General features: G+C 59.6%; 48 protein-coding genes, 1 pseudogene and 1 other annotated feature (1 of these 50 running past the window's edge). Of the genes and pseudogenes, 24 read left to right on the top strand and 25 right to left on the bottom strand.

The genetic code is table 11. From position 1 onward, the window contains the following. Both ACVW0C_RS08630 and uvrA read right to left on the bottom strand, forming a co-directional pair. Nucleotides 1–1,953 carry the 5' portion of a WD40 repeat domain-containing serine/threonine-protein kinase gene (locus ACVW0C_RS08630; RefSeq protein ID WP_457384928.1) on the bottom strand. It extends 288 nt beyond the left edge of the window, so only the first 1,953 of its 2,241 coding nucleotides appear in the window; the start codon lies at nt 1,951–1,953; its stop codon lies off the left edge, out of view. Between the two features lie 223 nt (nt 1,954–2,176). Then, nucleotides 2,177–5,080 carry an excinuclease ABC subunit UvrA gene (gene uvrA, locus ACVW0C_RS08625; RefSeq protein ID WP_457384927.1) on the bottom strand — a complete coding sequence of 968 codons (2,904 nt, stop codon included), beginning with the start codon at nt 5,078–5,080 and terminating at the stop codon, nt 2,177–2,179. Nucleotides 5,081–5,263: 183 nt separating this feature from the next. On the opposite strand from uvrA, the gene ACVW0C_RS08620 reads away from it, so the two are divergent. The 3 genes from ACVW0C_RS08620 (at nt 5,264) to ACVW0C_RS08610 (ending at nt 8,987) form a co-directional block, all read left to right on the top strand. Continuing rightward, nucleotides 5,264–7,630, top strand: coding sequence for a transglutaminase TgpA family protein (locus tag ACVW0C_RS08620; RefSeq protein WP_457384926.1), 2,367 nt, complete (start codon nt 5,264–5,266; stop codon nt 7,628–7,630). 283 nt (nt 7,631–7,913) lie between these two features. Beyond that, on the top strand, nt 7,914–8,225 hold the full coding sequence (locus tag ACVW0C_RS08615) for a hypothetical protein (RefSeq protein WP_457384925.1): 312 nt from the start codon (nt 7,914–7,916) through the stop codon (nt 8,223–8,225). 336 nt (nt 8,226–8,561) lie between these two features. Further along, nucleotides 8,562–8,987 (top strand): MarR family winged helix-turn-helix transcriptional regulator, encoded by a 426-nt coding sequence (locus ACVW0C_RS08610; protein WP_011432828.1) that lies wholly within the window; start codon nt 8,562–8,564, stop codon nt 8,985–8,987. 37 nt (nt 8,988–9,024) lie between these two features. Here ACVW0C_RS08610 and ACVW0C_RS08605 read toward each other — a convergent pair whose 3' ends face one another. Further along, the gene (locus ACVW0C_RS08605) at nt 9,025–9,999 is read right to left on the bottom strand and encodes an ABC transporter permease (RefSeq protein ID WP_457384924.1); all 975 of its coding nucleotides are present in this window, start codon (nt 9,997–9,999) and stop codon (nt 9,025–9,027) included. Nucleotides 10,000–10,079: 80 nt separating this feature from the next. Next, the gene (locus ACVW0C_RS08600) at nt 10,080–10,355 is read right to left on the bottom strand and encodes a hypothetical protein (RefSeq protein ID WP_457384923.1); all 276 of its coding nucleotides are present in this window, start codon (nt 10,353–10,355) and stop codon (nt 10,080–10,082) included. A gap of 246 nt (nt 10,356–10,601) precedes the next feature. Here ACVW0C_RS08600 and ACVW0C_RS08595 point away from each other — a divergent pair, with 246 nt between their 5' ends. Beyond that, entirely contained in the window at nt 10,602–11,135 is a 534-nt protein-coding gene (locus ACVW0C_RS08595; RefSeq protein ID WP_414342801.1) for a TM2 domain-containing protein, read from the top strand. A gap of 18 nt (nt 11,136–11,153) precedes the next feature. On the opposite strand, the gene ACVW0C_RS08590 is transcribed toward ACVW0C_RS08595, so the two are convergent. From ACVW0C_RS08590 to mfd, 3 genes are all read right to left on the bottom strand, one after another. Next, nucleotides 11,154–11,936, bottom strand: coding sequence for an ABC transporter permease (locus ACVW0C_RS08590; RefSeq protein WP_457384922.1), 783 nt, complete (start codon nt 11,934–11,936; stop codon nt 11,154–11,156). Continuing rightward, nucleotides 11,933–12,868, bottom strand: coding sequence for an ABC transporter ATP-binding protein (locus ACVW0C_RS08585; RefSeq protein WP_457384921.1), 936 nt, complete (start codon nt 12,866–12,868; stop codon nt 11,933–11,935). The genes ACVW0C_RS08590 and ACVW0C_RS08585 overlap by 4 nt, the downstream gene beginning before the upstream one ends. Nucleotides 12,869–12,988: 120 nt before the next feature. Continuing rightward, the gene (gene mfd, locus ACVW0C_RS08580; RefSeq protein ID WP_457384920.1) at nt 12,989–16,465 is read right to left on the bottom strand and encodes a transcription-repair coupling factor; all 3,477 of its coding nucleotides are present in this window, start codon (nt 16,463–16,465) and stop codon (nt 12,989–12,991) included. Between the two features lie 474 nt (nt 16,466–16,939). Between mfd and ACVW0C_RS08575 the strand changes: the two genes are divergently transcribed. After that, complete coding sequence (locus ACVW0C_RS08575) at nt 16,940–18,373, top strand: cytochrome ubiquinol oxidase subunit I (RefSeq protein WP_457384919.1); 1,434 nt, start codon at nt 16,940–16,942, stop codon at nt 18,371–18,373. 193 nt (nt 18,374–18,566) lie between these two features. Next, nucleotides 18,567–19,616 carry a cytochrome d ubiquinol oxidase subunit II gene (gene cydB / locus ACVW0C_RS08570; protein ID WP_011432837.1) on the top strand — a complete coding sequence of 350 codons (1,050 nt, stop codon included), beginning with the start codon at nt 18,567–18,569 and terminating at the stop codon, nt 19,614–19,616. Between the two features lie 93 nt (nt 19,617–19,709). Here cydB and ACVW0C_RS08565 read toward each other — a convergent pair. From ACVW0C_RS08565 to ACVW0C_RS08545, 5 genes and pseudogenes are all read right to left on the bottom strand, one after another. Further along, nucleotides 19,710–20,312: pseudogene (locus tag ACVW0C_RS08565) on the bottom strand (zinc ribbon domain-containing protein); the annotation flags it as partial. Nucleotides 20,313–20,314: 2 nt separating this feature from the next. Continuing rightward, on the bottom strand, nt 20,315–21,901 hold the full coding sequence (locus ACVW0C_RS08560; RefSeq protein ID WP_457384918.1) for a mechanosensitive ion channel: 1,587 nt from the start codon (nt 21,899–21,901) through the stop codon (nt 20,315–20,317). A gap of 559 nt (nt 21,902–22,460) precedes the next feature. Then, nucleotides 22,461–22,994 carry a ribosomal protein S18-alanine N-acetyltransferase gene (rimI, locus tag ACVW0C_RS08555; protein ID WP_457384917.1) on the bottom strand — a complete coding sequence of 178 codons (534 nt, stop codon included), beginning with the start codon at nt 22,992–22,994 and terminating at the stop codon, nt 22,461–22,463. Nucleotides 22,995–23,000: 6 nt separating this feature from the next. Beyond that, nucleotides 23,001–23,450 (bottom strand): hypothetical protein, encoded by a 450-nt coding sequence (locus ACVW0C_RS08550; protein ID WP_457384916.1) that lies wholly within the window; start codon nt 23,448–23,450, stop codon nt 23,001–23,003. Continuing rightward, complete coding sequence (locus ACVW0C_RS08545; protein ID WP_457384915.1) at nt 23,447–24,589, bottom strand: 5-(carboxyamino)imidazole ribonucleotide synthase; 1,143 nt, start codon at nt 24,587–24,589, stop codon at nt 23,447–23,449. Before ACVW0C_RS08545 ends, ACVW0C_RS08550 begins: the two co-directional genes overlap by 4 nt. Nucleotides 24,590–24,731: 142 nt before the next feature. Between ACVW0C_RS08545 and ACVW0C_RS08540 the strand changes: the two genes are divergently transcribed. From ACVW0C_RS08540 to rplL, 10 genes are all read left to right on the top strand, one after another. Further along, on the top strand, nt 24,732–24,926 hold the full coding sequence (locus ACVW0C_RS08540; protein ID WP_414329471.1) for a hypothetical protein: 195 nt from the start codon (nt 24,732–24,734) through the stop codon (nt 24,924–24,926). Nucleotides 24,927–25,076: 150 nt separating this feature from the next. Further along, a complete protein-coding gene (locus ACVW0C_RS08535; protein ID WP_414355814.1) occupies nt 25,077–25,475 on the top strand; it encodes a hypothetical protein in 399 nt (132 codons plus the stop codon). Nucleotides 25,476–25,480: 5 nt separating this feature from the next. Then, nucleotides 25,481–26,236, top strand: a complete 756-nt coding sequence (gene trmD / locus ACVW0C_RS08530) for a tRNA (guanosine(37)-N1)-methyltransferase TrmD (RefSeq protein WP_457384914.1) — start codon at nt 25,481–25,483, stop codon at nt 26,234–26,236. Nucleotide 26,237: 1 nt separating this feature from the next. Continuing rightward, nucleotides 26,238–26,615, top strand: coding sequence for a hypothetical protein (locus ACVW0C_RS08525; protein WP_457384913.1), 378 nt, complete (start codon nt 26,238–26,240; stop codon nt 26,613–26,615). A gap of 103 nt (nt 26,616–26,718) precedes the next feature. Then, nucleotides 26,719–26,991 carry a preprotein translocase subunit SecE gene (gene secE, locus ACVW0C_RS08520; protein WP_414329112.1) on the top strand — a complete coding sequence of 91 codons (273 nt, stop codon included), beginning with the start codon at nt 26,719–26,721 and terminating at the stop codon, nt 26,989–26,991. 62 nt (nt 26,992–27,053) lie between these two features. After that, the gene (gene nusG, locus ACVW0C_RS08515) at nt 27,054–27,719 is read left to right on the top strand and encodes a transcription termination/antitermination protein NusG (protein ID WP_011432848.1); all 666 of its coding nucleotides are present in this window, start codon (nt 27,054–27,056) and stop codon (nt 27,717–27,719) included. Nucleotides 27,720–27,728: 9 nt separating this feature from the next. Further along, a complete protein-coding gene (gene rplK, locus ACVW0C_RS08510) occupies nt 27,729–28,154 on the top strand; it encodes a 50S ribosomal protein L11 (protein ID WP_011432849.1) in 426 nt (141 codons plus the stop codon). 106 nt (nt 28,155–28,260) lie between these two features. Next, nucleotides 28,261–28,971, top strand: coding sequence for a 50S ribosomal protein L1 (gene rplA / locus ACVW0C_RS08505; RefSeq protein WP_011432850.1), 711 nt, complete (start codon nt 28,261–28,263; stop codon nt 28,969–28,971). Nucleotides 28,972–29,050: 79 nt separating this feature from the next. Then, nucleotides 29,051–29,210 (top strand) — a sequence feature (ribosomal protein L10 leader region). Between the two features lie 58 nt (nt 29,211–29,268). Beyond that, a complete protein-coding gene (gene rplJ, locus ACVW0C_RS08500; RefSeq protein WP_414329113.1) occupies nt 29,269–29,832 on the top strand; it encodes a 50S ribosomal protein L10 in 564 nt (187 codons plus the stop codon). A gap of 63 nt (nt 29,833–29,895) precedes the next feature. Beyond that, nucleotides 29,896–30,306 (top strand): 50S ribosomal protein L7/L12, encoded by a 411-nt coding sequence (gene rplL, locus ACVW0C_RS08495; protein ID WP_414329114.1) that lies wholly within the window; start codon nt 29,896–29,898, stop codon nt 30,304–30,306. A 57-nt stretch (nt 30,307–30,363) separates the two neighbouring features. Here the strand turns inward: rplL and ACVW0C_RS08490 are convergent, their stop codons facing one another. After that, on the bottom strand, nt 30,364–30,651 hold the full coding sequence (locus tag ACVW0C_RS08490; RefSeq protein WP_457384912.1) for a hypothetical protein: 288 nt from the start codon (nt 30,649–30,651) through the stop codon (nt 30,364–30,366). Between the two features lie 281 nt (nt 30,652–30,932). Next, nucleotides 30,933–31,748 (bottom strand): Rieske 2Fe-2S domain-containing protein, encoded by an 816-nt coding sequence (locus tag ACVW0C_RS08485; protein WP_457384911.1) that lies wholly within the window; start codon nt 31,746–31,748, stop codon nt 30,933–30,935. A 264-nt stretch (nt 31,749–32,012) separates the two neighbouring features. On the opposite strand from ACVW0C_RS08485, the gene ACVW0C_RS08480 reads away from it, so the two are divergent. After that, the gene (locus ACVW0C_RS08480; RefSeq protein WP_457384910.1) at nt 32,013–33,362 is read left to right on the top strand and encodes a TonB family protein; all 1,350 of its coding nucleotides are present in this window, start codon (nt 32,013–32,015) and stop codon (nt 33,360–33,362) included. A 280-nt stretch (nt 33,363–33,642) separates the two neighbouring features. On the opposite strand, the gene rpsU is transcribed toward ACVW0C_RS08480, so the two are convergent. Further along, on the bottom strand, nt 33,643–33,828 hold the full coding sequence (gene rpsU / locus ACVW0C_RS08475) for a 30S ribosomal protein S21 (RefSeq protein ID WP_011432857.1): 186 nt from the start codon (nt 33,826–33,828) through the stop codon (nt 33,643–33,645). Between the two features lie 354 nt (nt 33,829–34,182). After that, nucleotides 34,183–35,469 (bottom strand): trypsin-like serine protease, encoded by a 1,287-nt coding sequence (locus ACVW0C_RS08470; RefSeq protein ID WP_457384909.1) that lies wholly within the window; start codon nt 35,467–35,469, stop codon nt 34,183–34,185. Between the two features lie 201 nt (nt 35,470–35,670). Here ACVW0C_RS08470 and ACVW0C_RS08465 point away from each other — a divergent pair, with 201 nt between their 5' ends. The 5 genes from ACVW0C_RS08465 (at nt 35,671) to ACVW0C_RS08445 (ending at nt 42,294) form a co-directional block, all read left to right on the top strand. Beyond that, a complete protein-coding gene (locus tag ACVW0C_RS08465; protein WP_457384908.1) occupies nt 35,671–35,970 on the top strand; it encodes a nucleotide-binding protein in 300 nt (99 codons plus the stop codon). A gap of 78 nt (nt 35,971–36,048) precedes the next feature. Further along, nucleotides 36,049–37,311, top strand: coding sequence for an RNA-guided endonuclease InsQ/TnpB family protein (locus ACVW0C_RS08460; protein WP_457384907.1), 1,263 nt, complete (start codon nt 36,049–36,051; stop codon nt 37,309–37,311). Between the two features lie 388 nt (nt 37,312–37,699). Next, complete coding sequence (locus ACVW0C_RS08455) at nt 37,700–38,878, top strand: 1-deoxy-D-xylulose-5-phosphate reductoisomerase (RefSeq protein ID WP_414329119.1); 1,179 nt, start codon at nt 37,700–37,702, stop codon at nt 38,876–38,878. A gap of 59 nt (nt 38,879–38,937) precedes the next feature. After that, the gene (locus tag ACVW0C_RS08450; protein WP_457384906.1) at nt 38,938–40,701 is read left to right on the top strand and encodes an ABC transporter ATP-binding protein; all 1,764 of its coding nucleotides are present in this window, start codon (nt 38,938–38,940) and stop codon (nt 40,699–40,701) included. A gap of 60 nt (nt 40,702–40,761) precedes the next feature. Further along, a complete protein-coding gene (locus ACVW0C_RS08445; protein ID WP_457384905.1) occupies nt 40,762–42,294 on the top strand; it encodes a UDP-N-acetylmuramoyl-L-alanyl-D-glutamate--2,6-diaminopimelate ligase in 1,533 nt (510 codons plus the stop codon). A gap of 2 nt (nt 42,295–42,296) precedes the next feature. On the opposite strand, the gene carA is transcribed toward ACVW0C_RS08445, so the two are convergent. From carA to ACVW0C_RS08400, 9 genes are all read right to left on the bottom strand, one after another. After that, entirely contained in the window at nt 42,297–43,484 is a 1,188-nt protein-coding gene (carA, locus tag ACVW0C_RS08440) for a glutamine-hydrolyzing carbamoyl-phosphate synthase small subunit (protein WP_457384904.1), read from the bottom strand. A 96-nt stretch (nt 43,485–43,580) separates the two neighbouring features. After that, on the bottom strand, nt 43,581–44,141 hold the full coding sequence (locus ACVW0C_RS08435) for a GspH/FimT family pseudopilin (RefSeq protein ID WP_457384903.1): 561 nt from the start codon (nt 44,139–44,141) through the stop codon (nt 43,581–43,583). A gap of 5 nt (nt 44,142–44,146) precedes the next feature. After that, the gene (locus ACVW0C_RS08430; protein ID WP_457384902.1) at nt 44,147–45,274 is read right to left on the bottom strand and encodes a PulJ/GspJ family protein; all 1,128 of its coding nucleotides are present in this window, start codon (nt 45,272–45,274) and stop codon (nt 44,147–44,149) included. A gap of 54 nt (nt 45,275–45,328) precedes the next feature. After that, complete coding sequence (locus tag ACVW0C_RS08425) at nt 45,329–46,096, bottom strand: prepilin-type N-terminal cleavage/methylation domain-containing protein (RefSeq protein ID WP_457384901.1); 768 nt, start codon at nt 46,094–46,096, stop codon at nt 45,329–45,331. A gap of 63 nt (nt 46,097–46,159) precedes the next feature. Beyond that, nucleotides 46,160–53,578, bottom strand: coding sequence for a hormogonium polysaccharide biosynthesis protein HpsA (hpsA, locus tag ACVW0C_RS08420; protein WP_457384900.1), 7,419 nt, complete (start codon nt 53,576–53,578; stop codon nt 46,160–46,162). A gap of 140 nt (nt 53,579–53,718) precedes the next feature. Then, entirely contained in the window at nt 53,719–54,315 is a 597-nt protein-coding gene (locus tag ACVW0C_RS08415) for a response regulator (protein ID WP_457384899.1), read from the bottom strand. A 105-nt stretch (nt 54,316–54,420) separates the two neighbouring features. Continuing rightward, nucleotides 54,421–55,023, bottom strand: coding sequence for a pentapeptide repeat-containing protein (locus ACVW0C_RS08410; RefSeq protein ID WP_457384898.1), 603 nt, complete (start codon nt 55,021–55,023; stop codon nt 54,421–54,423). 61 nt (nt 55,024–55,084) lie between these two features. After that, on the bottom strand, nt 55,085–55,954 hold the full coding sequence (locus tag ACVW0C_RS08405; protein ID WP_414342749.1) for a DNA-formamidopyrimidine glycosylase: 870 nt from the start codon (nt 55,952–55,954) through the stop codon (nt 55,085–55,087). A gap of 46 nt (nt 55,955–56,000) precedes the next feature. Further along, nucleotides 56,001–56,225 (bottom strand): photosystem I reaction center subunit IV, encoded by a 225-nt coding sequence (locus tag ACVW0C_RS08400; RefSeq protein ID WP_011432873.1) that lies wholly within the window; start codon nt 56,223–56,225, stop codon nt 56,001–56,003. Between the two features lie 119 nt (nt 56,226–56,344). Here ACVW0C_RS08400 and ACVW0C_RS08395 point away from each other — a divergent pair, with 119 nt between their 5' ends. Both ACVW0C_RS08395 and ACVW0C_RS08390 read left to right on the top strand, forming a co-directional pair. Continuing rightward, entirely contained in the window at nt 56,345–57,229 is an 885-nt protein-coding gene (locus tag ACVW0C_RS08395; RefSeq protein WP_457384897.1) for a penicillin-binding transpeptidase domain-containing protein, read from the top strand. Nucleotides 57,230–57,345: 116 nt separating this feature from the next. Next, a complete protein-coding gene (locus ACVW0C_RS08390; RefSeq protein WP_011429120.1) occupies nt 57,346–57,498 on the top strand; it encodes a chlorophyll a/b-binding protein in 153 nt (50 codons plus the stop codon). The last annotated feature ends 173 nt before the right edge of the window (nt 57,499–57,671 follow it).

Genomic DNA, 57,671 nt, shown 5'->3' with positions numbered 1-57,671 from the left:
CAAGGATCCCGTGCCCAAGTTCCAGACCAAGATGCCACCGGTACTGCCAGCGAGCAAATAGCGGCCATCTGGGCTCAGAAGCACCTGCTCGATGGGGTAGTCGGCCTTTAGGGTTTCCAGCAAGGCCCCGCTGCCAGGATCCCAAAGGTGAACGGTGGGATCTCCATTGGCGGCCACCAAGATCCAAGGGGGGATCCCTTCAGATTGGCGGGAAGTATCCATACGGGTGGGTCTTGGGCCAAAGGCCACTGCTGTAATGCCAGCCCTCTGAGGGGTCTCCTGGGCGGCAGCAGTGGGAGGCGCCAGGGTGCGGATCAACTGGCCGTTGTCGGCCTGCCAAAGGCGGATGGTGCGGTCGGCGCTGCCACTGGCAATCCAACGACCATCGGGGCTAATGGCGACACTGTTGATCAACCCGGTGTGCCCTTGCAACTGCAGCCGCGCCAGCACATCCCCAGGCGAGAGAGCCGGATCCCCCAGGGTCGCCAGATCCCAGACCCGTACCGTCTTGTCTGCCCCCCCACTCACCAAAAAGGTACCATCTGGGCTGATGGCCAGTGCCTCAACGGATCCCTCGTGGCCTGCCCAGCTCTGGAGCAGTTGGCCAGCCTGGGGATCCCAAAGCCGGATCACGCCGTCGTCTCCCCCGGCAGCAAGGAGATTTCCATCCGGGCTGATGGCCAGAGCAGTGACGGCGACAGGGCCTTCCAGCGTAGCCTTGAGCTGCAAAGACTTGGCCCAGTCTGCCGGGTCGTTATCGCTACGCGACGCTTCCGCGACCGTGACGGCGGTGGGGACGGAGGCATGAGAACCGTTCTCGCGAGTAGGACGGAGTCCCAGGCCGTTGCGCTTTGCCGGGCCAGAGGATCCCGTTCTCGTGAGGGGGACAGAATCCTTGGGCTCCCCCCGCAGGCCAAGGTTTGCCCTCATCTGCCATACCCCTGCCACCGTCAACGCCAGCAAAGCCGCCAAGCTGCCTCCTGCCCAAACCGGTGGGATCCGGGGACGCGCCCGCAGCGATACCGGAGAACGCGGTGGGGTGGTTGGCTCCTGTAAGGGCTCGGCGGCGACAGGGCTGGGCTGGGACAGGAGTTCGGCGGCAGGGGGGCTCTCGGCGGGGGGCAAAGCCTGCAAAGCGGCCAGAGCTGCTGTTGCTGAAGGAAAGCACTGTTGTGGGTTGCAGCTCACCAAACGATCCAGAAAAGCAGCAAAAGGAGCGCTAGTAGAGGCCAGATCGTGCCAGCGCAACTCCCCCGTCAACGGGTCGCGAAACAGCTTCTGGGGCGGGATCCCGCAGAGGGCCTGCAGGGCAATCAGCCCAAGAGCATAGAGGTCGCTGCAATGCCTGGGGCCATAGGGGTTCCCGAAGCCAGAGCCGGAAAAAGCCAGACCCTGTTCCTCACCCCCCCACTTCAACAACACCCATCGGCCATCCGCCTGACGGTAGATCAAGCGAGAGGGCTGCAGGTTGCAGCAGCTCACCCCTTCCCCATTCAGGAAGGCCAAGGTTTGCAGCACATCCTGCAACAAGGCTCGTACCTCAGCCTCTGTCCAGTCGTGCCCCCAATGGCAGTGCATTTGGCGGGACGGAGTCGTTAGCTGGCCCCTCTCGGTTGCGTTACCTAGCAATAGAGCTTGTTCCAGGGTGGGCCCTTCAACCCATTCTTCCACCCAATAAAACTCCCCCTCTTGCTCAAAGCAGGCCAACAGGCGGGGGATACCCTCGTGGGATCCCAGGTGCTCCCGCAGCACCACTTCTTGCTGAAAGAGATGCCGTAGCGAGGCGGAGTCCTCACTGTGTTCGCGGTGCGGAGCATTTTGGCCGGCCTGCCAGCGTTTGAGCACCACCCGAAGCCGCTCAGGATGATGGCTATCCTGTGCCAAGTAGGTTTGTCCGCTGGATCCCAGTGCTTCCAAGATCTGATAGCGGCCACCCAGGGTCTGCCCTACCATGGGGAGAGTGCGAACCTTTTCCTTCCGACCCATCATGCCATAGCGACGTGAGACTCAGGCTAACCGTTCACCCTTGCGTTCACGGTGCGGAGCGCCTGGGTGGGATAGAGTCCTCGCCGCATCAGTCCTCCACCGCCATGGCTGAGGTGAGCAGAGCAAAAAGCGAAAGGGGATCCCGACAGCCGCTTTCGGTCAACTTTCTCCCTGGAGCAGGCTGAGTTGCTCAGCGACCTGGGGGATGTTGTTGCAAAACCTGCTTCAAATATCGCCCTGTATGGGATCCGGGGTGCTCAGCCACCTGTTCTGGGGTGCCAACGGCGATGATCTGGCCGCCGCGGTCGCCGCCCTCTGGCCCCAAGTCAATAATCCAATCAGCACAGCGGAGAATGTCCAGGTTGTGCTCGATCACCAGCACGGTGTTGCCTGTATCCACCAGCCGTTGCAGGACGTTCAAGAGCTTGTGGACATCGTAAAAAGACAAGCCGGTGGAGGGCTCATCCAGCAGATAGAGGGTTTTGCCGGTGGAGCGGCGGGCCAGTTCTGCGGCCAACTTGACCCGTTGCGCTTCCCCACCGGAGAGGGTAGGAGCTGGCTGGCCCAGCTTGATGTAATCGAGGCCCACATCGGCCAGAGTCTGCAGGATCTTGGCGGCGGGGGGCAGGGCAGCGAAAAACTCCAGCGCCTCCCCCACCGTCATATCCAGGACTTCGGCGATGTTCTTGCCCTTGTACCTGACCTGCAGGGTTTCGCGGCTGTAGCGGCTGCCCCCGCAGACTTCGCAGGTGACGTACACATCGGGCAGAAAGTTCATTTCAATCACGTTCACCCCCTGCCCTTTGCAGGCTTCACAGCGCCCCCCCTTGACATTGAAGGAAAAGTGGCCGGATGGGTAGCCTCTGGCCTTGGCATCCAAGGTTTGGGCAAAGGTTTGGCGGATCGGGTCGAACAGGCCGGTGTAGGTGGCAGGGTTGGAGCGGGGGGTACGGCCAATGGGAGATTGGTCGATCACGATCACCTTGTCAATGTGTTCGATGCCCTCAAGTGCTCCCATCTCCGTGGGTTGGGGCACCTTGTGTCCAAGATGGTGCTGCAGGGCAGGGTAGAGCAATTCGTTGACCAAGGTGGATTTGCCGGAGCCAGAGACCCCCGTGACACAGACCAACTTGCCCAGGGGGATCTCTACATCAATGTGCTTGAGGTTGTTTTTGTGGGCATTGGTGAGCTTGAGAGAAACCGCCTTGCCAGCCCGCCGCTGCGCAGGGGTAGGGATCCGCAGCCGCCCCGAAAGATAAGCTCCGGTGATGGAGCGCTCGCAGGCCATGATGTCCGCCAGGGATCCCTGGGCCACCACTTCCCCCCCGTGGATCCCGGCTCCAGGGCCGATATCGACGATGTGGTCGGCGGCACGGATGGTTTCTTCGTCGTGTTCCACCACGATCAGGGTGTTGCCCAGATCTCGCAGGCGAAACAGGGTTTGCAACAGGCGCTCGTTGTCCCGCTGGTGGAGGCCAATCGAGGGTTCGTCCAACACGTAGAGCACCCCCGTCAAGCCGGAGCCCATCTGGCTGGCCAGCCGGATCCGCTGCGCCTCGCCCCCGGAGAGGGTCATGGCCGGGCGGGCCAAGGTGAGGTAGTCGAGGCCCACATCCACCAAAAACTGCAGCCGGGTTTTGATCTCCCGCAGCACCAACTCGCCGATCTGCGCTTGGCGGGGGGTAAGGTTTAGCTGCTCCAGGCGGTGCAGGCAGTCGCGGATGGAGATCTCGGTGAGATCGGTAATGCGGTAGCCGCCGATGCGCACGGCCAGAGCTTCCGGCTTGAGACGGGATCCCCCACAGGCGGAACAGGGACGGTAGGTGAGGTAGGCTTCCAGCTTTTGCCGATAGATTTCGGAAGTGGTTTCCTGGTAGTGCCGCTGCAATTGGGGAATCACCCCCTCATAGCGGCGATAGTACCCCCGGCCTCGGTACTGAGATTCTACCTCGGCGATGTAGACCTCCTGGTCGGCGCCGTAGAGGATGATCTGCTGTTGCTGGGGGGTGAGATCGCACCAGCGGCTGCTGAGGTCAAAGCCAAAAGCCTTGGCGGCTCCCGCCAACAAAGCCAGATAGTAGGGGTTCTCCCGCTCTGCCCAAGGGGCGATGGCCGCGTACAAGGGGAGCTTGGGATCGGGCACGATCCGCTCGGGGTCGAAGATGGGCTCAAAACCCAGCCCGTGGCAGACAGGACAGGCCCCAATCGGCGAGTTGAAGGAAAACAGGCGCGGCGACAGCTCGCCCATCACCGAACCGTGCTCCGGGCAGGCAAATTGCTCAGAAAAAATCAGCTCCGTTGGCTTGCCGTTCAGGTATTGCCCCGCCGACTCGGCCACCTTTTGCAGCAGCTGTTCTCGCTCCTCTTCCCGCGGCAGCAGCTCCACCACCGCAATTCCTCCCGACTGGCGCAGGCAGGTTGCCAGAGAATCGGCCAGTCGCTCCGCTATGTCGGGGCTCTTGACCAGCCGATCCACCACCACCTCGATAGTGTGGGTCTTGTTTTTGTCCAAGGTGATCTCTTCGCTGAGATCCCATACCTGGCCGTCGACACGCACGCGTACAAACCCTTGCTGGCGCAAGCTTTGCAACAAGTTGGCGTGGGTGCCCTTTTTCCCTTTCACCACCGGCGAGAGCAACTGAAACCGCGTCCGATCCGGCAGGGCCAGGATCTGATCCACAATTTGATCCACCGTCTGGGGGGCGATCACCCGGTTGCAATGGGGGCAGTGCGGGATCCCAGCTCGCCCATACAGAAGCCGCAGGTAGTCGTAGATTTCGGTAACGGTGCCGACGGTGGAACGGGGGTTGTGGCTGGTGGACTTTTGATCGATGGAGATGGCCGGACTCAGCCCTTCGATGCGATCCACATCCGGCTTGTCCAGTTGCCCCAAAAACTGCCGCGCATAGGCACTGAGGGATTCCACATAGCGCCGCTGCCCTTCGGCAAAAATGGTGTCAAAGGCCAAAGAAGATTTGCCAGAGCCGGAGACGCCGGTGAACACCACCAGGCGATCCCGCGGGATCCGCAGCTCGACATTCTTGAGGTTGTGCTGCCGCGCCCCCACCACGTGAATTTCGTTTTGGCTGGACATCTCACCACCTTTTCGCGCAGCGTGTCACAGGCATCCCGTCGAGACCGGCGAGTAACAAAATCTTAACGATTCTTAGTTAACGATTCTAATGCTCTTCGCTTTGTCCAAAAGGGGATCCCAGGGAGGGCAAACCGGTAGCAAAAAAGACTTGGCTATGCTGGAAAGAATTGAATCCCAAGGGCCATGACCTGGACACTGCCATCCGTTCAAAAGGTGTTTGTTTACCTGTTGGTGGGGATCGCCTTCACGGCCCTTTGTCTGGGGGATCAGGCTCTGTCGCCACCGGTCATTGCCGTTTGCTTGGCCGCAGGGGCCTGCAGTTGGTTTTGGGAGCCGCCAAGGATTGCTTTTGCCCGCTATGCCCCCCTGTGGATGCCCCTGACGGTGGCGGTGTTGCTTAGCCTGCTGGCTTTGGTTATCTTTGGGATCCTTCCCTTTTCCGATGGGGCCATTGGCTTGGTGCTTTACCTAACGGGGGCCAAGCTGTTTCAGCGGGAACGGGCAGCCGATCACATCCAGTTGGCGGTGCTGTCTCTGCTGCTGATGGCCATTGCCACCCTGTTCAACGAAGACATCAGCTTTGGGCTGCTGTTTTTGCTGTACGTGGGGGTAGGGCTAATCAACCTCACCCTTTACCACCTGCGCCTGCAAGCAGAGCAGCACCCGCAGGCAGCCAGCCAAACCCGTGGCATCAACCTCAACTTTTTGGGCTTTCTCGGATCCCTGGCTTTGCTGGCGGTGATCCTGTCCGTGGCTTTGTTTTTCTTGTTCCCGCGGGTCAGTTTAGGAATTCTGGGTCGCCAGGCCCGCTCGCCGGTGATGACCACTGGCTTTGCCGAAGAAGTCAGCCTGGGAGCATTCGGCACCCTCAAAACCGATAACACCGTTGTCATGCGGGTGGAATTTCCGGCAGGGGTGCCGCCCCGTGTGGAGTCCCTCTACTGGCGCGGGATCAGCTTCGATCGCTACGATGGACGGGCCTGGTCGCGAACGCTAGACCGCTTCATCCCCATTTTCCCCAACGCAGCAGGGGTATTTGATCTCTCTGCCTCCAGCTTGATCCCCACTGCTCCCGACCTGCTGCTTCTCCCCTTGGAGCAGCTTATCTATCTGGAGCCGCTGGTCACCAACACCGTTTTTGGGGTGGCCCCGCTGGTGGAGATGGAATGGCTGGAGCGGGGCGGAGCAGCGACGGTGCAACAAGCTTGGCAACGGCAGAATCGCCGCCTCATCCTGAGCGAGACCGGAGATGTTGGCCATTCTCTGCCTCGGCAGGTGCCCCATCTTTACCGCGCCCGGAGCCGGATCTCAAGGGAGTTAAGCCCGCGCTTGCGCCGGCTAGGCCACGCGGAGCTGTTCAGTGCTCTCGACCCAGTCCAACAGGCAGCCTATCTGCAGTTGCCAGCAGACCTGGATCCTCGCATTCCCGCCTTGGCTGAAGACGTTACCGCTGGGATCCCCGATGTCTTTGGCAAGGTGACGGCTTTGCAGAACTACCTGCTGGAGAACTACGCCTATACCACCGATCTGCCGGATCCCGGCCCTGAACCGCCTTTGGAAGCCTTTCTGTTCACCCATCGGCGGGGCCACTGCGAATATTTCGCCACAGCCCTGACGGTGCTGGCCCGCAGCATTGGCATCCCAGCCCGGATGGTGAATGGCTTTTTGGGCGGGCGCTGGGTGGCGCAGGAAAATTATCTGGCAGTACGCAATGCCGACGCCCATTCCTGGACGGAGATCCCCTTTGGCCCCTACGGCTGGGTCATCTTTGACGCTACGCCGGCAGAGGCCAATGTTAGTCAGCGGCAGAGCTGGTGGGATCCCCTTCAAGATTTCTACGACAGCTTGCGCTTCCGCTGGTTTAAGTACGTCATCCAGTACGACCTATCCACCCAGCGGCAGATCTGGCGGCAGATCCAGGAGCTGGCTAGCGCTGTAGCCGCCTCTCCGGATCGAGAGGATGTCGGTGCTGGCTTCCGTCGCAGCCTGGTTGCCTTGGGGCAAACGTTGCAGCAGAATGGCCTGCCGGTGTTGGGGGTGGTTTTGATCACGGGATCCATGGCCTATTGGGGTCGCCGCCGCCGCTATCAGGCCGTGCGCTGGCAGGATGGGGGGTGGATTCTGTTGGCCACTGCCGGCAATGGGGTGGTGATGGGATCCCTGTGGCAGCCTCCGCCCCCCTGGCCCACCTGGATGGTTGGCCTCTTGCTACCGAGTCTGGCCTTTGCTGGGATGCGCTGGATCCCGGCGGCTCTACCCAAGTCGCAGCAGCGCCGCCAGCTTATCTCAAGGCTTTATCTGCAACTGCGGGATCTGGCGACGGCGGTGGGGATCCCAGCCCACCTAGGCCCTGAGGCCTGCCTGGAACACTTGCGCCACTCCGACTTACCACAAGCCCAGGTGGCCATCCAGTTCTTGGAGCGCTACCTGGAGGTGCGCTTCGGTGGGATCCCGTTGGAGGCGGGCGAATTGCAGCGCTGGCAACAGCAATTCAAACAGCTCAGACGAGCATGGCAGCCACTGGCCAAAAACCCCAGAAGAGCCGCCTGACCAGAAGGACGGCTATGCCCTGGAGCAGGTACCCCAAAAGCCCTGCGAGAAACCTTGACAGTTATGAGATAGTTAAGAGATAGTTAACAACAGTTATGGACCCCGTAAGCTGGCCTGCCAGAATAGCGGGATAGGAGGCGGCGTGCTCACTTTGGGCACGTCGCACACTGGTAATTTGCTCTGCTCTTGCAAACTCGTCCGAAGCTGTGTTACTTTTCTTAACGTTCAGCTTTGAACGAGCAAGAGCGTGCTAGCTACGCGTAGCTATTCTCTGAGGGCAGCGTTGGCTGCGACTGTATGCGTTTTGTCTTCTTCCGTCTTCTCCTCTAGCCTGGCTCAAGCAGCGCCTCAGCCGACCGGAAACGGGGCCATCTTCTTCCACCCGGATGGCACTTCGGCTTCCCACTGGGACATCACACGCATTCTCCACTACGGCCCCGATGGCTTTCTGAACTGGGATCGTCTTCCCGTGATTACCACCTATCGCGGGCACCTTTTCGACCAGCTTGGGGGAACTTCCAACGCCGGAGCGGTGACCCATGCCACAGGAACTCGTGCCCACGCCAAGAGCTTTGGGAGCGAGCTGAAGCCCTAGTGTCTGCTGTGGTCACCTGCCTTGGGCGGGTGTTTGCCCCACAAGCTCTGTCCGTCACGGGGGATCCATCCAGTGGATCCCCTTTTTTTATGAGAACCACATAACGGCGAAGGGGCTAGCTCAGCAAAGCAGATAGACGTAGTTCATTTTGCGTTAGAACTGTACTACAGTGGGCTATCATGGAGCCGAGACTGTCCTTTGGGTTTGAGTTTGTTCCACCAACGCGAACTGCGATCTTCAACCATGCCCACTCCCGCTGACTCCTCTCCATCCCCCCTTCTCCAAAGCGACGAGGTTCTCAAGCCTGAGGACTCTGTTCCGCTGAGGGGGACGGTATTGGCGGCCCGTGAGCCTTTTTTGGGGCTGTTGCGGGATCTGGCGCGGGCCTACCAAGCTTTTGAAAATTACGCCGGGGTTCACATTCGGCAAATGGGGCTGACGGCCCCCCAATTCGATGTGTTGGTTACCCTTGGCAATACCCCTGGGATGACCATGAATGTCTTGGCCCAAAAAACGCTGGTGACCAAAGGGACACTGACCGGCATTGTGGATCGCCTGGAACAAAAAGGGCTGGTGCGCCGGGAAGTGCCCCCGGAAAACCGACGCTGCTTTAAGGTCGTGCTGACAGAGGCGGGGGAAAAACTGTTTGAGGAAATTTTCCCGGCCCACGTCGCCTACTTGAAAGAGCGCTTCCAAAAGCTGGATCCCTCGGAGATGGCGCAGATCCAGGCTTGCCTTAAAAAACTGCAGGCTATTTTCTAGCGCTTTCAGATTCCCCCTTGCTGAGGAGGGATCCCTTCTAGCCCGGTTCAAACGGCTGCCCCAGAGCTGCCGGCGGCGTGGCCTTCACCGCCTGCTGAATCCAGCGCCGCAGCCGAGGTGGGAGCCCGCGCAAGCCGCACTCCCGCCATTCCCCAGAGGTGAGCACCAGCGCCAAAATCATCAACACGAAGGGGGCCACCGTGAAAACTTGGGTGGGCACGGCGCGGATGGTGGTCTGGGCAACCCCAGCGAAGGACTGCAAAATGCCGAACAGGTAGGCCCCCAGAGCTACCCGCAAGGGGTTCCAGCCACCGAAGATGACGATGGCCAAGGCAATCCAGCCATACCCTGCTGTATGTCGGTGGCTCCAGCCGGCCTTGAAATCCAGAGAAAAGGCAGCCCCCGCCAAGCCCAATAGGGATCCCCCCACAAGGGTGTAAACATAGCGCCAGAAAATGACATTGGTGCCGCGGGCAAAAGCCGCCGCCGGCTGTTCTCCCATAGCCCGCAACATCAGGCCAGGCTGAGTGCGATACAAAAAGAACCAAGTTCCCCCGATGAGCGCGTAGCTGGCGTACAGCAACAGATCCCCTCGGAACAGGAGCGGCCCCAGCAGTGGCACCTCTCTCAAGAAGGGGATCGGCAGGCTGGGCACCGTTGGCCCTGGGATCCGCACGAACGGATTGCCCAAAAAGGAAGACAAATCCGCCCCCAATAGGGTCAAGACGAAACCAATGGCAATTTGGGATCCCTTCAGGGTCAGCGAGCCAAAGGCCACGATCCCAGCAAACAGCGCTCCCACCGCGGCGGCAGCCAAAAAGCCCAATACCAAGCTTCCCGTCAGCTTGGCCACGGCGAACCCAACCATGGCCGCCAGCATGATCGTCCCCTCTGCGGAGAGGTTGATCACCCCTGCCCGCTCGGTAATGGTTTCCCCCACACAGGCGAAGACCACCGGTGTGGCGGTGGCAATGGCAGTGGAGAGAATAGCAACCAGTTGGGCAGCGGTCATTATGAGCCTGTCGAGAACTCGGGTTGGGTTAACGCATTTGCAGTTGCTGCGGGAATGCGCCTGTCGATCTGGTCATCGCCTCACCCCAACACCCAGAGCATGAAAGCCACCCCTAGGGTGACGGCACCAAACAGAGCATAGCTGATCCGGCGCAGCGGCCTCAGTTGCATAGCATGGAGAGCTTTGAGCCAGTCTAACCCCAAGGATTCGACAAAGCGATCCAGCACCGCCTGCATAGGGTAGGCGTAAACCGATCCTTGCTCCTTAAAGTTCACCAGCACAACCAGCAATGTAGCGTAGCCCCAGAGGAGGCCCCAGAGCACAGCGCTCAACCCGATTAAAATTGGCTCAAACATCGACTTTCCCTTGCCTTCTATAGGCATGTCCACTGCTTGCGTGAGCGGGAGACGGAGTTCTTTGAGCCTGGGGGACTTGGATCTCATTATTCCGGTTGTTTTCCCGTTGAGGCTGCCCTCCCTCAGACAAGAGCGTAGAAGGGATCCCAGCTTGCTTGCAGAGATCACGCCGGTTCTCTTCTGCCCGTCCAGACCAGAAGATGACAAACTGGAAGTACCCGCTCGGAGTTATCTCGTCAAATCCCCATGAGTTCTCGCTACCTGCTGCCCCCCGCTGAACCCAAGTCTGTCGGTACTGCCTATATCCTCTGGGCGTTGGGCATCTTCGGGATCTGTGGCGTCCATCGCTTCTACCTGGGCAAGACTGGAACAGGCATCCTCTGGCTGTTCACCTTTGGCCTGCTGGGCTTTGGCCAGTTAATTGACCTGTTTTTGATCCCAGGCATGGTGGAGAACTACAACTTCAAGCTGGCCGTCCTGCAGGGATCCCGACCCTCCCCATCCCCAGCTTCCTCAAAAACCACCTCAGCACCTCCTCAGCCCCTCAAAGGTCAAGCTCTGATGCGGGAGATCCTGCGGCTAGCCCAACAGCGGCAAGGGATCCTCACCCTTGCGGAGATAGCTATCGACTTACCTGCCGACTTTGACGAAATTGAAAAGGCGCTGCAAGAGCTGAGCCGGCGGAGCATGGCTTTCCCCGAAAACAACCCGGTCACTGGAGCGGTAGAATACCACTTCCCTCACCTGCTGCACCGCTCCCCCGACCAACGTTCGCTCTAGATGCCCTCCTGCAGACCTCTACTGGGATCCCAGGATCCCTTGACGTTTGGCTAGCCGCATTGCCCAGCGAAAGGTCAGCAAGCCCAGGCCGAAGTAGAAAACGCCGCTGGCTAGAGCCATGGCCAAGCGCACGGGATCCAAGCCCGCCTCCCGCACCATCACGTCGCGTAACAGCCCCGCCCCCGCCGTCATGGGCAGACTTTGCCCTAGCCACCTCAGGGATCCCGGCCATTCTTCCGTGGGAGCAGCCAACAGAAAAAGCAAGCCGAATTGGCTGATAATTAAAAGCTGCTGAATTCGCTTCCAAATCAGAGCGGCGGATCCCAGCAAAAACGAAAAACCGTAGGCCCCCAGCACCACGCTCAAGAGCGGCAGCACCAAACTGGGGGGAAAGCGCAGCCGACTGCCCGTGAGCAGCAAAATGGCACCCAAAATGACGACAACAACAGAAAAGCGCAACACCAAGCTGGCACAAGCCCGCGCCAGAAACAGGGTGGCCGCGGAAAAGGGCGAAAGCAGCACCTGCTCTAGCGTCCCCGTCTGGGCTTCCACCTGCAGGTTGAGGGCGATGTCGTTCACCACAAAAATGACCAGCGTCCAGAGCACATAGCCGATCACCACCGCATCCAACCGTTCGCCAAATTGGGAGGCAGGCCCTGCCACATATTGGGCGCCGGCAAAGAGGGCATAGAAGAAGAACGTGGTGATCAGGATCCCGCCCAGGGCCTCCGCCGGATAGCGAATGTACTGGATCCAGGCCCGCTTCAGTTCAGCCCAAAACAGGTGTATCACCGGCATCATCCTTGCCCCTCTCCCCTTTTCAACAACTCGAGGAAAATATGGGTGAGATCGGCTTCCTCTCGTTTGAGGCTGAGCAAGGGCAAAGGCTTCAAGATCTCCAGCACCTGATAGAGCATCTCTGGCGGGCCGCTGAACCGCACCCGATGGGATCCGAGAATCTCCACCCCTTGGCGGGCCAGTTGTTCAAACCTCCAGGGATCCAGCCCCTGTTCCAGCTCGATCCGGTAAGTACCGACGGCGCCGGCAAAGTGCCGGATCAACTCTCCCGTGGGGGCTTGGGCGATGATCACCCCTTGTCGAATAACGGCTACCTGATCCGAGAGCGCTTCCGCAATATCCAGTTGATGGGTGGTGAGCAAGATGGCTCGACCCGAAGCGGCAATTTGGCGGATCAGGGATTTCACCGCTTGGGCGGCTTCCACGTCCAGCCCTAGGGTGGGCTCATCCAGCAGCAACAGGGCCGGCTGGTGCAGGAGGGCAACGGCAATGGCCACCTTCTGCTGCATACCCCGCGAAAGGGTTTGCACGGCAACATCCCGCTTTTCCCACAGGCCAAAGGTCTCCAGGAGCTCTAGCCCCCGTTGCCGGGCGGTTCTGGGGGGTAGCCCCCGCAGCACGCCAAAGTACTCCAAGTTCTGGAGGGGGGTCAGCCGCCAGTAGAGGTTGCGGTTGCCTTCCAGCACCGCCCCTACTTGGGCCAATGTGCCAGGATCCCTGTGGGGATCCCGTCCGAGAACGCGCACTGTGCCCGCGTCGGGTTGGATCAGCCCGGCAATGAGCTTGATGGTGGTGGTCTTGCCGGCCCCGTTGGGCCCCAGAAAAGCCAGGATCTCCCCTGCCGCCATCGTCAGGGATACATCCACCACCGCCCGCACCTCCCTGCCTCCTTGCCGGTAGGTTTTTTGGAGGTGGTGAGCTTCTAGAACTTTCATGACGCGAACCCGATGCAAACGCGAAGCCGATGCAAAAAGGAGCGCTGAAGAGAGGAGGGCCGGCCATTCCACTCTCTCACACCAGAGCATGGGCCCGCCTCGAGAGGGATCCGGCAAGATCTAGGGGGTCATTGGGATCCCAGCCTCCATCCGGCTCAGGGCCAGGCTCATCTTGTCCAGCCACTGCAAAAGGTTCTCCAGTTGCTGCGCCGCCGGCACCATCCCCAGACCCCGCACCGTCACCTTGCCCGGTTGGTAAACAAAGCGAGGCTGCAGGTGAGTGGGCAGAGCCTCTTTCAGGCGATTCCAAGCCGGCTCCTCCATGGGGGTTTCCAAAAGGACATGCTCCTTGGCTGGCCTAATGCGGGAAAAGCCCAGCGTGCGGGCCAGGATCTTCAGCTCCATTACCCGCAGCAGCTCCTGAGTGGGCTTGGGCAGGGGGCCAAAGCGGTCTTGCCATTCCTGGGCAATTTGCAACAGCTCGACCCGAGAGCCAGCAGCGGCCAGTTGTCGATAAGCCTGCATCTTTTGATCTTCGTCGGGAATATAGCTTTGCGGGATCATAGCGGTAACATTCAGGTCGATTTGCGTGTCCTCCACCTGCGGGATCTCCTGGCCGCGAATTTCTCGAATGGCTTCTTGCAGCATTTCCAGGTAAAGATCGAAGCCCACCGCATTGACTTGCCCGGATTGTTCCGTTCCCAGCAGGTTGCCAATGCCACGAATTTCCATATCCCGCATTGCCAACTGATAGCCGGATCCCAGTTGGGTAAATTCCTGAATGGCCTGGAGACGTTTGCGGGCCTCCTCGGTGAGGATCCCGTCTTCTCGGTAAAACAGCCAAGCATGGGCTTGGATCCCAGCCCGGCCCACCCGCCCCCGCAGCTGGTATAGCTGAGCCAATCCAAACTCCTGAGCATTTTCAATCAAAATGGTGTTGACGCGGGGAATATCCAAACCGGATTCGATAATCGTCGTGCAGACCAGGATATCGATTTCCCCATTGTTAAAAGCCAGCATCGTTGCCTCTAGCTCCCCTTCCGGCATCTGCCCGTGGGCAATGGCAATGCGAGCACCGGGCACCCACTCCCGCAATTTGGCACTGGTTTCTTCGATGCCTTCAATGCGGTTGACGACATAGAAGACTTGACCGCCGCGATCCAACTCTTGGCGGATAGCCGTGCGGATGACTTCGGGGTTGTAGGGAGAAAGGTGAGTTTTGATAGGCCGGCGGGAAGGAGGCGGAGTTTGGATCAAGCTCATTTCCCGCAAACCCGACAAGGCCATATACAGAGTGCGGGGAATAGGGGTGGCGGTGAGGGTGAGTACATCCACCTGGGTTTTGAGAAGTTTGATTTTCTCTTTTTGGTTGACGCCAAAGCGCTGCTCTTCGTCAATAACCAAAAGGCCTAAATCCCGAAATTGCACATCCTTGCCCAAAAGCTGGTGGGTGCCCACCACAACATCCAGTTCGCCACTCTTGAGACGGGATAGGATTTCTTTTTTCTCCTCCGAGGTGCGGAAGCGGTTGAGCAAGCCCACTTGAATAGGATAGGGAGCAAAGCGCTCTTTGAGGGTGTGGTAGTGCTGCTGGGTAAGAATGGTGGTTGGCGCCAGGAGAGCTACTTGCTTGCCGGCGGTTACGGCTTTGAAAATGGCACGGATTGCCACCTCTGTTTTGCCAAAGCCCACGTCCCCACACAGCAGCCGATCCATAGGGCGTGGAGATTCCATATCCCGCTTGATCTCCTGGACAGCTCGGAGTTGATCCGGCGTCAGGGGATAGGGGAAAGAATCTTCCAGCTCCTGTTGCCAGGGAGAATCGGGCGGGAAGGCATAGCCCTCCTGTTCGGCGCGTTTGGCATAGAGCTGCAGCAGGTCAAAGGCCACTTTTCGCAGGCTCTTTTTCACCTTCTGTTTGGTCTTTTCCCAGGTGCTGCCGGACATCTTGTGCAGGGCAGGTGGTCCATCCCCGCTGGCGCGGTAGCGGGAAAGGGAGTTGACCTGGTCGGCAGCCACCCGCAACAGGCCATCGCTGTATTGAATAACCAGGTACTCGCGGGTTTCGCCCCCAATGGTGAGGCTTTCTAAGCGCAGAAACTGGCCAATGCCATGGGCCTTGTGAACGACAAAATCCCCTGGCTTGAGCAGGTTGGGATCCACCTGGCGAGAGCTGGCCTGGCGGCGCTTGCGCACATAAGTAGGGGTGGCCAGGCTGTGCTGGCCGAAAAACTCGCGGTCGGTGAGCACCACCCACCCCAAGGTGGGCAGGAGAACCCCCTCCAGCTCGGCCAGGCCGGAATACTTGAGGGCCACTGGGGTGTAGGACTGCAGCTGGCGCTCGATGGCCGGGAAGTCTTTGGGATTGGGCACGTACTGGGCGGGGCAGTCGTGTTCCTGCAGCAGAGCTACGGTGCGGGAGGGCTGGGCAGAGAGGATCCACACCTGCAACTGCTGCTTGCGGTACTCGCGCAGGGTTTTGGCCAGGGATCCAAACTGGTGGGGAGCAGTAGGCACAGGCCGGCTTTTTAGGTCAAGGGCAGCTTCGGCTTCGCCAGCAGGGGCAAAGGTGCGGGCCAACAGGCAGGGGAAGGGATCCCAGTCGGGAGCCTTGAGATCAAAGGGGCGGTGGAAAGGCACCAGAGCTGGCTCGCTGGCCCGGGCCAGCTGCCACTGCTCCTGGGCGTGGCTTAGCCACTGCCGGCTGTGGGCTTGGCACTGCTCCGGCTCGTCGATCAGGATCAAAGCCTCGGGATCCAGATAGCTCAGCAGGTTGGCTGGCGGATCGTAGAGCAGGCCGAGAAAACGGCGCAAGCCCTCCGGAGGAGACGGCGACTGCTCCAACTGCTGCCGTAGGCCCTGGGAGAGCTGATCGGCTTTTTCCTGCAGAGCCGGCCAGAGGATGGGTCCGTAGCCAGTGGGAGTTAGCCAGACATGGGGGATCCCGTCTTGAGAGCGCTGGCTCACCGGGTCGAACTCCCGCAGCCTCTCCAGCTCGTTGCCGAACCACTCCAGCCGCACCGGCCACTCGCAGGCCACTGGGAAAACGTCGAGAATGTCGCCCCTTTGGCTCCACTGCCCCTCGCTTTCCACCAGACTCACCCGCTGGTAGCCCAGACGGGTCAACTGCTGCCCCAGTTGCTGGGGAAACATCTCCAAGCCGGGTTCCAGCTGGAGACAAAAGGCCCGCAACACCTCTGGGGGAGGGAGGTGGGGTTGGAGGGCCCGCTCTGTCGCCACAATGGCCATGCCCTTCTTCCCCTGGAGGCAATCGGCCAGCACCTGAAACTGGCCCCACACCAGCTCCGGTTCCAGGTCAAAAGGTTCGTAGGGGGAAGCCTCGGAGGTGGGGTAGAGCTGCACCGTCTCCCAGCCCATGCCCTCCAATTGCGCTGTCCAGCGGCCTGCTTCTTCCAGCGTGGCAGTGATCACCAGCAGGGATCTTCCCTCCTGCTGGGCCAAAGCCGAGGCGATCAACCCCTTGGCAATCCGCCCTGCCCCCTGCAGATTTGCCCGTCGCTGCGATCTCAAGCAGGCGGCCAGCTCTTGAATCAAGCCGGACTGGCCTAGAAAGCGCACCAGCGGAATAAACGACATCTTCCACCCCACCCTGCAAACTGGGATCCCAATTCTGGCAAGCTCCAGGGACGATCAGCAGCCGTCTGCCGGCTCTGTAAACCGGAAGTCCTCCCTTGGTGGGAATCGCTCCTCGATCTATTGGGACAACAGTTTTGTTGTTTAAAGACGAAGAAAACCAGAACCCTATGTCAATGGCCTGCCAGTTTTTGGCCGCTAGGTTCACAGAGGGCTTTTTGCTTTGTAGTCCAAATTACAAAAAAAGGTCTATATCTCACAGAATCCTAAAATTAACCTTTAGAGTCGGACAGCTTGTCGATTGTCTTAGCCAAGATTCGATGTTAGAAGGAACCACAAAGCGCGGCTTTCCCGGCCTCATCTGATGTCTGCCAGTCAGCAAGATGTTTTTCATGCAAGAGATGTAGCTGTATCAATTGCAGCAGATGTTGTCGGAAAAAGCTGTATGGGTCAATTCATCTAAACTTGGTACAAATCATGTTTCTGGATACCGTTGCCCTTTCTCGTCTACAGTTTGCCCTCACGGCCATTTTTCACATGTTGTGGCCGGTTTTAACAACGGGGATGGCCATTTACCTTGTTGTTATTGAGGGACTTTGGCTAAAAACCCGCAACCTAGATTACTACCGTCACGCCCGTTTCTGGTCAAAACTCTATGTGTTGAACTTCGGTATTGGCGTGGCCTCAGGCTTGCCAATGGCTTTTCAGTTTGGCATGAACTGGGCGCCCTTCTCCGAAGCAGTGGGAGATTTTTTCGGCACCATCCTGGGCTTTGAGGGCACGATGGCCTTTATGCTGGAGGCCAGCTTTCTGGGGATCATGCTGTTCGGCTGGGAGCGCGTCCCGCCGGTGATTCACTGGATCTCGACGATCCTGGTAGCTTTTGGTGCCAACCTATCCACCTTTTGGATCCTGACGGCCAACTCTTGGCTGCAGACGCCGGCAGGTGGCGTGTTCGTCGATGGGAAATTTGTGGTGCGGGACTACCTGCAAGCTATTGTCAACCCCTTCATGGTCAACAGCTTTCTGCACATGTTTTTTGCCACCTTGGAAACCTCTTTGTTTGTTATCGGTGGCATCAGTGCCTGGTACATTCTCAAGCGGCGGCACAGCGAGTTCTTCTCCCGCTCCCTCAAAGTGGTCTTGGCAATGACCCTGGTGGTCGCCCCTTTGCAGGTGTTCGTCGGCCATCTGAGCGCGGAGCAAGTCTATCGCTATCAGCCGGCCAAGCTGGCGGCCATGGAGGCCCAGTGGGAGACGATCCCTGCCGGCGAGCGGGCAGACTGGAGCCTGTTGGCTGTGCCCAACGACCGCGAAGAGCGCAACGAGTGGGAGGTGAAGATCCCTGGCGCGCTGGGCTATCTGCTGGAGTTCAAACCCAGGCTGGATCGACCCATTCAAGGGCTCAAAAGCTGGGATCCCCAAAATCGTCCCCACATGGTCGGCCTGATCTACTACTCCTTCAGAACGATGGTGGCCATTGGTCTTTTTCTGGCCGGGCTTGTCGGAGTTACCCTTGTCCAATGGCTGAGGGGCAAGCTCTCAGTGGAGGCCCTTTCTCAGCAGAAATGGCTGATGAGAGCTTGGATCTTCGCAGCACCCCTGGGATACATCGCCGTTGAAACTGGTTGGATCGTCCGCTGTGTGGGTCGGCAGCCCTGGATTGTGTATGGACAACTGCGCACGGTGGAATCGGTTTCACCGCTGCCGGCAGGAGAAGTGTTGTTCTCCTTGATCGGCTTGACCATCTTGTACACCGTGTTTTTCGTGGCCGCCCTTTACTTTGGCAGCCGCATCATCCGCGAAGGGCCAAACCTGGAGTTGCCCGCCCCTGTCCCGGCAACGCAGCCGGTGATCGTGGTCGAGCCTGCCCGCCACGAACCGGATCGCCGTCCTGCAGAAGCTCGGTAGCAGCAGTTTGGTAGCCATCTAACTGGTGACTCCAAGTAGCAACAGGGCAACGTAGCAGGCCCATTCCCCACAGCAGTGAAACCCTTCGCTACGTCAACTCCCAACTTCCCTTCCCTAGAGGGAGAGGGACTGGGGATCGCCATCGGGAACTGTCTCGCACTGGTCAGAAATACTCAAAGCAGAGGGAACAGCGATGGAATCTTTTGAGCCTTTACAGCGGTTTCTGCCCCAGGTTTGGTTTTTTATCCTGGGCCTATTCCTATTTCTCTACGTTCTGCTGGACGGGTTTGATCTGGGAGTTGGTATCCTCTCCCTGACGGCCTCCAGCGAGACGCGGCGCAGCATTCTCATGACCAGCTTGGGCAATGTTTGGGATGCCAACGAGACGTGGCTGGTGTTGATGGGGGGATCCCTATTTGGATCTTTTCCTCTCGCCTACGCCACCATTCTCAATGCCCTCTACATACCCTTGGTGATCATGGTGGTGGGCCTGATCTTGCGGGCCGTTTCCTTCGAGTTTCGGGAAAACGCCGACAACAAGTTGGTGTGGAACCTGGCCTTTGGAGTGGGCAGCTTTTTGGCAGCCTTGGGCCAGGGATTTGCCTTGGGCAGCGTCTTCGAAGGGATCCGCGTGGACGAAGCCGGCCACTTTGCCGGCAGCCCCTGGGATTGGCTGACCTGGCGCACGCTGTTGGTGGCTCTTACTTTGATCCAGGGCTATGTGTTAATCGGCTCAGCCTACCTAATCGTTAAGACCACCGGCGAGCTTCAGGAAACCTACTACAAGACGGCAACCATCGCCACCTGGACAACTTTACTGGGGGCAGTGTTTATCACCATCAGCACTCCTATCATGTCCGAGCAGGCGCGTGCTCAGCTTTTCTCGCCCCCTCTTTTCTACATCTTTGCTGCCATCCCAGTTCTGGGACTTTTGTTGGTGGCGTTGTTGCTGCGCAGCCTGCGCCGGCGGGAAGAAAATAGCGTTTTGGTTTACACTTTTTTGATCTTTGCGCTTTCTTTTATCGGCTTGGGGTTCATGGTCTTCCCCAACATCATCCCCCCCAGCGTCACCATCTACGAAGCGGCAGCCTCCCCCAGCTCGCTGGTGTTTATGCTCACCTTTATTGGCTTTCTGATCCCGGTTATCTTGTCCTACAACATCTACAACTACGTGGTGTTCCGGGGCAAGATCGTGGTGCAGGAAGTGGCGGCGGAAGAGGCCAAAGTTCCAGAGGCAGTTTAAGCTGGCCTGAGGATGCAGCAATAACCCCGCCCGGTGATGGGCGGGGCAATTTTTTAGGTGCAATCGAACGTCTACAGAGAAAGGCTGATACATTTACGCCGAACACTGCTGAGCATTACTGCTCAACGGTGAAGCGATAGCATTCTGTCCGTTTCCGAACAGAAAGGCGGTATCCCGCAAAGCTCTGAGCATAACACCCAGAGCGCCTTGCCAATCTCGTGGTAGCCTGTGGTTGCACTTGGGGCATGTGAACACCTTTGCGCCACCTAACTTAGTGTGGATGTGCCCGCACTTAGTACAGGTTTTGCTGGTGTACGCTTCCGATACTTCCACGACGACCACGTTTTTCTTCTTGGCTTGAAACTTCAGGAACTGCTTGAACCGGTAGTGCGCCCAGGTGAGCATCGCCCTTGCCGTCTTGCTACCAAACTTCCTCCCTGCCTTGGCAACCATCTTGGCTGACTCGAAAGTGGGGAGGAATATCAATCGGTAGTTATCCGTTAGGAACGCCGCTACCTTGCGATGGCACTCGTCCACCAAGTTCCTGATTCTCTCCCGCAGACGAAACGCCGCTTGCCGCATTCGCCTACGCTTGAGTCTCGGTGCTCTGCTCAGCCTAGATTGCAGATCGTCTAGGTGGTAGCACAGCCGAGTGATTCTACCAAAGTCTCCCTTGGCGATATCTACGAAGCCCGCTCTCACTCTCTCTTGAGCCATTGCCGGATCTGCTCGGCAGCTACATCGCGACCTCCCAACCCAAAAGCCAACGCCACCGCCACGGCAATCGCCCCCAGAACCAGACCAAAAGCCAACACCACAATGTCGGTGGCCACGCCCATCTGCTGCAGGGCCATGGCGCCAACAAAAACCAAGATAGCCACCCGCGCCGCCCGGGCCAGTACCCCTGAGGAAGGGCTACCCAAGCTCTTGATCATAGAGTGGGCCAAATTGGCCAAATAAAGACCGATCCCAAACACCAGGGCGCCGATGAGCACCCGACCGGAAATCAGCAACAGCCCCTGCACAATGTCGGTTAGGGCGGCAAACTGCAGCAACTCCACTGCCGGCACCGCCCCAAACAAGACCACGCCTACCCAGACCACCAAGCCGGCGATCTCGGAGGGAGTGCGACGTTTGGCAGCGGGATCCCCTTCAGGCTCAGGAGCAGCAGGTAGGGGCAAGCCCAGCCCCGCGACCAGACGGTCAAAACCCACCGCCTGCAGCAACTGGGTTACCAAGCTGGCCAAAAATTGCCCCAGCAAGTAAAAGACGGCCAGGATCAAAGCGGATCCCGCGATCATGGGAATGGCCCGCAACACCTGCTCCAGCATCGCCACCGCCGGATCGGAGATGGCCCGAATTTCCAAGGCATTCAGCGCCGCAATCACCGCCGGGATCAACACCAAGACATACACCACCGTCCCGACGATCTGGGCCAACTGGGGAACGCCAAAGCGTGCCCCCAACCGATTTGCCCCTGCTGCCACCAACAAATTGGAGACGATCCCACGCACGATGCGGGCCAAAAACCAGCCCACCACACCGATGATCAGCGCCCCCAAAATCCGCGGCACCATCGACAGCAACTGATCCAGCAGGTTTTGCACCGGCTGCAGCGGCCCCTGCAGGTTCAGGGTATCCAGGATGATCGGCAAAAAGAACAGCAGAATCAGCCAGTAAAGGGCATTGCCCAAAGTTTCATTCAGCAGGAAAGGGGTGACCTCTGTACCTCCCTCTTGGTCGGTTGGGGTTCCTTCTGCACCTGCCTCACCGGCAGCGCTTTCCTGCTGTAGAGGCCGGGCCAACTGCTCATCGAGGTTGAAACGCCGCAGCCCCTGGATGACCGCCAGCCGGGCAACTGTAGCCACCGCCCAGCCCACAGCCAGCAGCACCAGCGCCCCACCCACCCTTGGCAGATAAACGAAGATTTCCCCCAAAAACCTGTTGAGCGGATCGGAGACAGCTTGAAGCTGCAGGGCATTCAGTACCGCCACCAACACAAAAGCAAGAATCACCCAGTAGACGGCAGCGGCCACCCAGCGCTCCGTTTGGGGCAGCTTCTCGCCGGGCTTTTGGCCCAAAACCCAAGCAGCCAAGCGATTGTCCAGTTGCGTCCTTTTGAGCAGTCCTCTAACGCCGAAGGCTACCGCCGTGGCCACTATCCAACCCAGAATTAAGATGGCAATCGCCGCAAGGAGATTGGGCATAAAATCGATAAGCCTAGACCAAAGACTGACGACAAAAGAGATGGCCTCATCTCCAATGGTGTTTCCAGAGATGTCCATAATGATCCTCACAGCTTGAAAATGCTCAGGATGGACAGATAACAAGTGTAGGTTAGCCTGAAGTGTTTTTTCAGGCAAGCTGGCCAGAGGGGGGATACGATATGAAAAATATATATTGAAGCAGAAATGTTGGATCTCGAAATAAAACTTTACATCTTATTAGCCCAAGGACTCCAGCCGTAAGTTGAAGCTCTGATCGGCCACCAAACGGCAAGGATCGAATTCAAGGTGTTGATATCGCAGGCTATAGCTTTTCCCCACCGAGCAGGAGCTCCGTGATCAAGTCAGCGTCTCCGTTGCACGGTAGATGCGCCTGCATTGGCTAGAGCCAATGTTGCCGGAAGGAGCTGTGTCGAGCAGTTTGCATCCACAAAACGAGAGCACTTTGATGATCTATAAAAGAATCAAATACGCAATCGGCACCCGGTCAATGTGTTGTATTGCATTGTATCGCCCGCAGCCTTGATATTCTTAGCCCATTGGCTTGCTTGTTGTCTGGCTTGAGGTGTATCCCGAAAAACGTTCACAGCCCTTCAATTTATATACAATTGACGCTTTTCTAAATCGGTTTCTTCCAGTACACCAGCGCATCTTCTCCGTTGTAATACCCCTTGCGACGTCCCAGCCGTTGAAACCCTGCCGATTCGTACAGGCGGATTGCCGCTTGATTGGAAGCCTTTACCTCCAGAGTAGCCCAGCGGCAGCCTGCTGCTCTCGCTTGGTTCAGCAGTTCTTCCAGAATCCGCCGGCCCAAGCCCTGTCGTCGGTACTCGGGATCCACCGCCAAGGAGATGATATGTGCTTCTTCTTCAATACGCCAGAGAATGCCGAAGCCCACCAGCTCTTTTGTCGTCTGCGTCGGCGAGGTGGGGCCTGGAGAGGGAAGGGGGAACTCGGCTCGGCCCGAGCCACACGGGGCACCAACGGCAACGGGTTCCGCCACTACCCCAATCACCGTGCTTGTGGGTCGTTCCAGCTCCGCTCGATATCCCTGTTCTCCCCAGTATCCCCCATAGCACCGCCGATCCAGCTCCAGCAGTTGGGGCAGGGCGGTGATGTCCAACAGCTGCAGCCGATAACTCGTACTGCTCATAGTGGCCTAGTCCCGCAATTCGCAGAATTCCGCCAACAACAACTGCCCCAAGGGATCGTCATCGGGAGCCGCGTAGGGCAAGGCTCTGCGGCTGATGCTCAAGATGTTGCCCCCCGATTGGGGATGGTGCTCTGCACCGCTTTCGCGAACAGGCTTGAATTCGTAGTCGATCCCTTCGGTGAAGCCGGCTTCCTGTAGGTAGTCTTGGGCGGCTTTGAGGATCCCTTCTCGCAGTTGCGCTTTGACCGCAGGGGCCATGAGGTGGCGAACAAACCACTGGGCGCTGGCGGGATCCACCTCGGCCAGGTATTGGAGGGCAGGGGTCAACACAGCAGGGCGCTCTTGAGGGGACAAGCCGTTCACCTGCTGAGCTACCGCGGGCACATCCCGCCGTTGCATGGCCTGGATCAGGGCTTGAATGTCTGGGGAGAAGGAGGGATCCGACACTTGGCTCATGGCTGGGGGTACCAGAGGGATTCGAGGGTGCGGACAAGGGCTGCTGCTTCGAAAGGAGAGGGAGCAGTCGGCAGACAGACGGTTACATGGCCCAGTTTTCGCCCTGGGCGGGCAGGGGTTTTGTGGTACCAATGCACCGTGGCATTGGGGAGCTGGGCCAGGCGCTGCCGCTTTTCTGGGTAATCGCCGGTGGCATGCTCATAGCCCAAGAGATTGACCATCACTGCCCCCGCACACTTGAGGGAGGGATCCCCCAAAGGCAGGCCGAGGATGGCCCGCAGGTGTTGCTCGAATTGTGAGGTGTGGCAGGCTTCCAGGGTGTAGTGGCCGGAATTGTGGACCCGCGGCGAGATTTCGTTGATCCAGATCCCGGCCTTGGGATGGGGGGGCGGCACCCAGAACAGCTCGATGCCAAACACGCCAACTGCACCCAATTTTTCCATCAGATCGGCTGCCAAGCGCCGGATCTCGGCCTCGGTGGTTGGGGGGATGCGGGCAGGCACCAGGACATGGCGGCAGATTTGCTCAATCTGCACAGTTTCCACCACCGGATAAACCCGGATCTCTCCCTTCAGCCCCCGCGCTACCATCACCGCCAGCTCCCGCTCGAACGGGATCCATTCCTCCAGCAATAGCGGGATCCCCTCAGATTGGCTAAGGGCCTGCTGCAAAGCCACTCGGTCGCGCAAGATGCAGGTGCCCTGCCCATCGTAGCCCTGTCGCCGTCGCTTGAGCACCACCGGAAAGCCCAACCCGGCCAGGTCTGCCGAATCCAACACCGCCTCCAGCGGAAAAAAAGTCGGCACCGGCAACCCCAACCGCGCCAGGAACTGCCGTTGGTGCAACTTGTCCAGCAGCGGCTCTAGCGTGCTGAGGCTGGGACGAAAGCGGGATCCCTCCGGATCCAGTTTTTTCAGCTCCGGCAGAGGGATAAACTCGTTTTCAAAAGTAACCACCGGGCAGCGCTCCAACAACTGGGCCGTGGCCTGGCTGTCGGCTGTGGATCCCCAAACCACCCCATCGGCCACTGCCACCGCCGGATCGGTGGGAGCAGCAGCCTGCACCACCAGCGGGATCCCCATCTGGCGAGCTGCCAAGGCCAACATCTGCGCCAACTGCCCGCCGCCAATCACCCCCACAGGTTGGGATCTCTGGTCTTTTGAGGATACCTGGGTTTCCACAGCCGTACCGTTATACTGGGTGGTGGGCCGCTGTCCATTGCTTCTTGGATCCAGAACCCCATTATGGGACCCCTTGCCCTCCAGCGCTAGGAGAAAAACGGTGGAACCCTCTCAACCCTCTGAGCTGAGAGCTCTAATCAACCGGGCTTTGGCGGACAAAGTCTTGACTCGCGCCGAGCAACAGCAGATTCTCAGTGCCGTCATGGCCGATCAAGAAATTTCCCCAGAAGAGCACGAACTGCTGGAATCGATTGTGGAGCGCCTGAACAGCGGCGAGATCCGCGCCGTCGATTAAACCCTGTCTTCAGGTTGAGATTGCCCTCAAGACTTTGGAGAACTAGACTCCAGTCTGTCCTCGAACGCCGGGTATTCTGCTTGTATCCTTGGGCTCATCCCGTCGGGTGGATCGCCTAGAATAATCCACAACCCACCTCTTTCTGCTGCCATGAGTTCTCGCTCTTCAGATTGGTTCACGCGGGCTCGCCACATTTTTTACGGCACAGCCACTGCTCTGGTGGAAATCCTGCAAGACCCGGAAAAGCGCACCGAAAACCTCAACCGCCTCTCGATGGACTTGGGCCAACTGGCGGCAGAGCTGGAGCAAAAGGGAGAGTTGATCGAGCAGGAGGCAGTTCGTTACGTTGAGAGTCTCAGGGATCCAGCCGCCAACGCCCCCTCGGCAAGTCCTGACTCTGAAGCGCCTGTCGAGAATGCTCCCCCGACACCAGCTTCCTCCCCCAACAAGCCGGCTATCTCCAGAGAAGAGATGGCTGAGTTGATGGAGCTGATCCATCAGATTGAGTCCTTGCGCCTAGACTTGGAGCGGTTGCGCACCTCGTCCTGAGTCCTGTGCGGTTCGATATCCTTACCCTTTTCCCCGAATTTTTTGAAACGCCGCTGCGCATTGGGCTGGTGGGCAAAGCCCTACAGCAGGGGATCGCCGAAGTCCACTGCACCAATCCACGCGACTTCGCCACCGATAAGCACCGCCGTGTCGATGATGAGCCCTACGGGGGTGGGGTGGGCATGGTGCTCAAGCCGGAGCCCTTCTTTGCTGCCGTTGCCTCCCTGCCCCGGTTGGATCCCTGCGAGATCATTCTGCTGACGCCCCAGGGGCAACCGCTGAACCAGGCGCTGCTGCAGGAGCTGTCCCAGAAAGCGCAGCTGATCCTGCTGTGTGGCCAGTACGAGGGCTTTGACGAACGCATCCGCCAATACCTGGCCACCCGCGAGGTGTCGCTGGGGGATTTTGTCCTGACCGGGGGGGAAATTCCGGCGCTGGCCCTGATCAACGGCGTGGTGCGGCTCTTGCCGGGCACTGTGGGCAAGGTAGACTCGTTAAAGAGGGAAAGCTTCGAGGCGGGGCTGCTGGACTATCCTCAATACACCCGCCCGCCAGAGTTTCAGGGGTACAAGGTGCCGCCGGTACTCCTCTCAGGCGACCATCAAGCCATTGCCCGTTGGCGTCTGCAGCAGCAGCTGGTTCGAACCTGGCAAAGGCGGCCAGACCTGTTGGCCAAGCGCCCCTTGACCGCCGAAGAGCAGCAGTTGTTGGTAGAGGGGCTGGCGGAGCAGCACCCTCGTGTAAACGAAGCGGAGAAATAAAATGCTCGGCAAGCTTCTCAACCGTCTCCTGAATCGATCGCCCGTCTGCTGGCGTGGGATCCCCTCGCCCCCAGTGCTGCTTCTGGTGGGGATGGCTTTGAGCTCGGTTCTGAGCGGTTCTGGGGTGGCCCTGGCCCAAAGCGGAAGTGTCAACGATGCCATTCGCCGCGACAGCAATCCCCCTCTGTTGGATGGCACCAGCATCAACGTCAACGATCTCTTCCGGGCTGCCGACTTCCTCTCCCGCCAGAATGCTGCTTCCCGCTGGGACGGCAAGGCCAGCGTTGATGCTGCTGTGGAGCAATTTAACCAATCCCGCCGCCGCTCCCTCCCGCTTTCTCCCGGTTCCTTGGCACCTGAGCCCACCCCCACTCCCTAAGGTTGGATCCCATTCCCGGTAAATCTGTTAGGATCGCAAAGCCGATCCCGTGCCTGCTGAAATGCGGTACGCCGTTTTCGGGATCCATTAGGAGAACACCGCCGTGGTTAAGAGCACCCCCTCCAGCAAAACCGATACGGAGCAGCGTTTGGATCCCGCCAGCCGGGGCCACTCCAAAGACAGTTCCACCGCACCCAAAGGGATCCTGGGTTTTATTCAAGAGACCCGCACAGAATTAAGCAAGATTGTTTGGCCGAGCCGCCGGCAATTGATCGGCGAGTCGGTAGGGGTCTTACTGATTGTGTTGGCTTTTGCTTCCTTCATCTACCTGGTCGATCAAGTGTTTGCTTGGGTAGCCACTCAGCTGTTCTTGTGATGTTCTGTCCTGAGGGGCAAGAGAGTCATGTTCAAGGATGGCTACAGGGAGGATGTGAGGTGATGAGGCCAGAGCAGCAGCGAAAACGTCGTGGGGGCCGTGTGGAGCACTTTGAGCCTGCAGACGCGATCCCGGAACCAGACGAGGGGGAAGGTCAAGAGCGTCGCAACCTGCGCTGGTACGCCGTGCAGGTGGCCTCAGGCTGCGAGAACAAAGTGAAGAGCACCCTGATGCAACGGGCGGCTGCTTTGGATGTGGCGGATCAAATTGTCGAGGTGGTGATCCCGAAGCGGACGGGCTTCAAGCTGGATCGATCCGGCAAGCGCCAGGAGCAAGAGGAGAAGATTTTTCCCGGCTATGTCCTGGTGCGCATGGACATGAACGACGACACTTGGATGGTGGTGAAAACAACCCCCAATGTGATCAACTTTGTTGGCACCGAAGAAAAGCGGGCCTACGGTCGCGGTCGGGGGCATGTTACACCGCGTCCCCTCAGCCAAAGCGAAGTCCAGCGCATCTTCAGCAGCGTCGAGGTGGAGGAAGTGCCCCTCAAAATCGACATGGCCCCTGGGGATCGCATCGAGGTGCTATCCGGCCCCTTCCAGGGTTTCTACGGCGAGGTGGTGGAGGTCAGCCCAGAACGGGGCAAGCTCAAGGCGTTGATCTCGATTTTCGGGCGCGATACCCCGGTAGAATTAGAGTTTGGTCAAGTGCGAAAAGAGGTGTAACCGCGTTTCATGGCTAAGAAGTTGGTGGCCGTGGTCAAGTTGGCCATTCAGGCGGGCAAGGCCACCCCCGCTCCCCCCATTGGCCCAGCCTTGGGTCAACACGGGGTCAACATCATGGCCTTTTGTAAGGAGTACAACGCCAAGACGGCGGATCAGGCCGGGATGGTGGTGCCTGTTGAAATCTCCATCTTCGAGGATCGCAGCTTTACCTTCGTCCTCAAGACGCCGCCGGCTTCGGTGTTGATCAAGAAGGCTCTGGGCATTGAGTCCGGCTCCAGCGAGCCCCACAAAACCAAGGTGGGATCCCTGACGCGGGCTCAACTGCGCCAGATCGCCGAGCAGAAGCTGCCGGATTTGAATGCCCACGATGTGGAGGCGGCCATGAAAATTATTGCCGGAACTGCTCGCAGCATGGGGGTGACGGTGGTGGATTGATGGAGGGATCCCTTGCCCGGTCTGAGGTGTTCACGGTCTTGAAAAAGTTGTTCTAGCAAACCACTGTGGGGGAGAGAAGTTCTCGCCAGTACCCCGAGGAGAAACGATGGCTCGAAAGCTTTCCAAACGTATGCAGGCTTTGCGGGAGAAGGTGAAGCCCATTGCCTATGCTCCCGAAGCGGCTTTGGCCCTGATGAAAGAGACGGCCACCGCCAAATTTGAAGAGGCGGCAGAGGTTCACATCCGCCTGGGGATCGACCCCAAGTACGCCGACCAACAACTGCGCACCACTGTAGTCTTGCCCAGGGGCACCGGCCAAGAGATCCGGGTGGCGGTGATTGCCCGCGGCGAGAAAGTGGTGGAGGCCCAAAATGCAGGGGCGGATCGGGTTGGATATGAAGACCTGATCGAGGAAATCAGCAAGGGCATGATGGATTTTGACCTTCTGATCGCCACCCCCGATGTGATGCCCCAAGTGGCCAAGCTGGGGCGGCTGTTGGGGCCGCGCGGCCTCATGCCTTCTCCCAAGGGGGGAACGGTGACCATGGATCTGGCCCAAGCGATTAAGGAGTTCAAGGCCGGCAAGCTGGAGTACCGGGCGGATCGCACCGGCATTGTGCATTTGATCTTCGGCAAGTGCAAGTTCCCCGTCGAAGCTCTGCTGGAGAACCTAAAGGCAGTGCAGGAGTCCATCGATCGCAACCGTCCCTCTGGAGCCAAGGGCAAGTATTGGCGAACCCTACATGTTTCTGCTACAATGGGCCCCTCGATTGAGGTTGATATCAATGCCCTGCGGGAGCTGAAGTTGGCGACCTAAGCCTGGCTTCGGCGCTGCGATGGGTTGAAAAGGGTTTGAGTGAGTGTAATTTGGAGGAGGATCCCGGCAGAACATCTTTCCCCAGTCGAATAGCAAGCCGAAGACAGCAGGTGCCCGCGGGCTTAATGTCCTGCCGAGGTTTGAGCGAAGTTCAAAGGGATCCCTTCTTGGATCGCTTTTGATGGTGCGCTTATCTCCATGCGTCTCGGCCACGGCTGGGACGCATTCTGTTTGGCAGAACCCAGATTCACCACCCGTTAACCCTGGGTGACCATTGACAACAAAGGAGGTGAGCGCATGGGCAAGCAACCTTTAGCGAAGAAAGCGGAGATCGTCGATAAAGTCCGATCCCTGCTGCAGGCCAGCCAAATGGTGCTGGTGATCGACTACAAGGGGCTGACCGTTGCGGAGATGGACCAACTGCGGGCAGAGCTGCGCAAGTCGGATTCGGTTTGCATGGTTGTTAAGAATACCCTGATGCGGCGAGCCATTGCCGACCAAAAAGCTTGGGCAGGGATCGCTCCCTTCTTGGCGGGGCCGACGGCCTTTATCTTGATTCGGGGCGATATTTCAGCCGCCCTGAAGGCGTATCAAGATTTTGCCAAGCAAACCAAGAAAACCGAGTTCCGCGGTGCTGGCATTGAAGGGCTATCCCTGACCTTGGAGCAGGCCAAGGCCATCGCCGAGCTACCGCCCAAGGAAGTGCTCATGGCCCAAGTGGCGGGCAGCCTCAAGTCGGTGGCCACCGGCCTGGCGGTCGGGCTCAATGCTGTGCCCACGCAAGTGGCGCGCGGTATCCACGAGATCCCAGCCTCTCTGGGGCGGGCCATCCGGGCCATTGCCGACAAGGAGGCCGCATAAAGGGCTTCAGTTCATCAGCCCAAACCTGTGTATCGATTCTGTTACCCCCAAGGAGAAACCATCATGTCTTCAGAGCGCGTTGCAAAGATTTTGGAAGAGTTGAAAGCCTTGAGCTTGCTGGAAGCTTCCGAGCTGGTGAAAGCCATCGAAGAAACCTTTGGCGTCAGTGCAGCAGCCCCAGCCGGCGGCATGGTCATGGCAGCTCCCGTGGCAGCAGCGGCGGCAGCTCCGGCGGCAGCCCCTGAGCCGGTGGAAGAGCAAACTGCCTTTGATGTCATCCTCGAGGCTGTGCCAGCCGACAAGAAGATCGCCATCCTCAAGGTGGTGCGCGAGTTGACCGGCTTGGGTCTGAAGGATGCCAAAGATCTCGTCGAGGCGGCTCCCAAACCCGTCAAAGAAGGGGTTGCCAAAGAGGAAGCCAACGACATCAAGAAAAAGCTGGAAGAAGCCGGCGCCACCGTCAAGATCAAGTAGTTCCAGTTACGGGGAAAGCGCCTCTCCCTGCTCTGACGAGGAATCTAATCAAGACTCTCAAACCCAAGGGGGGCTGCTCCGGCCCCTCTTTTGGGTCTGCCCGACCATTGGCGTGGGTTCGGGATCCCTGCTCCGCCGCACTTCCACCTCTCCGTGGGCTTTCAAGAGGGCAGCCAGCTTGCGACGCATGATGATGCCGGGTTTATCCGTGAACATGTGCTGCTCCGCCTTGATATCGAGGGGAACGTCATAGTCGGTGCTTTCCAGAACCCGTTGATCCTCAAGGGTCACCTGCCGATCGAAGGCGATGATACTGATACATTTACGCTGAACACTGCTGAACATCACTGTTCAACTATGCAGCGATAGCATTCTGTTTGTTTCCATTCGCGTTAGCGGGACGGAGTCCAAACAGAATGGCGGTATCCCGCAAAGCTTTGAGTAGAATACCCAAAGCGCAGTTTCCGTGTCGTCTTACTACCAATTTTCTGCTTTGCTTTGGCTACCATGTTGGCAGACTCGAAAGTAAACAGAAAGATCAACTGGTAGTAATCCGTACTGAACATATTATACATTATTCTCAGTATAGTTGAGCTTATTATTGACTAGAGTCATGCTCTCAGCACTCACCTCTGCTTCTGAATCGTTGCGCAAACAGAATTGCACCACCTGCGAGGTTTGGTCGTCGATGGGGTAGCCGCTGTGAAAATGATGTGGATGAGGCCGTTGGGGTAGGTGATTTTGAGCTTGCGACCAAAAGGCATAAACCAGGTGCCCTCCAGGATACGCACGGTGCGATCCTCCGACATCCGCAAGTTTTGCTTCTGCAGGTCGCTGTTGAACACCGGCAAAACAGAGGTGGCCCGAAGGCCATATTCCAGTTCTTCAAGGCTGTCCAGATCTGGGGGTACAGGCTCGGAGATCACCCCAAAGCTCTGGTGATGGACGAAGTGGGGATGGGCATTGTCAAAGGAGTTTTCCATCAGGCGCAGGCCGGCGCATTTCCAGACCTCATAGAACTGATGAATTTGGCGAAACCGGGGATCCGCCACCTCTGAGATCTCGGGAATATCGGTCAAGGGATCCGCCAATGCCACCCAAACATAGCCATAGCGCTCTTGGCAGCGAAACCCCTCCACCTTGTAGGTAGGGGGGATGAAGTTGTCTGTAAGTTGGGGTACCTTCACACAGGTGCCAGAGCCGTCAAATTCCCAGCCGTGATAGGGGCAGCGGATGTGGCCATTGCAAACAACCCCTTTGGAAAGTTGGGCCGAGCGATGGCAGCAACGATCCAAGACGGCGCAAGGCTGCCCTGACTCATTGAGCCAAAGCACCAGAGGAGTCTTCAGCAGCGTGAAAGCTTGTGGGCCGGCTTCCAGAGCTGATACTGGGATCACAGGGTACCAAAACCGCCTCAGGACAGGTTGCTGGGTAACAAGCATAAACCCGCTCCACAAGCTCTAGTTCGGAGAATCATGAGCTGGCTTTTCGTGAGCCTAGGTGGCTCAAAGCACCGCCCCCCGTGAAAAAGATAGGCGTTGAAATGGCAGAAGTCCGTATAAGCCAACACAGCTTTGCCCTGCCACAGCGGTCGCGTTTGGACATCGACAACTCCCCCTCTATCCAGAGATGGGCTATTGATTGAGGGAAGTAGAAAAGTGTCAGTGGGCTTCTGTTGGCATGTGGCTGTGGGGAGAGGTGGAAAGGTGCAAAACGAATTGAACCCCAACCGAGATCTCCGTAACACAGGGATCCCGGCCCAACCTGCCGCAGAGCTCAGCTCTCTCGAACCAGAACCGGCTGCTGAGAGCCGGCCAAACCAACTGACGGATCCAGATCCTCGCCTCAGCCGTTCTCAACAAAAACGAGAGCAGGAACGCCGCTCCTTACCTTGGCGTCTGGGGCTGGCCAATGTGCTCTCGGCAGGGTTGCATTTCATCGCGTTGCATTTCATTGCGATGAGCTGGGTGGGTTGGCAGCCTAGGATCCCGGAGGAGGAGATAATCTCCTTTCAGTGGGTGGAGATGGCGGATGAGCCGCCCCTGGAGCCGCAGTGGATTGCGCCCGTCTCCGCCCGTGAGTCCGGTGTCTCTGAACCTCGGGATCACGTATCAGTGCGGCAGTCGCAAGTGGCCAATCCAGGTGAATGGGTAGAGGTCACTTCTGCAACGGCACAGCCTTTGGTTGCCTCAGCCGCAGGGAGTCCTGTCCCTGAGATCCTTTCTCCGCCGACAAGGGAGCTTGAGGTGCCCCAGCCCGCCCGGAACTCTGCCTCTCCTCAGCAGCAGCCAGAGGCCAGGTTAGAAAATCTGTCAGCGGGTTTAGCAGCTCTGGAGCAGGCAGTTGCCGATCACAATTGGGCGGAGGCGCTACATCTGACGGAAGAATGGCTGGATCGCTGGCCTCTGTCCTCTCCACAGCGCCAGCAACTGCAGGACTATCGTCAGCATCTGCAAAGCCTACTGGCTACCTCCTCGGCAGCAGCAGTGGGGACCAAATCGGCTCAGATCTCTCCTGCTCAATCCCTCAAGCCTCAACCCGAAAGAGCAGCAAGTTCTCCTGAGGTTTTGCCACAACCCTACCTGTCGGCTCCAGCGGATCCGCATCCAACTTTGCCCTCTCCAGAGCCAATCGCAGCCCCGTTGGAAGGGCCTTCTCCCACCTTGCCCCCAACTTTTCCTACCGGATCCCACAGCTCCAGCCTTGGTCGCACCAGTGGGATAGAGTCCTCGCGGGCAGGCCCACCCAGCCTCAATGCCGTCGCCGATCCAGATTGGGGAGACTACTTGGCTCAATTTCAAGAAAGGGTTCGCCAACACTGGATGTTACGGCGAGCATCCGGCTCCTACGTAACAGTGGTGCAGGTGCGTCTGGATCGACAGGGATCCCTGCGGGAATTGCGCCTGCAAACCCCCTCAGAAGATCCCCTATTGGATGCAGCCGTGCTCAGTGCCATCCAGCGCTCAGCCCCCTTTGCTCCTTTGCCCGAGAGCTATGTTGGCGAAGAAGTAAACTACCCGACCCTGACTGCTTCGCAGTACAGAGAGGGCTTTTAGTAGCCCTGCAGTTAGTAAACTAACCACGGACCTCTGGGATGGTTTACAGCACCCCCAATCGACCGTTACCAGTGCCTTAAACAACCGTTTCTGGTGTCCGCATCATTACTATAGCACAGAATATATCCGCCTTTCATTCCGACCCTCCTGCTGTTGCAGAGAGTGCGGGGCTTCCCTGCAGGCTGGCCCAACCCAGATTCCGAGAAACTAACGTCAGAACCTCAGGCAAGGCCACAAGCCCTGTTCAGAGGGGTTCAGATTTCCGAGTGTCGGCAATGGCCTAGGCCATAGATTTGCGGCGGTTCCGCCGGACGGCCACCGCTTTGCGCTTGCGCTTTTCTAGGTTGGTTTCAAAGTGCCGATGGTTGCGCAAATCCCGCAAAATCCCCGCCTTAGAAACCTGGCGCTTGAAGCGGCGCAGCGCCGATTCGATCCCTTCGTTTTCGCCAATCGTCACTTGGGTCATAGGAAAGACATCTCCTCCGTCAATCAAATGGGTTTGGTTACAACAGGGATCCCTATCGTGACATACTCCCGACTCCGACTGCTGGCGGTACGGAGCGGGCTTCTCGCTTCATTGGGGAGCTAGTGCAAGAACCCTCCACGAGCAGACACGGGATGCCCCACCGCGTAGCTGTACCAGATTCCGGCAATGCCGTTTTGCACAGCCAGGTTGATTATAGAACAGGGGATGTCCGCCTTTCATTCCGACCCTCGTCCTACGGACAGAGGGCGGGGCTTCAAGGACTCCGTCCCGCTAGCGCGAACGGCGGCCTAGCTAAACGATCGCCACACCACTGCTTGCTGCCACAGTTCGTGTTCACTGCGCCCGGCTGCCAAAGTTGAGCCCCGCAACCACCTCACCTTCCCTCAAATTGACAACGAATGAAGCAGTTGTCCCGGTGGGGGGTGGAGGGGAGGGTGGTGCTGGAGTTGGGCTGGGGGCACTGCCGATTACCGATTGCACAAAACCGGCGAAGCTAGACACCCGCGTATACACCCCATAGAAATTGGGCTGGGCGCAGCCGATGCCAAAACTGGTGATTCCGGCCAGGGCAAAACCCGTGCCACTGGACACAATCAAAGGCCCACCGCTATCAGCCTGACACGTATCGACTCCTCCCTGGGGAAAGCCGGCGCAGAGCATAGTATCCAAAATGGTGCCATTGTAGGATTGGGGCGCGTTGCACACCGCATTGGAGACGATGGGAACGGTGGCCTGCTGCAAATCTCGGGGAAAGCCGCTGGGTTCTTGATCCAGGGCGCGGGGGAAGGTGGCTCCCCAGCCGAGGATGGTGGCGGCAGTGCCGGGGGCTGTCAGGTTGGTTTGGTTGGGCTGCACCAGCGGCAGGGTGGCCAAAGCTACTGGCCGAGAAAGGCGCACCAGGGCAATGTCGTTCCCCCCGAGTTTCCCCACCTGGGGATTGTAGCCGGGGTTGAGGACAATTTGCGCGGCGCGAATGCGTTGACCGGCGCCGATTTGTAGGCGGTTGGTACCCAACAGCAGATCCAGATTTTGGGCACTCACTACCTGCTTGCCTTGTTCGTCGAAAAAACAATGGGCAGCGGTAACTACCCACTCCGGCGCGATCAGGGATCCGCCGCAAAACTGCGCTTGAAAAGGATCCGGCTCAGCCGCGTTCAGCAAGGCCACCATCCAGGGAAAGGCCCCTTCGGGAGCAGGTCTGCCGCCCACAATCCGCTCCAGCCCCAAGCCTGAGCGCGGCGTGGTGAAGATTCGCCCTGGGGGCAAAAGGGCGGTGACGCGGTAGGTGCCAGGGGGCAAGTTGGAGAAGCGAAAGTTACCGCTGGCATCGCTGACGGTGCTGGGCTCCCCCGGGTCGAGGCGGCCATTGCCGTTTAAGTCCAAAAACGTGGTAATGCCCGGCAGCCCCGGCTCCCCCGGATCCCGCAGCCCATTGCCGTTGAGATCGTCGAAATGGGATCCCTCAATTCGTCCTGTGGGAGGAGCTGAGACTGGGGGAAGCGGGCGACTGGAACCCCCGCCGCCACAGGCGCTTATGCTCAGGGCCAGACACAACCCCAGCGGAATAGACCAAGAGCGAGCCAAGCCCAAGGAGGAATGGGATCGCGAGAGATGAGGCATGGTCAGATTCTCCAAAGCCAGCCGGTTATGCCAGCCAAGGATATCCTACCGGCGAAGCCTAAGGATTGCGGAACCGGGAACGCTTCCCCCCGCGCCCGGCTCTTCCGATTTGCCCCAAGACCCAACGTGGCGATGCGCACTTTAGCCTCTTGCCGCCTGCGCAACTGGGCAGTAAAACCAGGGTGGGAGGGTGTGTGGCAGATGAATATCGCGGTCTTGGGGTTCAAAGGGGGCGTGGGCAAAACCACCACGGCGGTACACCTGGCCCTCTACCTTCAGCAAAAACAAGGGGCAGCCCCTTTGGGTGGGTCGGGGATGGCCCTGTTGATCGATGCCGATCCCAATCGCTCGGCCTCTCGCTGGGCAGAACGGGGATCATCCTTTCCTATCAAGGTATTGGCCGGGGATCCCACCACTCCCACGCCCATAGGCTTTCAGCACACGGTGATTGACACCCCTGCCCGTCCCACCCCGGAACAGTTACCAAAAAACTGGGTCTAAAGCCCCGCCCTAAGGCCTACGGCCCGCTGACGCGAGAAGGGCGGCTTTTATCTTGCTAACCTGCGCTAGAGTGGGCCCATGCGCGTCCTCGAAGCCAAACTCCTCAACGGCACAGCCCAGCAGTACCAAGCCCTGGATGAGGCCATTCGGACTGCCCAGTTCGTGCGCAACAAGTGCCTGCGCCACTGGATGGATCATCAGGGGGTGAACAGGGCCACGTTGTACTCCCTCTGCAAGGACTTGGCCAGAGAGTTCCCGTTCGCCCAGAAGCTGAACTCTCAAGCCCGGCAAGCCAGTGCGGAGCGAGCCTGGTCTGCCATCTCCAACTTCTACCGCCGCTGCAAGGAGAAGGCAGCCCGGAAGGGCTATCCCAAGTTCCAGAAACACTGTCGTTCGGTGGAGTACAAGCTGTCCGGCTGGAAGCTGTCTCCTGACGGCATGTCCATCACCTTCACGGACGGCTTCCAGGCGGGCACCTTTGCCCTGTACTGCAACGGCGAGGCACGGCGGGACATCCTCACCCTGAAAATCAACCGGGTGAGGGTCATACGCAGGGCCGATGGTTACTACGCCCAGTTCTGCCTGGACGTGGAGCGTCGTGAACGGGTGGAGTACACCGGCCAGGCGGTAGGGCTGGATGTGGGCTTGATGCACTTCTACACCGACAGCCACGGAAACAAGGTAGAGTGCCCCAAATTCTTGCGTCGTGCTGAAAGGAGGTTGAAGCAACACCAGAGGAGACTGAGCAGAAAGTTTAAGAAGGGGGCCAAACCTCAATCCAAGAACTACCACAAGCAGAGGAAGCGACTGGGCAAGGTACACCTGAAGGTCCAGCGCCAGCGTAGAGACTGGGTCGTCAAGTTGGCCCGGTGCGTGGTGGCGTCTCACGACGTCGTGGCGTATGAGGACTTGCAGGTGCGCAACTTGGTGCGGAATCACCACTTGGCCAAGTCGATTCACGATGCGAGCTGGAGCTTATTCACCGGGTGGCTCGACTACTACGGGAAGGTCTTCAACAAGGTGGTGGTGGCCGTGCCGCCCCAGTATACCAGTCAGGACTGTTCTCAGTGTGGCCACCGGGTGAAGAAGGCGCTGTCCACTCGTACCCACCGCTGCCCGCAGTGTGGGGTGGTGATTGACCGGGATGAGAACGCGGCCATCAACATCCTGCGCAAGGGGCTGGAGTTGTTGGGTGAGGAGTGGAACAACGGTACCTTTGGGCAAAAGGGAACCGCCCCGAAAGGGGGAACGCCTGGGGAGATGAGCACCGCTGTCGTGGAGGGGCAACCCAATACGGTAAGTGCTGTCGCAGAACCAGGAACCAGAATCCCCTGCCTTTAGGCAGGGGAGTATGTCAAATCCCCAAAGAGACTCACCGAGCCGTGAAGCGCATCCTGTTGGAATCGGATCAAGATCTTTCGGAGCTGATCGAGGCGCTGCTCAGCCAGTGGCTGCGTTCTCAGTCGGGAAAGGTTTGAAACCAAAATCTGGGGAAGGGGGGCATCGCGGACCCCACAGCCGCATAGGATCCCGCTGTCGGGGATCGGAGGGAGCCCACAGATTCCAGTTGAGAGCCAGATAGGAATAAGATGAAGGGGCGTGAGGCAGGGATCCCCGAACGCGAGGTGGGGCCGTTCGCAATAGCGGGACGGAGTCCTTGGGCAAGTTGCGCGAGGGGAAGTCTGCGTTGGGAGGACGTCACGCTCTTTCAGGGGTAAAGGGATCCTTTATGCAAGCCATCACCTTGCTCGGCTCCACCGGCTCGATTGGCACCCAAACTCTGGACTTGGTGGCCCAGTATCCAGAGCGTTTTCAGGTTGTTGGCCTGACCAGCTACAGCAACGTTGCCCTCTTGGCCGAGCAGGTGCGGCGGTTTCGGCCCCAGATGGTTGCCATTGGCCGGGAAGAACTGCTGCCGGAGCTGCGGTCGCTGCTGACGGGGATCCGACCGCTGCCGGAGTTGGTGGCCGGAACGGAGGGGCTGTGTCAGGTGGCGGCTCACCCGGCGGCCCAGCGGGTGGTGACGGGGATCGTCGGCTGCGCCGGTTTGTTGCCAACCCTGGCGGCCATCCGTGCCGGCAAGGATATTGCCCTGGCCAACAAAGAAACCCTGGTGGCAGGGGGGCCGGTGGTGCTGCCCTTGGTGCGGCAGTACGGGGTGAACCTGATCCCCGTCGACTCTGAGCATTCGGCCATTTTCCAGTGTTTACAGGGGGTGCCCGCGGGATCCCTGCGAAGAATCCTGTTGACTGCCTCGGGTGGCGCCTTTCGGGATTGGCCTGCCGAAAAATTGGATCAGGTCACCCTGGCCGATGCCCTCAAGCATCCCAATTGGGTGATGGGGCGCAAAATCACCATCGACTCGGCCACCCTGATGAACAAGGGCCTGGAGGTGATCGAGGCCCACTGGCTCTTCGGCCTGGACTACGACCACATCGACATCCTCATCCACCCGCAGAGCATTGTCCACTCCCTGATCGAGCTGGCCGATACCTCGGTTCTGGCCCAGTTGGGCTGGCCGGACATGCACCTGCCCATCCTCTACGGCCTCAGTTGGCCGGAACGCCTGGCCACCCCCTGGGATCCCCTCGATTTGGTCAAGCTGGGATCCCTCACCTTTAAGGCTCCGGATCACCGCAAGTACCCCTGCATGGAGTTGGCCTATGCCGCTGGACGGAGGGGGGGAACGCTGCCGGCAGTGTTGAATGCGGCCAACGAAGCGGCGGTGGCCCTGTTCTTGCAGGAGCGCATCCGTTTTTTGGATATTCCCCGTCTCTTGGAGCGGGTTTGTGAGCGGCATCAAGTCATTGCCGATCCGAGCCTGGAGGACATTTTGCAGGCAGATGCCTGGGCACGGCGGGAAACGGCGCAACTGGCCCAGCAAGCCCCGGCTCAGGTTCTGGTCTGATCCCTACCGGGGGGATCCGGCTGAACGCTAGAGTGGAAGAGGATGCAGGGAGCAAGTGAGTGACCGGATCCCATCTCCGACAATTGGCCCATTATCTGCGCCCCTATCGACGACAGGTGGGGTTGGGCATTGGATCCCTGCTCCTGGTCAATGGCCTGGGGGTGTTCCTGCCCTGGTACGTCAAGCTGGTCATCGATGACCTCAGCCAGAACCTGGCCACTTTGTCGGCCCGGCGCATTGCCCTTTACGCCTTGACGGTGCTGGTCGTCTCCAGCCTGATGATGGGCATTCGCATTGCCTCGCGGGTGTGGATGTTTGGGGTGGGACGGCAGGTGGAGTTTCACCTCAAGCAAGCCATCTTCGAGCATTTGCTCACCCTGCAGCCTTCCTACTTTGCCCAGCAGACCATCGGGGACATTCTCACCTGCATCACCAGCGATGTGGAAAACATCCGCCGCCTGTTGGGGTTCGCCCTACTCAATTTGGCCAACACGATCTTTGCCTATGCCACCACCTTGCCCGCCATGTTTGGCATCGAGCCCCGTCTGAGCACCTTGGCGCTGTCGGTGTTTCCGGTGATGTTGGTGCTGGTGAAGTTGAGCAGCAACCGCCTGCAGCAGGAGCAGCTCCAGGTGCAGCAGGAGTTGGCGGATCTGAGCGATCTCATTCAAGAGGACCTGAACGGCATTGCCCTGATCAAGGTGTACAGCCAGGAACAGCACGAGCAGCGGGAGTTTCGCCGCCAGAACCAGCGGCTGCTGCAGGCCAATTTGCGCTTGGCCCTCACCCGCAACTTGCTTTTCCCTTCTTTGGTGGCGCTGGTCAGCCTCAGTTTGTTGCTACTGCTGGCGGTGGGGGGGCCGCAGATTGCGGCAGGGACGCTGACCATCGGGGATTTTTCGGCCCTCACCCTCTACGTGGAACGGTTGGTATTTCCCACCGCCCTGCTGGGCTTCACCATCACGGCCTACCAGCGGGGGCAGGTCAGCTTGGAGCGGATCGATGCTCTGTTGGGGGTAGAACCCACCATCCGAGACGCCCCAGGCGCTTTGCCGTTGCCTCTGGAAAAGGTGCAAGGCCGCATCGAGGCCAGAGGTCTCGCGGTTGCCTTCGCCGGCCCTGCGGCAGCTCCGGCTCTAGAGGATTTGCACTTTTGCATAGAACCGGGCCAGATGGTGGCGGTGGTGGGGCCGATTGGGGCGGGCAAGTCCACTCTGGCCAATGCCCTTCCTCGGCTGCTGGAGATCCAGCCGGGGCAACTGTTTTTGGATGGGCAGGATATCACCCAGATTCAACTGGGATCCCTGCGGCGGGCCATTGCCTATGTGCCCCAGGAGAGCTTCCTGTTCAGCGCCACGGTCCGGGATAACATTCGCTACGGCAAGCCGGATGCCGAAGATTGGGAGGTGGAATGGGCTGCCAAAGCCGCCCACATCCACGCCGAGATCCTCAACTTCCCCAACGGCTACGACACTCTGGTGGGAGAGCGGGGCATCACCCTCTCCGGTGGCCAGCGACAGCGGGTGGCCTTGGCTCGGGCTTTACTGGTGGATGCTCCCATCTTGATCCTGGATGACTCTCTCTCCAGTGTGGATAACCAGACGGCTCAGGCCATTCTTCGCCATCTGCGTCGGGTCACGGCCCAGAAAACGGTGATCTTCATCACCCATCGCCTTACGGCTGCGGTGGAAGCCGATCAGATTTGGGTGATGGACCAGGGCCGCCTCGTGCAGAAGGGATCCCATGCCGAATTGCTGGCGGACGAGAAGGGCCTCTACGCTTCTCTGTGGGCCAAGCAAAAGCTGGAGGAAGCCCTGGCCTAATTTGACGGCGGCAATCCCTGGCCGCTACCCTAACCGGCAAAGCTGTGGGGAGTGGCAACGATGGAAACTGCTGGGATCACTTTGTCCAAATTGCTCAGCCAAGCCGGGATCCAGCCTCAATTGGCCCAGGGATCCCTGGAGGGGGTGCAGGTCTGGGGCCTCTGTGCCGACTCTCGCCAGGTACAGCCGGGGGATCTCTTCTTGGGGATGCCGGGATCCCGCGTGGATGGAGGTAGCTTCGTGGCCCAAGCCCTGGCGGCAGGGGCAGTGGCGGCCCTCATTTCCCAAGAGGCGTGGGAGAGCGTCAGCGGAGAGGCTGGATGGGGAAGTCAGCCCGTCCTGGTTTTGCCTCGCGCCAGCCTGAACAGGGCCGTGGCCCAGGTGGCGGCAGCTTTCTATGGGTTTCCCGCCCGCCAACTGACCTTGGTGGGGGTGACGGGCACCAATGGCAAAACCACCACCACCCATCTCATTGAACATTTGGTGCAGGCTGCCGGTCGCTCCACCGCTTTGCTGGGCACTCTGTACAACCGCTGGCCGGGCCACAGCGAAGTTGCTCCCCACACCACCCTTTTTCCGCCTGAACTGCAGCGCAGCCTCAGGGAAGCCCAGAGAGCCGGGGCGGAGGTGGCGGTGATGGAGGTGAGCTCCCATGCTCTCGCTCAAGATCGGGTGTGGGGATGTTCCTTTGCCGCTGCCGTCTGGACCAACCTTACCCAGGATCACCTGGACTTTCACCAGACGCTGGAGAACTACTGGCAGGCCAAAGCCACCCTCTTCCGACAGGAGTATCTCCAAGGGCGGGCGGTGATCAACGCCGACGATGCTGGGGGACGGCGGCTCTTGCAAGCCATTCGGCCCGATCTGCAGCCCTGGGCCTACTCGCTGCAGCCTCTGGAAGGGATCCCCGGCCTCTGGCCCAGCAACGTTCAATTGCACCCCAGCGGCTTACAGGCGACGCTCCACACCCCCTCTGGCGCCTTTGCCGTGGCAGCCCCCCTGGTGGGATCCTTCAACCTGGCCAACCTGCTGGCGGCGGTGGGGGTAGCCCTGCACTTGGGGATCCCTGTCGAGATCATCCAGTCGGCCCTGCCCCACTTTCCGGGCGTACCGGGGCGGATGGAGCGGGTGACCCTGCCGGGGCAGGATATCGCGGTAGTTGTGGACTACGCCCACACCCCCGACGGCCTGGAAAACCTGCTCAAGGCCCTGCGATCCCAGGTGCAAGGGCAACTTATCTGCGTCTTTGGCTGTGGCGGGGATCGGGATCGGGGCAAACGACCGCAGATGGGCCGCATTGCCGCCACCTGGGCCGATCAGGTGATCGTTACCTCCGACAACCCCCGCACCGAAGATCCCCAGCAGATCCTACGGGATATTTTGGCCGGGATCCCTGGATCCCCCAGGGCGGTGGAGGTGGATCGGCGGCAGGCCATTCGCCTGGCCATCCTCGCAGCCCAGCCAGGGGATACGGTGGTCATTGCCGGCAAAGGCCATGAGGACTACCAGATCCTGGGCACCGAGAAGATTCACTTCGACGACCGAGAAGAAGCCCGCGCCGCCCTGGCCCTGAGGGAAAAAAGCCGGGGGTGAGGCTAACGGGAGCGGTGCTGCAGCATCAGCTCCACGAACTCGCGGAAGAGGTGATCGGCGTCGTGGGGGCCGGGGCTGGCCTCCGGGTGATACTGCACAGAAAACAGGGGCAGGTGACGGTGGCGGATCCCGGCTACGGTGTGGTCATTCAAGTTGAGGTAGCTGATCGTGACCTCATCGGCAGGGATCGAAGCGGCATCCACCGCAAATCCGTGGTTCTGGCTGGTGATCTCCACTTGCTTCTCCAACCCGCAAGGGTGGTTGAGGCCGCGGTGGCCAAACTTGAGCTTGTAGGTGGATCCCCCTAGGGCCAAGCTGAGGATCTGATGGCCCAGGCAGATCCCAAATAGGGGCTTCCCGGTTTGCAGCAGAGCTTGGGTGGTGCGGATGGCAGTCGTCTCAGCGGCGGGATCCCCTGGCCCATTGGAGAGGAAGATCCCATCGGGGTTGTAACTCAAAATCTGCTCCGGGCTGGCATTGGCCGGCAACACCATGACGCGACAGCCGTAGCGGGTGAGGCGGCGCAGAATGTTGCGCTTAACGCCGAAATCCAAGGCCACCACCCGCAGGGGCGGCTCCGGCACTGGGATCCCTTGGCTGCGCCCATAGTCCCAGTCGGCGGGGGTAGGTTCCAGCCACTCGTAGGGTTGGGGAGTAGTAACTTCCGCCACCAAGCTCAACCCCTGCATGGAAGGAGCCTGGCGCACCCGCTCCAACAAAACCTGGGGATCCAGAATCTCCGTGGAAAGGGCACCGTTCATCACCCCCTGGGAGCGCAGCCGCCGCGCCAAAGCCCGCGTATCTACCCCAGCAATGGCCGGGATCCCATGCTGTTGCAGATAGTGGGGAAGGGTGGAAGTAGCCCGCCAGGAGCTGGCCAAGCGCGATACATTGCGGGCAATCACCCCCGCGACTTGGGGCCGAGCCGATTCTTCGTCCAGCTCATTGACTCCGGTGTTTCCCAGCTCCGGACAGGTGAACGTGATCAACTGCCCCCGATAGCTTGGATCGGTAATCACCTCCTGGTAGCCGGTCATGCCCGTGTTGAACACCACCTCGCCCACCGCCGTGCCTGGCGCCCCAAACGACCAGCCGGGGAAGGCGGTGCCATCGGCCAGCACCAACAGAGCCGGCTGCCGAGCGTGCCAGGGGAAGACTTTTTCCGGAGCTTCAAGAGTTGAGGAGACCATAACCTGTGAACCTAGACAACCCCCCTCTCCCAAAGGGAGAGGGGCTGGGGGTGAGGGCAATGGACCGGGATCGGCAGCCTGCCTATCCTACCCCAACTAGACCTCCTCCGGCTCGTTGGCCACGTTGCCACACTCGGGGTTGTTGTCCTTGCGCAGGGTGCCGATCAACGTGCTCACCACCACGCAGCGGTTCTCGCCTTGGGAGTAGGTGCTGCTGACTACAAAGCGCCCCAACTGACGCGCCCGCCCCTCCGAGTCGAAAACGGCCCTTCCGCCGTTGAAGGTATTGCTGACAGTAACAAAATTATTCAGGCGCACCCACTGGCAAGGGGTGGGCTCATCGCAAAGGCCCTCCTCGTCCTGGATCACCAGCGTGGGGACATTGGGATCTGAGTTATCGATCCCGACCACCCAAGCGCGGCCCTGGAGAGAGGCTCTGGCGTTGGTGCGGGCGGTGCGCAGGGCTCGCTCCACCTTGTTTTGCGCGTCCTCCAGTTGGATGCGCGCCCAGATGTTGATCCCGGAGGGGACGGCCAGCACGGCCAGAATGCCGATAATAACCACCACCGCCAGGACTTCTACCAGCGTAAAGCCCAGGGATCGAAGCGGCTGAGCTCGGCCAATTGTTTTTTTCTCCAAGGCCAACATGGTGGACATTCCCCCTAGGAGAGCTGACGGTTGATAACACCGCGGGCAAGAACCCGTGTTTGCATTGGCAGCAAGTAGCGCGACACCTCTGAGATATCGACGCTGGTGGCATTTCGGATGTAGCGACGGAAAAGGCCAGGGTTGGCCCGCTCCATGGCCGTGGCGGTGATGTTGATGATCACATCCTGCGGTCGGTCAGCACCGGGGCTTTGCCGCACGCAAACGTAGAAGCCCACGTCGTTTTGGTTATTTCCCAACCCCGAGAAGGTGACGCCGTTGGGTCTGCCGCCGCCAAAGGCATAGCCCTGCGGGCAGAGGGGCGCAACCTGCGGACTTCCCTCCCGGCTGCTGAAGATGTTGGAGACCAGAGTTGTCAGGCGGGGGCCATCTGTCCTGCCGGCAATCGGGATCTGGCGTGCTCGGGCCTGCTCGGAAGGCCAAGCGAGAAAACCATCTCGGAAAGGATCGGGATCTTCGACAAAGAACGGGCTGCGCCCGGCGCAGTCGTTGTTCCCCTGCCTTGCAAAAGGTCTCAGCTCAAAACGCTCGATCCGCGCGTTGCCTTCCCAAGGGGTTGTCGAACCATCCGCCAAGTTGCCGGCGTTGTTGTAGTTGCGGCGCAGGTAATACACCACCAAGGTGTAGATGCCGCGGCGGCTGAGCAGCGTTTCCCAATCCGCATTTCTGCCGTTCTGGTCGCGCGGGAACCCATCAGGTGGTTGGTTGGGCAATCTAGCACGGCCTTCGCGAATCTGTTGCAAGGTGGGGTTGCCCGCGTAGCATCCCTGCGGGATCGGCTCCAGCTTCCAAAAGGCGACAACCGGGATAGCGCCCGCGGGTTGGCGGATCCAGCCGGGGGTGTAAAGCCGCTGGATAACATCCGGGATCCCGTCTCCATTGGGTTGTTCGGTGTCGTTGTAAATGTAGAGAGCCTCCGCCAGATCCTGCTGGATATATTCCATGGCTTGGGTCAGCTCCGCCTGCACCTGGGTGCGCCCTGTCTCCTCCCGATCCAGCCGCATCGTCTCGACGACGATCATCCCTGTGGCCAGGAGAAAGATGGAGGCAATCAGCAGCGAGACCAACAACTCAATGAGGGTAAACCCTCTGCTGGCTCGGCGGCGAAAACTCTTGAAAACCATAGGGCAACACCCCCATCTTTCAACAGGTTTGCGGGAAGGAACTCAGGCTCTACCTCAGGTTTGAGGAGGATTGGTAGGCAGGGGGAAAGCCCGGCACCTCTCGACGGGATCCTCACCTCTGGCGATGGCTATCTGCCGGCAAACATCTCCCAAGTTGGCGGCGGGGTTGACTTCTACAAACGAGGCGGCCATGGGAAAGAGCCAGACATCGGCATTGGCCAAGTTCTGGTTGGCCGAAACCACCTCTGTTCCCAATCCAGGCAGCGCTTGGCGAGTCTGCGGGTCGAAAGAAAAGCGGTGGTAAACCCTCACCCCCATGCGAAAGCTGCAGGGCACTCCCGCGATGATCTCATTTTGGCGCCGGTCGATGCAGGGTGCCCCCTCGTCGCGGAAGGTTTGGATGACGTACTCTTCCGGATTCCGCCCCGGCACTTGAACTTGGGCCAGGCGAAGAGAATACTTGTCTCTGTGCATGTAGTTGCCGGCATTTGCATCGGCGGGCATTTCGTCAGGGGGTGGGGTGTCTGCCAGCGGGTCGGCTCCTACCATAGGCAGTTGGGCCAACCGAACTGGATCCTGAAAAGCCCTTGGAGCAGCAGCCAGCTCGATATCCACCAGGGTGCGGATGCGATCCACCTCCTCCTGGGCCAGGCGATTGGCCAGCTCCACCCGCTCGCTCATGGCCCGCCGGTAGGCGATCAAGGTAAGGGCAGGAGCAAGGGCAGCCATGGCCAAAGCCACAATGACCACCGACGCCAAGACCTCAATGAGCGTGAAGCCTTCTGCTTCCAATTGCTGCCGCCAAAGCCGTCCTTTGCTCATCGATCCCTCCCTTAGCCCACTCTGCTCCTACCTCGAATCTACCCCTGGCATGGGAAGTCAATATCAGTCGAATTCGTTGCAGCCTCCAATCCGAGCAGCCGCCTGCAGGGGCACATCTGGCTGAGCTTGCAGCCCGCAGCGCAGCCGCCGCACATACGGATCCTGTGGATCCAGCTCGCGCAGGAACTCGGTGCGCGCGTTGGAGGGGAATTGGAAGCGAGCCGACACCGCGCTGGGACGACGGGCAATTTGCAGGCCCACATCGTAGCCGAAGCGGCGGTTGGGTGGGTAGTAGTAGTCGTAGCCCCGCACAAAGGTTGGATCGGCTACCAGATCGGGTGGCTCAAAGCTGTGCTGCAGGAAGGGGCCGGTGGCATAGGTGCTGTAGTTGAGCTGGATCATCGAGCCGCTGAAGAAGAGGTTGGTATTTCTCCACAGCTCGTTGAGGCGCAGGAAGTTGTGCATGCCGCCGGCAGTTTGGTCTAGCCGCGAGGGCAGGGTGCCGCTGATGGCAATGGCATTCACCCGCGTTTCCCTGGCCGGCTGCAGCTGCCGGTTTTGGCTGCCATCGTCGTTGCGGCGGCGCTGGTTCACATTGGTTGAAGCCAGCTCTTGGAAGCCGGGAATGGGAATGGGCCGACGGGTCACCTCATCCAGGATTACCCCCAGCACCGGGTTGCTGCCGGCAAAGCCGGTGGTGGGCTCGTTCAGGTCCAGGGTGAACGGCTCCACATCTACCCACTCAGGGTTATTGCCACCGCCGCCATCCCGGTCGATTTGCACCTGGATGGTGTTGCCGTTGGGCTTGACGTAGAAGCACAGGCCGTTGCGGATGTTTTCACTCCCCCTGTGATCGATGTAGTAGCCGTCCGCGTACTTGGATGCGGGGGTGTAACCCTGCGCCGCAGCATTTTTGTTGACGCGGGCGTAGGGGTTGAGCGCCATCTGGGGCTGGATCTCTAGCCCTGGCTTGTTGGGATCCAAATCAAACCCAAACAGCGGATCCCGATCCAAAACAAAGGTAGGATCGGCACCTTTAGGAGAGGTACGCAGAGTGCTGGGTCGGCTGTCACCGGTGTAGGCGGTGTACTTGAAGCGGTCGTTGAAGTTGGGGCGAAACACTCCGGGCACCCAGAAGCCACCGTCTGAGGGAGTGACCTGTTCATCGCCACAGCGAATTTCTCCGTTCTTGTTGAGCAGTTGCCGCCGCAATTGCCGTGCCCAGTCAGGGCTACCCGGATTTCCAGAAATCTTGGAGCTGGTCCTCTCAGCAGGGCGGATGCCAGGCTCCTTGCTAGGATTTGCAATCTGAGAGGGCAAGTTGCCCTTCAGGCCATTGCGGGCGGCATAAGCTGGCTCGCCAAACATCCAGTTAAAGGCCGCTTGCAAAGCCTCAGCAGGGCTGGGCCACTTGGGCAGCTTGGGCACCCCGGCTTTCACCTCCAGCACCGGGGAAAGCTCCGGCTGCAGAGCAATGGTTACGCCCTCGGCAGGAGCCGCAGCCACCGTATTCACGCTGATGGTCTCCGGCTCCGGATCCGCTTGGATTTCCCAGACGGGGCGCAGCTCCACCGTGTTGGGCTTGGCCGCCATCCACTCGCCCAGAGGGCTCTTGGAGGGAGTTTCTGGAGCAAAAGTGCTCGGCCCGCAGGGAGGCCCCTGGCAGGTGAGATCTTGCGTCTGCGTCTCGGTTTCTGGACAGGTGGGGCTGCTGGTGCTGGCAATCAGGTTGCGCGTTCGAGTTTGGGTAACCGTTGTAGTTTGGCCGCAGGCAACCCGAACCTGGCTGCAATCTGGGGGTGACCAGGGGCTCCACTCGCTGTAGTTGCAAGTCTTCGGGCAAGGAACCGTTTGGGTTTGCGGCCGGGTGGTGGTCCCGCAAATCGAGGTGCAGGTCTCAGTGCGGCTCTGAGTTATCTGCAGGCCGCCGTTGGCCACCGTGCACGCAGGAGTCCAGGCTGTAGTAGGGGTGCAGGTAGGCTCCGGAGGCCGGCAGGGGAAGGTTCGGCGGTCAGTTTCGACAAAGGGGCTTTGGCTGCGACAGAGCGGGGTTACTGTGCGGCTGCGGGCTTGGGTGATGTCGGTGCCGCTACACCGCTGCTGCTGGGTACACTGAGGCGTCCAATCTGACCAAGGCCCGTAGTTGTACTGAGGGTCGCAGCGGATCGTCCGAGTTTGCGGCGTTGGCGGAGTGCCAGGGCAACCGGCAGGCAAGGTGGCCGTTCTGGTTTGGGTGATGGTGGTGGCCACACAGATGTCGGTTCTACATGCAGGACTCCAGTCTGTCCAGATGGGATTGCAATTGAGAGGGGCTTCGCAGTACTTCTGGTTGGGTAACAGAGGTTTATTCCGATCCGGCTGGCAAGGCTTGTTGACCGGCGGCAGCGGCTTCAGGTACCGCAGGTCGTAGTCTTCTAGATCGCTGCCATCGCGGGTGGCAAAGCGCAGGGAGGCACTGCCGGTATTTTCGTAGGTCTGGATCTCCACCAAGTAGGGCGAGGGCTGGGATGGATCCGCGCACTCCAGCTCCAATCTCAAGGCAAACTCGTTGCTGCCGCTATCCCGCCAGGCTTCGGCACCCGCAGCATTGGGCCCTAGGCTGAGCGAAGTTCCGTTCAAGGCTCCATGGTTGACAAAAGTGGCACTGGAGCCGTCCCGCCGTCGAATGATCAGCCGCGCGCCATCGTTGCTGAAGAGACGGTAGCTCTGTAGGCCAGGCCAACGGGGATACAGCTCCCCTACCCAGCGCACCACGAAAAAGTCGTTGCCGTTGTTGTTGCCGCTGTTTGTCCCACCACTTCTGCGCCGCCAGCAGGAGCGCTGGAAGTTGAAGTGACTTGGAAAGTTGAGGTCATCCGCGTCGATGGGCCGGTTCGGCAGGCTGTTGTTGCCATCGGGCTCCCCACAACTGGGCATCCAGAACCAATCGCCGCGATCCCGCCAATCGGGGTTGCCAGGCGGAGGCGGTAGTGACAAACTGCAGAGGGGCTGCAGGATGTCAGACAAAGAGCCGTTGCAGCTGGGGGGATTGTTGTACAGCCGCCGTTTGAAGGGGGAGCGCGAGTCTATGCTGTTATCGCTGCTGCCAAAAAAGTACTGGAAGCCTCCCCACCCAGGGAAACCGCTACCGCTGCGGGCAAAGGGGGCTAGGTTGCTCGGATTATTGATGGCATCTCGCACACAGGCCCAGCGTTGGTCGTTGTTGGCGCTGCCCAAGTTGGTCGTGGGGCAAGTGTGAGCACCGCTGGTAAACCCGTTATTGGTGGTAACGCTGCTGTTAAACTGACCAATGGCGTCAGGTACTCCTTGCGCCGGGAACACCGGATCCGGCCAGCGCACCGCCCGCAGGTAGGGCAGGTTGGCATCTTGAGCGCTCGAAGACAGGAGGCCTACGGCTCCGCTGGTGTCAAACCCTGTGTTGCGGTTGTACCGGTTCTGCGGGCTGCTGAGCCAGCCGTTGTAGTACTCGGCCAGCAACCCAGAGCCGCCGGGATCCGGGCAGGGTCCCAGCGGAGCCACCAGCAGCCAGCGGGAGGTATCCAGCACCGGGTTGCCCAAAGCCGAGATGCGCACCCCAAAGTTGGCATAGCCCGTATCGGGTGCCCGCAAGAGCCGCACTTCGGGCACGCCCAGCCCTGCGGTTCGGTCAGCTTGACCGGAGCTGGCATCGGTACTGTTGCGGCGGGCAAAGATGGTGTCGCGGGCAAACACATCCGGCCAACCCGGTTGGTTGGTATTGTCACCCAGGTTCTGGGCCCCGTTCGTGTTGTCAAAGCGCAGAACCCCAGCACCATCTCTGTTGGGATCCGGAGCCGGCCAGTTGTTGCCTCGGATCACCAGCGCTTGGTTGAGGAAGGAGGTGTTGAATCCCAGGTTATCCCTGTCCTTCTCACCCCTGAGACAGCCGTAGTAATCCCACCGCCGAGGGGCTGATGCCCGCCCACCGTTGTAGTCCTGCCCGGGGTTGTAGTTAACGCCGCCGCCATTGAGGGTGCCATCCTGGACAAAGGCATCATCAATGCTGCCATCGCAGAAATCGGCAGAGAGGATGTTCACCGAGTCGCCCAACACGTCGCTCGGCCGCCAGAGATCCTCCGCCGCCCGGGCAAAGCGCCGGTCTTCCCGGTCTTCATTGGATCCGGATCGCCGCCGCCCGTAGAAGTTGCTGTAAAGACCGTCTGCTCCGAAGGCAAGGTGAGTGGTAAACTCCTCCAGGGGCTCGCCGCTCTTCGTCTGATGCAGGTTAAAGTCCCCTTGGATATAAACGGGGTTGTCGGAAATGAAGGAGAGGCCAAAAATCGCGTCATCAGGGTTGAACCCGCCGCGGGCCAGCACCGCCCCGTTGCGCAGCCGGAAGCCGTAGGGCCGCCGATCCGGATCCGCGTAGTAGTCCACCGGCTTAGGGCTAAGTCCGGCATCGGAAACAGGGGGATCCCAGACCGTTTGGCCATTGGCCGTGCCTCGATTCGGCTGACCGGCGTTCATAACGCCAGCGCTGCCCAAAGTGCCGCGGGCGTTTGCGTTGCGCCATCTGGTTAGGTAGCCATTAAAAGTGTCCAAGGGTGGGCGGGCAATGGCATCTTCCCGCACGGCATCTTCCCGGAAGGCGTAGAAAATCCCCCCTTCTCGGTTCTCGCCAATGCCGGCAGGCAGCCAAGTATCTCTGTTGATCAACCCGTTGTTCTGTCCGTTGACGTTGTTGGTCAGCAGGGCCAGGTCGATGTTGAGGGCCCGCACTGCCATCGCCTCGCGGCCATCGTAAAAGACGGAATCTTTGAAGGGCACGCGGTAGCACTGGTTGCCAATCCGAATGAGATCAAATTGGTTGCTATTGGGGCCAGCAGCAGTGCAATTGGCTGGGGCATAGGGCAAAGCCCAGTTGCCAATTCCAGAACGGGGCTCCAGAGCAACCTCGTTTAAGTTGGTTACAGCCTGATAGCTGACTGTGCTCGGAAGGAAGGAGTAAGCGCTGCGCCGCTCCGTTTCCAGGGTATCCGTCTGGTTGAAACTGGTGGTCGGGAAGATGTAGCGCAGCGGCAGATAAAACCGATTGGCCGCCTCTCGGTTCCCGGCACGGCTGGCTTGAATGTCGTTCCAGAGGCTGCCGAGAACTGGGGACGAGCTCCCAGATCCAGAGCTGGTGCCACCAGAACCACCGCCCCCGATGCTGCTACTGCCGCCACCTTGCTGACGGGCAGCCTCCTCGATGCGCAGAATGTTGTCGGCCAGCATGCCCAACATGCAGCCTGCCGTTTGCAGCGTGGTCTGGTCGGCTAGGCTCAGTTGGCTAACGGGGGTACCTCGGTTAACGGTATCGATCACCCGCCGCAGCTCTGAGAAGTTGCCAAAGGCAGTGATAAACGGATCCGGGTGAATGCGGCCCGCTTCTTGCCTGGGTGGATAGGCCCCGTCAGGATCGCCGGCAAAATTGGCCAGGTTCGTCAAAGCTGTCCACAGGGGCGTCCCAGGACGCAGCCGCTCACGCATGGGCGCAGGGTCATATTCCCAGACATTGGTGCCCTCGCCGGTGAAGAAGTTGATGCCCAGTTGGCTGGCTTGGTCGCCGGCAGGGAACGTGGAAGCCCGCTGCAAGCTCCAAGGAGTGCCGGGGTGGGCCACCGTGGCCAGGCAGGCGATGGGGAAACGCCCATCTTGGTGGCTGTAGTGGTAAACAGCCGTGGCCTGCACCGCTGCCGGGTTGTCCCGCAGCGTCAGGCGTTGCCGCGCCTCGTTGCTGATGAAAATGGGCTGCAACTTGGTGGGATCGTTGGGATCCCCGGGCGGCACCAGAGGCAAAGGCAAAGAATCGGTGCGGGTTAGTTCCAGCCGCTGGCCCACGATCACCCGCAGACCTTCCACACGGGCCCGCCGCTCCCAATAGCCATCCAAGCCCACCTCGGAAAGGGCGCCTGGGGGTGGGTTGTCCTCGGTCAAAGACTCATTCTGGTTGTTCCTGGCATTAGGAGGAATCGGGCCACCGGCACCGACACCAAACCTCTGAGCAAAGGTGTCCACATCGCAGCCCCTTGCCTGGTTAGGTTCGACCGGTGGACGATCATAGCTGGCCTTGGGGCCAAAGCGGTTGTCGGCCCGATACACATCGTCCACGTAGGGCGGGCAGGTCTGGTCGGACCGAAAGCCGCCTGCTTTAATCCGGCCAGGGTTCTCCCTCTTTTTGGCGTTGAGAGGAGAATCTGCCCATCCTGCTGCATCTTGGGCATAGGATCCGCGGGTGCGAATGCGGCCAAAAAGCTGTAGCTCCAGCGGATCCAGCGCCACATTTTCTGGCTCTACCTGGTTCTGCACCGAGTCAAAATTTTGGTTGTTCAACCGAGCCAGCACCTCTGGCGCTTTGTTTTGCTCGCCAGAGTGAACATCGAAAATCAGAGTATCGCTCACCTGCTGGCCGGCGTAGCCAATGGCTCCTGCCACCAGCTCCCCGAAGGCCGTAATCTCCGAGTTATCTGCAGGCATGTAGAAGCAGGATTCCTCCGAGCTGATGGCGAAAGCCCGGAACAAGTTGTTGGGGGCATAGCGGAAAAAGAGGCTGCCGCCGGCGTAGATGGCGCCGTTCCAGTTGTAGCCGGGAGTGAAGAAAAACTCTAGGTCGCCGCGGCTGAAGGCCCCCCACTTGTTCAGCAGATCCCGCTTCCGATCCTGCTGGAATTGCAAAGCCGAAATGGCGCGGGTGGTGGAGTCGGCCCCTTGAATGGGCAAGGTGACCGCGAAGACCTGGAAAGGCTTGTACAGCGCCGATCCCACCTGGAACCAGTCTCCCACGTTGGGGTTGATCGTCTGCTGAAGGGGGTTATCGTTGCAGCCAGCCAAGGCCGAGCCCTGCAGGGGGCCACTGCGGATCATCAGGCGCCGCGCCCGCTCCGTATCCGTTAGCCGGCTGTCCTCAAAGTCCCTGCCGCCGGCCCGACGGGTGTTGAGAATGGTGTAGGCAGTTACGGAGTCGTTGACGCCGTTGTTGTCGGTGTCCACCAAAAACCACCAGGCCGGCGCCCGCACCGGCACGGGCAGGGTTTGCCCGGGGTTGTTGGGATCCTCTACCTCGATGTTGGTTGTAATTACGAACTGGGTTTCATCGGGGAGGATGTAGGGATCGTTCTCATCCCGCGGGATCAGCTCTCCCGCCCCATCGTTAATCAAAGCCTCAACCAATTGGGCATCGGTGGGGTTGCTTGCGGGCAGGCGGCGATCCCGAATCAGGTTGTCGATCTTGGCCCTGGCCCGGTCGATGGCAGCATTCAGTTGCCGGCTGATGGTCAGCTCCGCCCGTTCCACCTGGGTTTGGATGGTGCGCTGGGTAGAGCGGGTCAGCAGCCCCACCGTCACCAAGCTCAAGACCAGCACGATCAAAACAGCCACCGGCAGGACGAAGCCCCGCTCGCGAATCTTGCGCCGATCCACCCGTGCTTTCAAAGAGGCGAGCAAGCGCAGGGTGAGCTTGAGCAGCAGCGTGGAAGGAGCAGACATACCGTATCTCGGACAACGTGAAGGGGAAGGCAGCACCCAGGGGATCCCTGTCAAGATGCCAAGCTAGCAACAGTATGGCGGTGATCATGGCCGCCGCAAATCCCCACCTCTGGGGGGAATCCCCAAGCCCTTTCTCCAATTCACAAGATCCCCAGTTGCTGTGCTTTGAGCAGGGCGGTGACGCGGTCGCTGGCATCCAGCTTGCGGTAGGCGGTGCTGGCGTATTCTTTGACGGTTTCGATGCTCAGGCCCAGACGGCGGGCGATCTGTTTGTTGGCCAAGCCCTCTTTCATCAGTTGCAGCACACACAGCTCGCGGGGGGTGAGCTTGGGCAGCTCCTGTCGGGCAGGCAGCCAGTCTCGTTCGGGGTTGGACAAAATCTGACGGATGACGCGGGCCAATTCCGCCGGGTCGGTCTCTTTGGAAAGGTAGCCTTTGGCCCCGGCGCGGCGGGCTGCCTCAATCAGACCCGGCTCCTGAAAGGTGGTCATCATCACCACCACCACCGGCAGGCCCAGCTCGGTGATTTGCTGGCAGGCGGCGATCCCATCCCCATCCGGCATGCGCACATCCAAAATGGCCACATCGACGGCACAACTGCGACAACAGTTGACGGCCTGGGATCCCGTCTCGGCTTCGGCCACCACCTCAAATCCTTGGGCTTGCAGGGCAAACTTCAGCCCCAGCCGGAAGAGGGGATGATCGTCGGCAATGAGAACGCGGACAGGGGAAGTCATGGCAGGGGATCCCAGCCGAGGGGGTGCTGGTTTTAATCTGCCCAAAGGGGGGATCCCAAATAAAGCGCCCTCACCCCCAGCCCCTCTCCCTTGGGGAGAGGGGGGTTATGGCTTCACCAAGACCATGCCGCGGGCCTGGGGGTCAAAGGTGGGATCCAGCCGGGTTTGGGCATTGTACAGGGCGCCGGTCAGATCCGCCCCCTCCAGAAAAGCGCCTCGCAGGTCGGCCCCCCGCAGATCGGCATTGTGTAACTTGGCCCCTGTGAGGTCGGCGCCGGTGAGGATGGCTCGACGCAAGTCGGCCCCGCTTAAGTTGGCCACCTGCAGATTGGCACCCGTCAGATCTGTCTGCTGCAGGTTGGCCTGCGCCAGATCGGCTTCCCACAAGAAGGCCCCCGCTTGATCCGAGCCGCTCAGGTTGGCCCCTCTCAAATCGGCCAAGTTGAGGATCGCTTGGGAGAGGTCGGCAGCTTGGAGATTGGCCTGTCTGAGGATCGCTTCTTTTAGGTTGGCCCCCCTGAGGTCAGCTCCCGGCAGTTCTGCCCCCGTCAGGTCGCAGGCGGGGCAATCTTTGCTGGGAAAAACAATTTGGGAGCGGCCCAGTTGGGCATCCAACTCCAGTTGGGCAAAGGCCGAAGCCCCTGGGAAGACCACCCAGCCGAGCAAACTCGCCCCACCCCAGAGCTTTGTGAACCGGAGCCATGCCATTCTTTTCACCGGATCCCCTGCACTGGCGATGGTAGCTGCTCCGGAGCCCAAGCGCTCCCCCTCACCCCCAACCCCTCTCCCCAAGGGAGAGGGGGGTTTTGAGTGGCTGGCAGTGGGGGCAAAAGTGGGCCGACCGACCTGCCAGCTTCATCCGCTGAATTGGGGTGCCACAGAGGCGACAGGGATCCCCTTCCCGACCGTACACCCACGCTTGCCCTTGATAGTTGCCGTTGAGCCCACGCAGATCCCGGTAATCCCGCAAGGTGGTGCCCCGCTGCTCCAGCCCGGCCCGTAACACCTCGATCAAAGCTTCTCGCAGGCGTGCCTTGGCCACATCCGAAAGCTGAACTGCTGGCGTCAAAGGGTGAATGCCGCTCAGAAACAGGGCTTCGTCGGCGTAAATGTTGCCCACCCCGGCTACCAGCGATTGATCCAGCAGCGCGGTTTTAATAAGACGGCGGCTCTTCTGCAGGGCAGCCTGGAAATAGGCCTCAGAAAAAGCTGGCGAAAAGGGCTCCGGCCCCAAAGTCTGCAGGGTGGGGATCACCGCCTCCAGCTCAACACCGGCAGGCACCAGCCACATCTGGCCAAAGGTGCGCTGATCCACAAAGCGCAAGTCCCACCCTTCCTCGAAGGCCAAACGAACACGAGTGTGAGCTGATAAAGGGGTGGATCCCTGCACCCAGAGCAACTGCCCGGTCATGCGCAGATGCACGCCCAGAACAGCTCTCGAATCCAGGGATCCCAGGAGATACTTTCCTCGCCGCTGCCACTGGGTAAAACGGGTGCCAATCAAGCTCCGCCCAAACATCTCCCCTGCAGGGTAGGCAATGGTGCGGGCCAGGAGCACCTCCACCGCAAGTATCCGCGGCCCCAAGGTGAGGCGTTGCAAATCTTGCCGAACTGTTTCAACTTCCGGCAGTTCAGGCACAGAACGACTTGCTCAAGAACACAGTCCCCGGCATCAGAACTTTGGCTTAGCTGGCCGCAGCTTTGGCCTTGGCTTTGGGAGCTTCCAACACTTCCAGTTCATCTTCGCGGAAGTTGTTGGTGTTGATGTTGTAGTAGTTGATCTTGTCAAAGCGGACGATCACCGGGTAGAGAATGCCGCTGGTATCCACCGCCGCAACCGTTCCCACATCCCGGTACCAGTAGGATTCTTTCCGCAGCACACGGACTTTGGCACCACGCTGAATTGCCATGAGGGTTATCTCCATTGACCTGAACTCAGATTACCCTAGTCCGTGAGAAGGCTGCGATTTCCGAATTTTTGTAACAGGGATCCGCCCGTGTCTTCCTGGGTTTTCGGGGCCGACAGCAGATGAACCGTCGCACCTGTGGAGCCTGGCTGTTGGGTTCTGCTTTGACCTGGGGCTTGCAGGGGAAATCTGCAGGGCTGCCCCATCCGCGCGATTTTGCTGCCGTCCTCAACCTGAACACCGGTCGTTTAACAAGGGTTTGGCAGCCGGAGCAGGCTTCCAGAATCAGGGCCAGCCCTGGCTCAACCGTCAAATGCGCCGTTGCCGCCGCTGCTCTGCAGACTGGGATCAGCTCTGGGGAGCGCTTGATCCACTGTCCGGGTTGGTGGGATCCGCCGCCGCAACTGGGGTTGGGCCGCCTACCCTGCTGGGATCCCCGCGGCCATGGGGCTTTGAACTTGCGCCAGGCCCTGGCCCACTCTTGCAACGTGCATTTTTACCAGTTGGGCTGGGAGCTGGGGGCCGATACCCTGGTGGAGTGGCTGCGGCGCTTCGGCCTAGGGAGTGTGCAGAATACAACTCCGGCTCCGCTCTTGGCGACCGGTCTGGCTGGGCCGGTGGATCCCTGGGAGCTGTTGGTTTATGGGGGCGTGATTGCCCGCCGAGGTGTACCCCTTTCTGGCGAGGTCTCTCTGCCTGCCCTCTCTTTACCGGAGTGGATTTGGGAGGCTCTCCATGCTGGCATGAGCCTGGCGGCAACAGCGGGCACCTGTCGCGGCATTGCCCCAGAAGGGATCCCAGTGGCAGCCAAGTCTGGCACCATCCTCAATCCTCAACGACGAGGACGACCAATTCTCTGGGCAGAAGATTTTCAAGCCTGGTTGCTGGCCTTTTGGCCCCTGCCGGATCCCAACTGGACGCTGGTGCTGCACCTGCATCAGGGCAAAGCCTATGAGGCGGCCATTCCCCTGGCGCGGCAGATCATCGCCGCCATTGGCAGCGGGTGACCACCTTGCTTGCGATCATGAAGAAATGCAAACTATACTGAAGGTCAAGTGCCGTTCTCGTTTTCGTTCTTTACGGATCCCACTCCCTGTCGTTCCCATTTACCCTGGAGGTTCTCATGTCTAATCCCAATTTGTCTGAGCCCAAGTTTGGCTTTAATGAGTATGCAGAGCGCCTCAACGGTCGGGCTGCCATGATTGGCTTCGTGTTGGCCATTGTCATCGAAGCGGTGACGGGCCAAGGCGTTGCTTCCTGGCTGGGCCTGATCTAAGAGACCTCAACTTACCGCCTTTTGGCTTTTCCTTGGGTCTGCTGGCTTGCAGGCCCTTTATTGTATTGAGCAGGAAGCGTAAACTACCCGACACCCGCGCTATGCGCAGGGTGCGGGCTTTATCCCAATCCCTAGCTGACCCAGAGGACAGCTAAGTTTCGGAATTTCAGGCG

Source organism: Thermostichus sp. OS-CIW-26 (assembly GCF_054058395.1).
Note: the sequence above shows the minus strand (reverse complement) of the source record. Positions and strands in the feature narration are given on the sequence as shown.

Coding starts and splice junctions, on each gene's coding strand:
- uvrA (WP_457384927.1), bottom strand. CDS start 5,080: ATGTCCAGCCAAAACGAAATTCACGTGGTGGGGGCGCGGCAGCACAAC.
- ACVW0C_RS08620 (WP_457384926.1), top strand. CDS start 5,264: ATGACCTGGACACTGCCATCCGTTCAAAAGGTGTTTGTTTACCTGTTG.
- ACVW0C_RS08605 (WP_457384924.1), bottom strand. CDS start 9,999: ATGACCGCTGCCCAACTGGTTGCTATTCTCTCCACTGCCATTGCCACC.
- ACVW0C_RS08600 (WP_457384923.1), bottom strand. CDS start 10,355: ATGTTTGAGCCAATTTTAATCGGGTTGAGCGCTGTGCTCTGGGGCCTC.
- ACVW0C_RS08595 (WP_414342801.1), top strand. CDS start 10,602: ATGAGTTCTCGCTACCTGCTGCCCCCCGCTGAACCCAAGTCTGTCGGT.
- ACVW0C_RS08590 (WP_457384922.1), bottom strand. CDS start 11,936: ATGATGCCGGTGATACACCTGTTTTGGGCTGAACTGAAGCGGGCCTGG.
- ACVW0C_RS08585 (WP_457384921.1), bottom strand. CDS start 12,868: ATGAAAGTTCTAGAAGCTCACCACCTCCAAAAAACCTACCGGCAAGGA.
- mfd (WP_457384920.1), bottom strand. CDS start 16,465: ATGTCGTTTATTCCGCTGGTGCGCTTTCTAGGCCAGTCCGGCTTGATT.
- ACVW0C_RS08575 (WP_457384919.1), top strand. CDS start 16,940: ATGTTTCTGGATACCGTTGCCCTTTCTCGTCTACAGTTTGCCCTCACG.
- cydB (WP_011432837.1), top strand. CDS start 18,567: ATGGAATCTTTTGAGCCTTTACAGCGGTTTCTGCCCCAGGTTTGGTTT.
- ACVW0C_RS08560 (WP_457384918.1), bottom strand. CDS start 21,901: ATGGACATCTCTGGAAACACCATTGGAGATGAGGCCATCTCTTTTGTC.
- rimI (WP_457384917.1), bottom strand. CDS start 22,994: ATGAGCAGTACGAGTTATCGGCTGCAGCTGTTGGACATCACCGCCCTG.
- ACVW0C_RS08550 (WP_457384916.1), bottom strand. CDS start 23,450: ATGAGCCAAGTGTCGGATCCCTCCTTCTCCCCAGACATTCAAGCCCTG.
- ACVW0C_RS08535 (WP_414355814.1), top strand. CDS start 25,077: ATGAGTTCTCGCTCTTCAGATTGGTTCACGCGGGCTCGCCACATTTTT.
- ACVW0C_RS08525 (WP_457384913.1), top strand. CDS start 26,238: ATGCTCGGCAAGCTTCTCAACCGTCTCCTGAATCGATCGCCCGTCTGC.
- nusG (WP_011432848.1), top strand. CDS start 27,054: ATGAGGCCAGAGCAGCAGCGAAAACGTCGTGGGGGCCGTGTGGAGCAC.
- rplK (WP_011432849.1), top strand. CDS start 27,729: ATGGCTAAGAAGTTGGTGGCCGTGGTCAAGTTGGCCATTCAGGCGGGC.
- rplA (WP_011432850.1), top strand. CDS start 28,261: ATGGCTCGAAAGCTTTCCAAACGTATGCAGGCTTTGCGGGAGAAGGTG.
- rplJ (WP_414329113.1), top strand. CDS start 29,269: ATGGGCAAGCAACCTTTAGCGAAGAAAGCGGAGATCGTCGATAAAGTC.
- rplL (WP_414329114.1), top strand. CDS start 29,896: ATGTCTTCAGAGCGCGTTGCAAAGATTTTGGAAGAGTTGAAAGCCTTG.
- ACVW0C_RS08490 (WP_457384912.1), bottom strand. CDS start 30,651: ATGTTCAGCAGTGTTCAGCGTAAATGTATCAGTATCATCGCCTTCGAT.
- ACVW0C_RS08485 (WP_457384911.1), bottom strand. CDS start 31,748: ATGCTTGTTACCCAGCAACCTGTCCTGAGGCGGTTTTGGTACCCTGTG.
- rpsU (WP_011432857.1), bottom strand. CDS start 33,828: ATGACCCAAGTGACGATTGGCGAAAACGAAGGGATCGAATCGGCGCTG.
- ACVW0C_RS08470 (WP_457384909.1), bottom strand. CDS start 35,469: ATGCCTCATCTCTCGCGATCCCATTCCTCCTTGGGCTTGGCTCGCTCT.
- ACVW0C_RS08465 (WP_457384908.1), top strand. CDS start 35,671: ATGAATATCGCGGTCTTGGGGTTCAAAGGGGGCGTGGGCAAAACCACC.
- ACVW0C_RS08460 (WP_457384907.1), top strand. CDS start 36,049: ATGCGCGTCCTCGAAGCCAAACTCCTCAACGGCACAGCCCAGCAGTAC.
- ACVW0C_RS08455 (WP_414329119.1), top strand. CDS start 37,700: ATGCAAGCCATCACCTTGCTCGGCTCCACCGGCTCGATTGGCACCCAA.
- ACVW0C_RS08445 (WP_457384905.1), top strand. CDS start 40,762: ATGGAAACTGCTGGGATCACTTTGTCCAAATTGCTCAGCCAAGCCGGG.
- carA (WP_457384904.1), bottom strand. CDS start 43,484: ATGGTCTCCTCAACTCTTGAAGCTCCGGAAAAAGTCTTCCCCTGGCAC.
- ACVW0C_RS08435 (WP_457384903.1), bottom strand. CDS start 44,141: ATGTCCACCATGTTGGCCTTGGAGAAAAAAACAATTGGCCGAGCTCAG.
- ACVW0C_RS08430 (WP_457384902.1), bottom strand. CDS start 45,274: ATGGTTTTCAAGAGTTTTCGCCGCCGAGCCAGCAGAGGGTTTACCCTC.
- ACVW0C_RS08425 (WP_457384901.1), bottom strand. CDS start 46,096: ATGAGCAAAGGACGGCTTTGGCGGCAGCAATTGGAAGCAGAAGGCTTC.
- hpsA (WP_457384900.1), bottom strand. CDS start 53,578: ATGTCTGCTCCTTCCACGCTGCTGCTCAAGCTCACCCTGCGCTTGCTC.
- ACVW0C_RS08415 (WP_457384899.1), bottom strand. CDS start 54,315: ATGACTTCCCCTGTCCGCGTTCTCATTGCCGACGATCATCCCCTCTTC.
- ACVW0C_RS08410 (WP_457384898.1), bottom strand. CDS start 55,023: ATGGCATGGCTCCGGTTCACAAAGCTCTGGGGTGGGGCGAGTTTGCTC.
- ACVW0C_RS08400 (WP_011432873.1), bottom strand. CDS start 56,225: ATGGCAATTCAGCGTGGTGCCAAAGTCCGTGTGCTGCGGAAAGAATCC.
- ACVW0C_RS08395 (WP_457384897.1), top strand. CDS start 56,345: ATGAACCGTCGCACCTGTGGAGCCTGGCTGTTGGGTTCTGCTTTGACC.
- ACVW0C_RS08390 (WP_011429120.1), top strand. CDS start 57,346: ATGTCTAATCCCAATTTGTCTGAGCCCAAGTTTGGCTTTAATGAGTAT.